The sequence below is a fragment of the Streptomyces sp. NPDC006450 genome (assembly GCF_040612195.1).
In the GTDB taxonomy this organism is placed as follows: domain Bacteria; phylum Actinomycetota; class Actinomycetes; order Streptomycetales; family Streptomycetaceae; genus Streptomyces.
Genome location: NZ_JBEXPT010000026.1, coordinates 1 through 57671, shown reverse-complemented (window position 1 = coordinate 57671; position 57671 = coordinate 1). Strand labels below are relative to the sequence as shown.

Sequence of the window (57671 nt, the reverse complement as noted above, 5' to 3'; positions counted from 1 at the left end):
AAGGGAATCGGGAATCGGGAAACGGGACCTGGGAAGGGGGACCCGGGACTCGGAAACCGGGAACCGGCACCCGGGAACAGCGCGAGGGTCGGTCAGGGGTGGGGCCCGGTGGGCTCGCGACCCTCGGCGCGAGCCCACCGGAGTGCGGTCCGGGCCGCCGCCCGGGAGGGGCGGCCCGGAGGTTGAGGGGGATCCGGCCCGGCGGTATCAGCGCACGCTGCGGATGGGGAGGATCGCCAGTGCGCCGATCAGCGAGAGGGCTCCGCCGACCAGGAAGAGCGGGGTGTAGCCGCCCAGGGTGGTGACCACGGCGGAGGCGACGAAGGGGGCGATGATCTGGGGCCCGGCGTTCGCGATGTTCAGGACGCCCATGTCGCGGGCGGCGTCCTCGGCCCGGGGCAGCACCAGGGTGACGAGCGCGGTGTCGACGGCCATGAAGCATCCGAAGGCCAGGCCGTTGAGCGCGCTGAACACGAGCATGCCCGTCCACGTGGGGCTGACGACGGGGACCACCATGACCAGCCCGGCGAGGGCGGCCGAGACGCCGACGAACACCTTCCGGCGGTTCCAGCGGTCGGACAGCAACCCGCCGACCACCGTGGAGACGGCCATCGCGACCATCGACACGGGCGTGAGCACCGCCATCGCGGCGGGCGGGGTCAGCCCGCCGGGAAGCTCGATGTGGTCGCCCAGGATGTAGAGCTGGTAGCCGACCACCGAGAAGTACCCGAGGACCATCAGGGCGCGCCCGATGAAGGCCCACCGGAAGTCGTGGTGGGCGAGCGCCGACAGGAAGGCCTTGATCTGGGCCCCCTTGGGGGCGGCGGGCGCGTCCGGGGCGGGCTCGGTGCGCGGGACGTCCCGGCAGAAGGTGGTGAGCAGCAGCGCGGCTCCGGCGATGACCCCGCCGAAGACGAGGTAGCCGGTGCGCAGGTGTTCCGAGGTCTGGGAGGCGATCAGGACGCCGACCGTGCCGCCGATGGGCAGGCCCAGCCCGACCAGCGCGGACGCAGTACCGCGCCGGGCGGCGGGCACCCGGTCGGGCACGATCGCGGTGACGGCGGCCTGGTAGATGTTCATGGTCGCCTGGACCAGGCACCAGCCGATCCCGACGAGCAGCGCGGTGGCGACGCTGCCGAGGACGGCGAGGCCCACGAGCGAGCCGAGCGCGCCGCCCAGGACCCAGGGGTTGCGACGGCCGCTGCGGTCGGAGAGGGCGCCGGCGATCGGGTTGAACGCGGTCGCGAAGATCGCGCTGATGCCGCCGATCAGGCCGAGCACCGCCACCTTGTCGTCGCCGGCGATCGCGGCGATCTGGGTGGGCAGGAGGACGGAGCCGACGCCCATGTAGACGGCCATCATCGCGGAGTTCGCGACCAGGAGGAGGAGCAGGAGCCCGCGGCCGCGGGAGGGTTCGGGATCCGCCTGGGCGGGCGGGTCGATGATCTCGTTGGTAGCCATGACGACTCCTCGGGGGACGGAGCGGGGAGGTGGCGTGGGGGAACCGCCGGTGCGGTGCGCGGGGAGGACGGAGACGCCGAAGGTGCGGTTGCGCACGAGGGCGTCGCCGGGAAGTGCCGCGCCGAGCGCGAGGCGGCTGACGCGGTGCGGTTGCTCGGCGCGGTGCGTGCGGTGCCTGCGGTGCGGTGCGGTGGGGCTGTGCTGCGGGTTCTGCGGTGCGGTGCTTTGTAGTGCTGTGCAGTGCAGTGCGGCTGACACGCCAACCTTGTTACACGTGTCACTCCAGGTGCTTGGACACTGTGTAGCACTCACTCACCGGTCTAGCCAAGGGTTGGCGCAGACCTCCGTACAGATCGTGACCCGTGGACGAAGTCCAGGTCGATCACGTGTAACCAGCCGGACGCGGCCTCATCGCAAGTCAGACCCGACCGAGAACCCTCTTGCACTTGTGGCGACGGTCACGCGTCCGCAATACTCCGTGCCGCACCGCGCCGACCCCACTCCCACCCCTGAGCGGAGCCCACCCACCCCTGCGGCTCGCCCACGCGTCGGCACGCCTTCGGCTGCCGCGCCAGGGGCCGAAGCGCCCGCCGTCGGTGCACCTCGGCCCGCTCAGCCAACTCGGGCCGAGTCGGCCGATCCGGCTGACCGGGCCGGTCAACCCGCCCTGCCGATCCGACCGACCGCGCAGGTCCTGCTGATCCGGCCACCCCTGCAGATCCAGCTGACCCGCTCCATCCGGCAGGTCCGGCCCACCCGGCCGACCCTCCAGAACCGGCCGGACCCGCTGAGCCGGCCGAACATCCGGATCCGGCTGATCCGACCGAACCTGCCGACCCCGCCGATCCGACCCACCGTGCCGCTCCGGCTGATCCGGGTGACCCGCCCGATCCAGCAGCCCTGCCGATCCGGCTGGCCAGGCCCCGAGGCTGCCGACTCCAGCCCGCCCGACACATCTCCGCTCGCCACCGCGCTTGGGGCCCCGCGCCGACTGGCCGGCGAGAAGCCGGGCGTCCTCTCCCGTGCACATCCGCACGCCGCCTTCGGTACACCCGTCTGGGTCCGTCCGCCTCGGTACGCCCGCACGGGCACATCTGCCTCGGCAGCCCGCTTCGGGCCACGCCCGCTCGAAATCCCCGCTTCCGCTCGTCCCCGCGCTTCGCGCCCGTCCGCCGTCTTCCCACGCGCCCCCATCGCCCGGGAAGGCGGCCGCGAAAGGTTCCGTCATGTCCCAGTTCCCCGGTCACGCCCTGACCCCGCCCCCGATCCCCGCGCGGCCGCCCAGGCGGCCCGTTCCCGCAGCTCCGCCACGCCACGCGCTCGCCTGGGGTCTGGCACTGACCCTGCTGTCCGTGCTGATGGGGGTGCTCCTGCGCGTGGACGAACAGCCCTTCTTCCAGGGGCTCGACGACGCGTGGGCCGCTTCGCTGGAGGGCTCGCCCACGGACACCGCCAGCGGGTTCGCCACCGTTCTCGACCGCCTGGGCGGGCCGCTGGGCACGGTCCTGCCGCTGCTGTTGATGGGCTGCCTGTGCATGTACGGGCGCTGGCGGTCGGCGCTCTTCGTGTTCACCACCGCGATCCTGGCCAACGTGCTCCTGGTGCTGCCGCTCAAGCAGCTGGCCGACCGGCCGCGGCCCCCGCACACCTGGGTCCTGGTCAACGACGGCTCGTACCCCTCCGGCCAGGTCTTCACCGCGGTCGCCCTGGTGATCGCGGCCGCGGTGGTGCTGTTCCCGCCGGGCGGCCGGCGCTGGTGGTGGCTGTTCGGCGCGGGGTACACCGGCGCCATGATGTGGAGCCGCACCTGGCAGCACGCCCAGTGGCTGAGCGACACCTTCGCCGGAGCCCTGGCCGCCGTGGGGGCGTGCCTGCTGGTGTGGCGGGCGTTCGCGCCCCTGCTGGAGACAGAGGCCGAACGCATGGCGGCCGACACCCTCTGGATGTGACGGACCTCCACGACGGTCAGGCCGACCCGGGCCGGACCGCGTACCCACCCCCGGACCTCCAGCAGACAAGGCCCGACGGTCAGGCAGGCCAGGCGCGCCGGGCAGTGCGTGCGGCCCCGTTCGGCACCTGACATCCGGGGGCACGCGCCCCCGGAGCAGGCCCGGCGGCCTGCCCGACCATCCAGGCAGTGCAGCCAGGCCGCTCCAGGGCGCCCCACCATCCGAGCGGTCCAGGGTCCAGGGCCGAGGGGTCGGGGCGTCCGGGAACGTCGGGACATCCGGAACCTGCTCGGCCCGCCCCTCGCGCAGCCCCGCCGACCACCGCACACACACAGCGCGGGGGCCGCCGGCGATCCGGGTATTGCGAAACATTGACGGTCGCAAAATTGACGCCATATTCTCGGCAGGCCGGCGCGCGTCCGGCGCGCGCCCCAGGAAGGATCGACTCATGGCACCCACCCCAGGACCAGGTCACCCCGTGGCGCATCCGCCCGCGGGCCCGCTCCGCGGCTCGGTCGAGGACGGGCTCGCCGTCTTCAGGGCCGTGCCCTACGCCGCGCCCCCGGTCGGCGCGTTGCGCTGGCGGCCCGCGCAACCGCATCCGGGCTGGAGCGGCACCCGGGACGCCACCGCGGACGGGCCCAGCGCCCCGCAGATGTACATGGAGGGCGGCGACCCCGTCCTCGGCGGGCACGGTTCGCCGCCCTTCGACGAGGACTGCCTGACCCTCGACATCTGGACGCCCGCGGTCGACGACGCCCGGCGGCCCGTACTGGTCTGGATCCACGGTGGCGGCTTCGTCTCCGGGTCCGGGTCGCTGCCGAACTACTCCGGCGCGACCTTCTCCCGCGACGGGGACCTGGTCGTCGTCAGCATCAACTACCGGATCGGCCCGCTCGGTTACCTCCTCACCGGCGCCGAGGGCGAGCCGGACGGCTCCGGCGCCAACCACTGGTTGAGCGACCAGCTCGCCGCCCTGCGCTGGGTACGGGAGAACGTCTCCGCCTTCGGCGGCGACCCGGACTCGATCACCGTCGCCGGCCAGTCGGGCGGCGCGGTGTCCACGGCCGCCCTCGCCGGCCTGCCGGAAGCCCAGGACCTGATCCGTCGGGTGATCCTGATGAGCCCGCCCTTCGGCCTGGACCTGCCCGCGCCCGACGCCTACCGGGAGCGCACCGCCGCGTACCTGGAGCTCGCCGGGGTCAAGAATCTGACCGAGCTGCGCGCCGCACCCTGGCCCGAGCTGATCGGCGCCATGGGCGGGCTGTTCGCGCTGACCACGCGCTGGGGGTACTGGCCCACGCCGTTCCTGCCCGTCGTCGACGGGGTCACCCTGCCGCGCCACCCGGCGCGGGCTTTGCTGCACGGCGCCGCCGCGGGCATCGAGGTGATGATCGGCTGGACCCGGGAGGAGGCCAACTTCGGTTTCGCCCTCGACGGGACCTACGCCGCGGCCTCCCGGGAGCAGGTGACCGACCGGATCGCGGAGACCTTCGGCCCCGAAGCCGCCCCCGGGGTCTACTCGGCGTACGAGCACGCCCGCCCGGGTGCCGGTCCGGCCGGCGTCCTGATGGACCTCATCACCGACGAGCTCTTCCGGGTGCCGGCCCTGCGGCTGGCCGAAGCGCGGGCCGCGGCGGGTCACCCGGTATGGGCCTACCAGTTCGACTTCCCCGCGGCCGCCTACGACGGCCGGCTCGGAGCGGCCCACTGCCTCGAGCTGCCCTTCGCCTTCGCCAACTTCGACCAGTGGGCGCACGCGCCCCTGACGGCCGGACTCGACCCCGCCGTCCGGGACGGGCTCGCGCACACCATGCACGGGGCCTGGATCGCCTTCGTCCGCACCGGCGACCCGAACCATCCGGGCATGCCGACCTGGAACCCGTACGAGAAGGACACCCGCACCACGATGCGCTTCGACTCCGTGGTGACCGCGCTCGACGACCTCGCCGGGGACTCCCTGCGCCTGCACGAGGGGGCCCTCGGCCGACCCGAGTGACCCTCCCCCTCCCGGGCCCGCCCATCCGGGCGGGCCCGCGCTCCCTTGATCTAACTCGTGTAACCTTCGAAGGGAAGGCATCGAGCCGATCAAAAGGAGCGTCGATCGACGTCATGACCAAAGACACTCCTGTTACGGCATCCCCGACCAGCGCCGACGTGGCCCGCCTCGCCGGGGTGTCCCGCGCCACGGTCTCCTTCGTCCTCAACGACACCCAGGGCCACCGCGTCGGTGAAGCCGCCCGCGCGCGCGTCCTCGACGCCGCCCGGCAGCTCGGCTACGTACCGCACGCCGCGGCCCGGTCCCTGCGCGCCGGCCGCAGCAATCTCGTCCTGATGCCCGCGTCGATCTCCGCGGTCGGCCGCCTCGTCAGCGACTGGGTCGACGACCTGCACAGCGAGCTGGACCGGCACGGCTACACGGCGGTCCTGCACGCGGGGCGCTTCACCGATCCCCTCGACGCCGCTCGCGCCTGGGCCGAACTGCGTCCGGCGGCCGTGATCGCCCTCGACGGCGACAGCCTCACCGCGCAGGCCACCGAGCTGCTGCGGCGCGCCGGAGTGCGGGGGCTGATCGCCTTCGCCGCCCGTCCCGTCCCGGGCGCGCACACCATCGGCTTCGACCACGCCGCCATCGGCGCCACTGCCGCCGAGCACCTGATCGCCCGCGGCCGGACCCGTATCGGCGTGGTCATGCCCCAGGAACGCGGCCTCGCAACGCTCGCCCGGCCGCGGCTCGCGGGCGCCGAATCGGTCGCCGCCCGGCACATGGCCACGGTGACGCCGGTGGAGCTCTCGTACACCCCGGAGTCCGCGACCGCGCTGGCGCGGCGCTGGCGGAGCCTCGGCCTGGACTCCGTGTTCGCCTACAACGACGAGTACGCCGCCCTGCTCCTCCACGCGCTGCGGGCCGAGGGGCTCTCCGTACCGAAGGACGTGGCGGTCGTGGGCTCCGACGACCTGGTCCTCGCCGGGCTCCAGGAACCCCCGCTGACCTCGATCCGCCTGGACCTCGTCTCGCCCGCTCTGGTCGCCGACGCCGTGCACGAGCTGATCGAGACGGGCACGACCGCTCCCATCCCCGCGGTAGAGGCGATCCTGGTCCAGCGCGAGACCTCGTAGGCGGGGGTTTCGGCCCGGCGGGTGGGGCGCCGGGTCACGGTTCCGCTCAGAGGGCTACGGCGTCCGGGTAGTGGCGCCGAAGTTCGCCGAGCACGCCGTCGTCGGCAGCCCCGACGTCCCAGGGATCTCGTCGAGCTCCACGCTCCACGTCAGACCCAGGCCGAAGCCGCCGAGCCGGACCAACAGCTCAGCGAGCGTCACGGAGTGACGCCCCTGCCAGGCGGGGAAAGTGATCCCTTCGTCCCTGCTTCGGCATCAGCCGTGTACCGCGACAAGCGATCCCCCTCGTTCGACCCCGAACACGAGGACACGTCCCGTCGGCAGGCCCTCGGTGGCGGCCGGAGGCGGAGTGGAGCCCGCGGTGTACCTACACCCCACCACGCCGCACCGCACCGCAGATCCGGAAGCGACCCGGGGCCGTGCCGGGCGCCCCGGGACGGGGCGTCCGGTCGGGCCGGGCCGCTGGTTTCGGTGGTGGCTGTGCTCAGGCGGTCAAGTGGCGGGCGAGGAAGGCGACGCTGTCGATGACTATGCGATCGATGTCGGGAGAGCCCAGGAAGATGTGGTCGGCGCCTTCCACGGGGGTCAGGACGACCTCTCCCCCGGCCTTCGCGAGAGCCGCCGCGAGCTCCTCGCTCTGGCTGTACGGGACGAGCCCGTCCCGGGTTCCGTGGATCAGCAGGAACGGCGGCGGGTCGGAGCCCTCGACGGCGTACGTGACGGGGCTCGCGGCCCGCGCCAGCTCCGGGCGTTCGGCGACGGACGCGCCGAGGAGGGCTTCGTACGGGTCGGGGAACTCGGCTCCGCCGGGCATCGGCGGGAACCCCGGCATGGGGTGTTCGGCGAGGGTGAGCAGGTCGGAGACCCCGTACCAGTCGACGACGGCCCGTACGGCGGTGTCGCCGGCGCCCACTCCGTGCGCGCCCTCCAGCGCCTCGGCGTCCGGGGTGTCCGCGCCGACGACCCCGGCGAGGGCCGCGAGGTGGCCACCGGCGGACTCCCCCCAGACCCCGATCCGGTCAGGGTCGATGCCCAGCGCGGAGGCGAACTGCCGGACGTAGCGGATCGCGGCCTTCACGTCGTGCAGCTGGGCCGGGAACGGGGCCTCCAGGCTGTGCCGGTAGTCGATCGAGACGAGGGCCAGCCCCGCCCCCAGCACCGAGCCGTGCAGCAGCTCGACGGGCACGGTCGGCGGCGGGTAGCGCCGGTCGCCGTCCAGCCAGCCGCCGCCGTGGATCCACACCACCGCCGGGAAGGGACCCTCGCCCGCGGGTACGTGGACGTCGAGCAGTCGGGGACGGTATCCCGGCGAGGTCGCGTAGGTGACCCCCTCGAAGCGGCGGACCCCGTCCGCGTCGACGACCGCGGACACGGGTGTCCGGAACGGCGGGGGCGGCCAGGTCATGTCCGCCGGGTCGATCGCGGCAGGGAGCGATTGCGTCATTGCGGCCCTTCCAGTCTGCTCGGCCCCGAGGGGGCCGATGGCTCCAGGTGCGCGTCCGGCCACGGCCGCGCCGGCAGTAGGGACAAGGCTTCGTAACGTATGTCCGAAATGCTTGCGCGGGCCGGGGAGGAGGCTTAGCGTGTTACACGTGTAATCACAACTCTAGCGACGCGTTTCCGCAGACCACAAGAGCACGGGCACTACCAGTTCCCCGGCAGTTACACGAGCCACCGCGCGAATGTCGTCGCCTTCCCCCTCCGGGAGCACGCCATGCTCACCTCCACACCCCCCTCCGGCCGGCCCGTCGCCCCCGCGGCCGACCCGGCCGGCACGGCCTCCGCGATCGCCTCCCGGGCCCGCGGATTCGACCACTGGGCCGCGGAGCCCACCGCGGCGACCGTCCCCCTGATCCGCTCCCGCGTGCGCTCGGTGCTCGACGGCTGGGAAGTCTCCGCCGAGATCGCGGCCGTGCTCCTGCTGGCCGTGAGCGAGCTGGTCGGGAACGTCGTCCTGCACGCCGCCGACGCGGGCCGCCTGCGCGTCGGGATCTCCCTGCGAGGGGGATGGCTCCAGCTGGAGGTCACCGACGGAGCCTGCGCACTGCCGCGGCTGCCGCACCCGCGGGGCGAGGTGGACCCGGACGCCGAGAACGGGCGCGGCCTGCTGCTCGTGCACCTGATGGCCACCGAGGCCGGCGGTCAACTGAGCGTGCAAGCTGACGAGTTCGGCAAAGCCGTACGAGTGCGCGTGCCGACCGCCTGAGATGCAGGGCGCCGCGGATCGGCGCACATCGAGGGCGTAACGGAGGGCGAGCGAGGCCGGCCGGGGAGCCGCCGGGGAGCCGCCCGAAAGCCACCGCGAGGCCTTCGAAGAGTCTCCGGCGAGCCCACCCGGAGGCGACGATCACCTCACAGAGATATGGCGAGGAATTGACGGCCGCCAATTTATCGAGATACTTGCCCCATCTCCCCCGCTGCTCCCTGAACGAGGTGCCGCCCCATGGAGCTCTCCCCTTCGGCGCACGCCGATACCTTTTGCCGCGACCGGCTCCCGCCGTTCGACCTCTGGCCCGAACTCCACTTCGACCTGCCGGAGTTGGACTACCCGGACCGGCTCAACTGCGCCCACAGCCTCCTCGACGACGCCGTCGAGCGCTGGGGACCCGACCGCCCCTGCCTGCTGACCACCGACGAGCGCTGGACCTACGGCGATCTGCTGCAGCGCGCCAACCAGGTCGCCCAGGTGCTCACCGAGGACCTGGGCCTGCTCCCCGGGAACCGCGTGCTGCTGCGCGGCCCGAACAACCCCTGGCTCGTCGCCGCATGGTTCGGCGTCCTCAAGGCGGGCGGGGTGGCCGTCACCACGGTGCCGCTGCTGCGCGCCGCCGAGATCGCCGCACTGTGCGAGATCAGCCGCCCCACCGTCGCCCTGTGCGACCACCGCTACCTCGAGGAACTCGAAGCCGCGGCCCACGTCGCCACCGATGCAGATACCGATACCGATACCCCTGCCGGTACGCCTACCGATACCTCTGCCGAACCCCGCTCCCCCCGGGCCGTCGCCCAGCGCGTCGTCGCGTACGGCGGCCCCGGCGGGGACGATCTCACCGTCCGCTGCTCGGCCAAGGCCGGTGTCTTCACCTCCGTGGACACCGCCGCCGACGACGTGGCCCTGATCGCCTTCACCTCCGGCACCACCGGGCGTCCGAAGGCCACCCTGCACTTCCACCGGGACGTGCTCGCCAATGCCGACACCTTCTCCCGGCACGTCCTGAGGCCGCAGCACGACGACGTGTTCACCGGCACGCCGCCGCTCGCGTTCACGTTCGGGCTCGGCGGGCTGGTCGTCTTCCCGCTGCGCGTCGGGGCCGCCACGCTGCTCGTCGAGACCGCGACGCCGGGGCAGTTGGCCGACCTCGTGGCCGCGCACGGGGTGACCGTCCTGTTCACGGCGCCCACCGCCTACCGCGCGATCCTGGCCGCGGGTGCGGCCGGCCGGCTGGCCGGGCTGCGGCGCTGCGTGTCGGCGGGCGAACCCCTGCCCGCCACCGTGTGGGAGGAGTTCCACGCCGCCACCGGGCTGCGCATCATCGACGGCATCGGCGCCACCGAAATGCTGCACGTGTTCATCTCCGCGGCCGACGAGGACATCCGCCCCGGCTCCACGGGCCGGCCCGTCCCGGGCTACCGGGCCGCCGTGGTGGACGCGAACGGGTTGCCCGTCCCCGACGGGCAGCCCGGCCTGCTCGCCGTCACCGGGCCCACCGGCTGCCGCTACCTGGACGACCCGCGCCAGACCACGTACGTCCGGGGCGGCTGGAACATCACGGGCGACACCTACATCCGCGACGCCGAGGGCTACTTCTGGTACGTGGCCCGCAGCGACGACATGATCGTCTCCTCCGGCTACAACATCGCGGGGCCCGAGGTCGAGAAGGCGCTGGCCGACCACCCGTACGTGGTGGACTGCGGCGTCGTCGGGGTCCCCGACGAACGGCGCGGAATGCTCGTCAAGGCCTACGTGGTGCTGCGCGCAGGCGTCCCGGCGGGCCCGGAGACCGTCCGCGCGCTCCAGGAGCACGTCAAGGCGGCCATCGCCCCCTTCAAGTATCCGCGCGCCGTGGAGTTCGTCGCCGAGCTCCCCCGCACGGAGACCGGCAAGCTCCGACGCGGCGAACTCCGTACCCGGGGAGGGGAACCGGCCGGGGCCGCCCCCGCTCCCGCTCCCGCCACCGCCACCGCCACCGCGGCACCGGACGACGGCGGTTGCGCCGCCGGGTGTCCCGAGGCGCAGGTGCCCCACCTGCCCAGCGTCGTCGTCGAGCGCCGGGTCGAGTGGACCGACACCGACGCGGCGGGCCACTACCACCACTCCACCGTGGTGCGCTGGGTCGAGGCGGCCGAGGCCGTGCTGCTGCGCCGCCTGGGCCTGTCGCACCTCTTCGGCAGCACGCCCCGGGTCCACTACGAGGCGGACTACCGGGCCCGGCTCTGGTTCGGCGAGGCCGTGCGGACCGAGCTGCGGGTCACCAAGGTCGGCACGGCCTCCCTCCACTACGCCTTCACCGTCCGCGGCGAGGAGGGGGCGGAGGCCGCCACCGGCCGCATGGTGATCGCCCACTCCGCCGCCCGCGCGACGGGAACCACCCCCTGGCCCGCCGAGGTCCGCGAGGTCCTGACGAAGGCCGGCCGGCAGGCCCCCGAACTGATCGAGAACAACCGAGGAGGCGCCCTGTGCGCATAGCAGTCATCGGAGGCGGGCCGGGCGGCCTGTACTTCGCCGCCCTGGCCAAGCAGATCTCCCCGCACTGGGAGGTGACCGTCTGGGAGCGCAACGCTCCCGACGACACCTTCGGCTTCGGGGTGGTCTTCTCCGACGAGACCCTCGACGGCATCGCGCAGGCCGATCCCTTCGTACACGCCGCGATGTCGGCGGAGTTCGCCCGCTGGAGCGACATCGACGTGCGCCACCGCGGCCGGACCCTCACCTCCGGCGGGCACGGTTTCGCCGCGCTGGGCCGACGTCGGCTGCTGCAGATCCTCCAAGAGCGCTGCGCCGCCCTGGAGGTGGACGTCCGCTACCGCACGCAGTCCCCGCCGCCGGAGCAACTGGCCGCGGAATACGATCTGGTGGTCGCCTGCGACGGCGTGCGCTCGGCCACCCGGGCCGCCTACGCCGACACCTTCGGCACCGATCTCGACGAGCGCGCGGGCCGCTACATGTGGCTCGGCACGGACAAGGTCTTCGAGGCCTTCACCTTCATCGTCGAGGAACGGGACTTCGGCACGCTCCAGGTGCACGCGTATCCGTACGACCACACCCGCTCCACCTTCATCGTCGAGATGGACGAGGACACCTGGCGGCGCGGCGGCTTCGCCGGATCCGCGGGCCCGGACCTCGCGCCCGGCGCCAGTGACGAGGAGGGGATCCGCCGCTGCGAGGAGATCCTCGCCGGGCACCTGGACGGCCACCGCCTCATCCCCAACAACTCGAAGTGGCTCCGCTTCACCACCGTGCGCAACCGGACCTGGCGGCACGGCAACACCGTGCTGCTCGGGGACGCCGCGCACACGGCCCACTTCTCCATCGGCTCCGGCACCAAGCTCGCCATGGAGGACTCCCTGGCTTTGGCCGCCTGCCTGCACGAGCACCCGGACGTTCAGAGCGCGCTGGCCGCCTACGAGGAGGAGCGCAGGCCGGTCGTGGAGTCCACGCAGCGGGCGGCGCAGGCGAGCCTTGAGTGGTTCGAGAACATCGACCGGTACACCGGCCAGGAGCCGCACCAGTTCGCCTTCAACCTGCTGACCCGCAGTCGCCGCGTCACCTACGACAACCTGCGGGTGCGCGACGAGGAGTTCACGACCGCCGTCAACGCCTCGGCGCCGGTACCGCCCATGTTCCGGCCCTTCCGGATCGGCGGCCTGCGCCTGCGCAACCGGATCGTCGTCCCTCCCATGGCCCTGTCGACGGCCGTCGACGGAGTCCCGGGCGACTTCGACCTCGTCCACCTGGGCACCCAGTCCCTGGGCGGCGCGGCCCTGGTCATCGCCGGGATGACGGCGGTCAGCGCCGACGGCCGCACCGACGCGGGCTGTCCCGGCCTGTGGACCGACGAGCAGGAGGCCGCGTGGCGCCGGATCACCGCCTTCGTGCACGGCCAGTCGGACACCTGTCTCGGCATCCAGGTCACCCACGCCGGCCGGCGGGCCGCCGGGGGGCCTCCGGCGGCCGCATCCCCGCTGCTGGCCGCGTCCGCTCTGCCCTGGGAGGAGGGCGGGCAGGTGCCCCGCGAGGCGAGCCGCGCCGATATGGACCTGGTCGTACGGGACTTCGTGCGCGCGGCCGAGCGCGCCGACCGGGCCGGCTTCGACGTCCTGGAACTCCAGTACGGGCACGGTCATCTGATGTCGGGGTTCCTCTCCCCGCTGACCAACCTGCGCACGGACGAGTACGGCGGGGCGGTGGCGAACCGGCTGCGCTTCCCGCTCGAAGTGCTGGGCGCGGTACGGGCGGTGTGGCCGGCCGGGAAAGCACTGCTGGTGCGCGTCTCGGCCGCCGACTGGGCCGAGGGCGGCCTGGACGCGGCGGACGCCGTGCACATCGCCCGCGCCCTGGCCGCGGCGGGCGCCGATGCGATCGACGTCTCGACCGGTGAGGTCGTCTCCCACGAGCGGCCCCCCTTCGGACGCAGCTACCAGACCCCGTACGCCGACCTGATCCGCAACACCACCGGGATGGCGACCATCGCCGTCGGCGCGATCTCCACCTACGACGACGTGAACTCGGTGATCCTGGCGGGCCGCGCCGACCTGTGCGCGGTGGGCCGCGCCCAGCTCCACGACCCGCTGTGGACGCTGCACGCGGCCGTGGCCCAGGGGTACCGCGGGCCGGCCGCCCCGTGGGCCCGGTCCTGGCGGGCGGGCAGCGCCCGGCCGCCGGCGGCGCGCACCGACCGGGTGCCGCCCCGCCTCGAACTGCTGCGGCGGCCCGCCGCACCGGTGCACCAGCGATGGCTGCCGCGCGTCGCCGCGCCGGCCCTCTGAACGAAACGGCCGAGATCCCATGGAGACCCGTCCCCCGAACGACCTGCCCCGCTTCACGGCGGCCGCCGTCCAGGCCGCTCCCGTCTACCTCGACCCCGCCGCCACCGTCGACAAGGCCGTGGCCCTGATCGCGGAGGCCGCCGGGAAGGGCGCCGAACTCATCGTCTTCCCCGAGGCGTTCGTCCCCGGATACCCGTACTGGAACTGGACGATGAATCCGGTCCAGGGCTCGCCCTGGTTCGAGCGCCTGCAGCGTGCGTCCATCGACATCCCGGGCCCGCACGTCGACACCCTGCGCGCGGCCGCCCGCCAGTACGGGGTCGTGCTGGTCATCGGCGTGAACGAACGCGCCCCGCACAGCCTGGGCGTGCTGTACAACACGCTGCTGACCATCGGCCCCGACGGCGAACTGCTCGGTGTGCACCGCAAGCTGGTGCCCACCTGGGCGGAGAAGCTCACCTGGACCGGTGGCGACGGCAGTTCCCTGCGCGTCCACCAGACCCCCGTCGGCCCGGTCGGCGCCCTGGCGTGCGGGGAGAACACCAACACCCTGGCCCGTTTCACGCTCCTGGCCCAGGGCGAACTGGTCCACGCGGCCTGTTACATCGCCCTGCCCGTGGCCCCCACCGACTACGACATGGCCGAGGCCATCGCCGTCCGGACCGCGGCCCACAGCTTCGAGGGCAAGGTCTTCTCGGTGGTCGCCTGCTCCACCGTCTCCCCCGAGATCGTCGACGCGGTCGCCGGTGAGGACGAGGCGGTCCGGGCCCTGTTCGCCCGGCCGCGCAGCGCCCTGTCGGGCATCTTCGGGCCCGACGGCCGCCCGGTCACCGAGCCGCTCGTCGACGCCGAGGGCATCGTCTACGCCGAGATCGACCTGAACCGGTGCATCCAGCCCAAGCAGATGCACGACATCACCGGGCACTACAACCGCTTCGACGTCTTCCGCCTCGAAGTGGACAACCGGCCCCGCACGCCGGTCACCTTCACCGTCCCGCAGCCCGTCCCGCACACCGCACCGACCACCGCCGCCCCCGAGGAGGACGCATGACCACCGACCAGGACGACACCGCACTCGGCCGCGCCCGGGTGTCCGACACCCCTGAGCTCACCGCCTACTACGGCGAGCTCGAAGCCCTGGAGGCCGGTGCGCTGTGGACGGTGGCGAACGACATCGAGCCCTGGTACCCGCAGCCCAAGTCCGTTCCCGTGCTGTGGCGTTACGAGGAGCTGCGGCCCCTCGTCCACAAGGCCCTCGGCCTGGTCCGGGCCGACGACGCGGGCCGACGCGTCGTGATGCTGGTCAATCCCGGCCGCAGGGACGTCAGTGCCGCCGCCGGACTCCTCTACACCGGGCTGCAGATCATGGGTCCGGGCGAGGCGATGACCGCCCACCGCCACCAGGCCGCGGCGCTGCGCTTCGTGCACGAGGGCACCGGGGCGTGGACGATCGTGGACGGCCAGAAGCTGAAGGTCGGACCGCGCGACTTCGCGATCACCCCGAACGGAACCTGGCACGAGCACGGCAACGACGCCTCCGACGGGCCGGTGATCTGGCAGGACGGCCTCGACATCCCGCTGGTCAACGCCTTGGACGCCGGGTTCTACGAGGTCCACCCCGAGCTGTACCAGCAGCCCGGGAAGGTGGTGAACTCCTCCGTCCTGACCTACGCCGCGAACCTGCTCCCGTACGGCTCCGAGAAGTGGACCCGCCCCTACTCCCCGCTGCTGGCCTACCCCTGGGAGCAGACCTACGAGGCCCTGCGCGGCCTGGCCTCGGCCACCGCCGGCTCCCCGTACGACGGGGTCATCGCGGAGTACACCAACCCGGTGACCGGCGGTTCGGTGATGCCCACCATGAGCGCCCACATGCAGCTGCTGCGCCCGGGCCAGGCCACCTTGGCCCACCGCCACACCGGGTCGGTCATCTACACGGCGGCCAAGGGGCACGGCGTCTCGGTGATCGCCGGGCAGCGCTTCGAGTGGAAGCAGGGCGACATCTTCTGCGTCCCCTCCTGGGCCTGGCACGAGCACCACAACCTCGACCGGTCCGAGGACGCCTGCCTGTTCTCCTTCAACGATTTCCCCGTGATGCGCTCCCTCGGCTTCCACCGCGAAGAGGCGTACCCGGACAACGGCGGGCACCAGCCCGCCTCCTGAGCCGCGTCGCCGCACCGGACCGCCGGCCCTGACACCGGTCCCGGTGCGGCGGCGCACCCCGCCGGGCCCGCGCCCGCACCCGCTGCCTTCTCCCCCTCCCCTCACTCCCCCTAGGAGCCACCGATGCGACTGGTGACCTACACGACCGCGCCCATGACCGGCACCGCCGACCGCCTGGGCGCCCAGGTCGACGGCCTGGTGTACGACCTCGCGGCCCTCGCCCGCCACGCGGGCGCCGAGCTGCCCGCCGACCTGCTCTCCTTCGTCCGGGCCGGCGCCCCCGCCCGGGAGACGGCCGCCCGTCTCCTGGCCGGCGACTGCGCGGACCGGCCCGCCGGGGCCGTGCACCGCCTGGAGGAGGTCACGCTGCGCGCCCCGCTGCGCCCCGGCAAGATCATCGGGGTGGGGCTGAACTACGTGGAGCACGTGGAGGAGTCCAGCCGGAGCCTGGACACCGACAAGGACCTGCCCCCGCGTCCGGTGCTGTTCAGCAAGCCCGCCACCGCCGTCACGGGCCCCGGGGCGCCGATCCTGCACAACGCCGACCTCACGACGCAGCTCGACTGGGAGTGCGAACTCGCCGTGGTCATCGGCCGGGCCGCTTTCCGGGTGACCGAGGAGGAGGCGTACGGGCACATCTTCGGCTACAGCATCGTCAACGACATCAGCGCCCGCGACCAGCGCCGCTCGGGCCAGTGGTTCTTCTCCAAGGGCCAGGATTCCTACGCCCCCTTCGGCCCTGCCGTGGTCACCGCCGACGAGGTGCCGGACCCGATGGACCTCGACCTCGAACTGCGGGTGAACGGCGTCACCAAGCAGAAGTCCAACACCCGCCACATGCTGTTCCCCATCGCCCGGCTCATCGCCGACATCAGCTCGGGAGTGACCCTGGAGCCCGGCGACGTCATCGCGACCGGCTCCCCGTCCGGTGTCGGCGCCGGCATGGTCCCGCCCGAGTTCCTCGTGCCGGGCGACACCGTCGAGGCCACGGTCGAGATCATCGGCACACTCGCCAACCCCGTCGTCGACGCCCGCTGACCCTGCCGGACCGACCCCCGGCGCCCCCACCCGACCATCGAGGAGCACCCGTGCAGCCCCGTACCCACCGCATCGGCCAGATCGTCCCCAGCTCCAACGTCACCATGGAAACCGAGGTGCCCGCGATCCTGCGCGCCCGCATGGAGATCGCGCCCGACGACCGCTTCACCTTCCACTCCAGCCGGATGCGCATGACCCATGTGACGCCGGAGCAGCTCAAGGCCATGGACGCCGATTCCGACCGCTGTGCCGTGGAGCTCTCGGACGCGCGGGTCGACGTACTCGGCTACGCTTGTCTGGTCGCCATCATGAGCATGGGCCTCGGCTACCACCGCACCTCCGAGGAGCGCCTGCACACGCGCACCGTGGAGAACGGGGCCCCCGCCCCGGTGGTCACCAGCGCCGGCGCCCTCGTGCACGGGCTGCACACCATGGGCGCCCGGAAGGTGGCCCTGCTGGCCCCGTACATGCGCCCGCTCACGCGGACCGTCGTCGACTACCTCACCCACGAGGGCATCGAGGTCCTCGACTACCAGGCCCTGGAGATCCCGAACAACCTCGACGTGGCCGCCCACGATCCGGCCCGGCTCCCCGGGCTGGCCCGCGCCCTGGACTACGCGGACGCGGACGCGGTCGTGCTGTCGGCCTGCGTGCAGATGCCCTCGCTCGGCGCCATCGAGGAGGCCGAGCAGCTCCTCGGCAAGCCGGTCGTCTCCGCTGCCGTCTGCACCGCCCACCAGATGCTGCGCGCCCTCGACCTGCCGGCCGTCGCCCCCGGCGCCGGCCATCTCCTCTCCGGCGCGTACGCGCAGGCGCCCCTGAACCCGGAGAGGGGGCCCGGGACGCCGGCCGAGGGGTGACCGGAGGCGGCCCGGCCGCGGCCCCTCGATAGGATCACCACCCCACACCACGGGAAGGTGATCATGTCGGACAGCCCCCTCAGGCCCAGCTCGTTGATCAGTACGGTCTACGGGGCCTTCGTGCGCGGGAGCGGCGGCTGGATCTCCGTCGCCGACCTGATCACGCTCATGTCGGAACTCGGCGTGGAGAGCCAGGCCGTGCGCTCGGCCATCTCCCGACTCAAGAAGAAGGGCGTTCTCGAACCGGAGCGCCGCGGGGCCACCGGGTACCGGCTCAGTCCGGCCGTCCACCCCGTCTTCGACGCCGGTGACCGGCGCATCTTCGCCAGCCTCGAACCGGCGGACCTCGACGACGGCTGGGCCATGGCGGTCTTCTCCGTACCGGAGTCCGAGCGCTCCCACCGCTACCAGCTGCGCACCAGGCTGACCTGGCTCGGCTTCGGCAACATCGCCCCCGGCGTGTGGCTGGCGCCGGGCCGGCTCCTGGAGGACGCGCGCGACATGCTCGTCCGGCTCGGCCTGAGCGAGTACGTCCATCTGTTCGCGGCCGCCGACTACGCCGCCTTCAGCGACCTGCCGGAGGCGGTCAGCTCCTGGTGGGACTTCCCGGCGATCCAGGCCCAGTACGCCACCTTCACCGGCGCGTACGCGCCGGTCGCCGCGAAGCTCGCGCTGCAGGACGACATCGACGCGGCCGAGGCCTTCCGCCACTACGTGCCGATGCTCACCGAGTGGCGGCGGCTGCCCTACCTCGACCCGGGCCTCCCCGCGGAGCTGCTCCCCGCGGACTGGAACGCCGTGGGCGCCCGGCAGGTGTTCCAGCAGCTGCACGAGGTCCTGGCGGGGCCGGGGCTGCGGCACGTACGGGACGTGACGGGCCCGGCCGGGGCGCGCACGTCCTGAGGGAGCGCTCCCTCAGGACGACTCGCGGACCACGAGGTCGTTCGGCATGACCACCCGGTCCCTGGGGCCGCCCTCGATCAGGCCGAGGAGCAGCCGCACCGTGGCCGTGGCCTGGTCGGCCATGGGGCTGCGCACGGAGGTGAGGGCCGGGACGGTGTAGGCGGCGGCCTCGATGTCGTCGAAGCCGACGACGGCGACGTCCTCGGGGACCCGGCGGCCCGCTTGCCGCAGGGTGCGCAGGGCGCCGATCGCCATCAGGTCGTTGGCCGCGAACACCGCGTCCAGCGCCGGGTCGTCCTCCAGGAGCTGCCGCATGGCCTCGGCGCCGGAGGCCCGGGTGAAGTCGCCCAGCGCCACGATGGACCGGCGGCCGGTGTCGCGCAGGGCGGCGCGGTAGCCGTCGAGGCGCTCGCGGGACTCGAAGAGGTCCAGCGGTCCGGTGATGGTCGCGATCCTGCGCCGGCCGCGTTCCAGGAGGTGGCGCACGGCGAGCGCGGCGCCCGCCGCGTTGTCCAGTTCCACGTACGGCACGTCCTGGGCGCCGGTGCGGTTGAACGAGGCGACCGGCAGGCCCGTCCTGGCCAGGGCGGCGGGCAGGGGGTCCGTGCCGTGGAGGGCGACGAGCATGACGCCGTCCACGTGTCCGCCGGCCACGTACTCCTCGACCCGGGCCCGGCTCCGGTCGGATTCGGCGAGCATGAGCACGACCTGTTTTCCGGCGGCCTCCAGTTCCCTGCTGACGGCGCGGACCACGGTGGAGAACAGGGGGTCGTCGGAGACCACGCCCTGGGGAGGGTCGGAGACGACGACCGCGATCGCGTGGGTCCGGCGGGTGACCAGGTTCCGGGCGGCGGCGTTGGGCACGTAGCCCAGTTCGCGCACGGCCCGCAGGACGACCTCGCGGATCTCGGGCGCCACCGTGGTCTCCCCGTTGACGACACGGGAGACGCTCGATCGGGACACGCCCGCGCGGGCGGCGACCACTTCCAGGGTGGGTCTTCTCATACCGGCCCGTTCCGTTCGGCGGCGGCGCCGCCGGGTCGGACGGACGGTCCGCGGGGGAGCGTTCTCCCGCGATGGTGACCCGGAGCCTGATCGACTGTCAACAGTCGCCGTTGCGCAGGGTGTTGCCCTGGAGTGAGGACCGGGCGGGGGCCCGGGCGGTATTCCTCCTGGTCAGCCCCGTTCACCGTGGGGTGTGCGGGCACCGAGAGAACGCTCCATCAGGGGACGAACCGAGGTCGCCCCTATGTCCGCCCGATGACGGGACACCTTGACAGCCCCGGGGGGCCGCCCCATCCTCACCCCTCAGGGAGCGCTCCCCAGCCCCCTCTCCGCCTCCCCCGGTTCTCACCTTCCCCCCTCGTTTCCCCCCTCGTTCCAGGAGCCGCCGTGCCTCCGTCGCTGCGCCGCCTCGGCTTACTCTTCGCCGTCGCCTTGACCCTCCTCACCTTCAGCACCCTCCCCGCCTCCCCCGCCCGGGCCGCCGAAACCCTGCTGTCGCAGGGCAGATCCGTCACCGTCTCCGGCAGCGAGCCCGGCTACAGCCCCGCGAGCGCCGTCGACGGCAACCTCGGCACCCGCTGGTCCAGCGCCTTCGCGGACCCGCAGTGGATCCAGGTGGACCTGGGGTCCGCCGCCACGATCAGCAGGGTCTCCCTCACCTGGGAGGCCGCGTACGCCAAGGCCTTCCAGATCCAGGTCTCGAACGACGCCGCGACCTGGACCACGGTCTACGGGACGACCGCCGGCGCCGGCGGCACCCAGAACCTGACCGTCTCCGGAGCCGGCCGCTACGTGCGGATGTACGGGACCCAGCGCGCCACCGGATACGGCTACTCCCTCTGGGAGTTCCAGGTCTACGGGACCCCGGGCACCGGTGACGGCGGCGACGCGCTCCTCTCGTACGGCAGGACGGGCGCGGCCTCCTCCTCGCAGGCCGACGGGAACTGCTGGGAGTGCACCCCGGCCAGGGCCTTCGACCGCGATCCCGCCTCCCGTTGGGCGACCAGCCCCGTCACCGGCTGGACCGATCCCGGCTGGATCTCCGTGGACCTCGGCGCGCCCGCGCAGATCCACAAGGTCGTCCTCCAGTGGGACCCGGCCTACGCGAAGTCCTTCCAGATCCAGGTCTCCCCGGACGGGAACACCTGGACCCCGGTCTACTCCACGACGGCGGGCACGGGCTTCAAGCAGACGCTGACCGTCTCGGGCTCCGGGCGGTACGTGCGGATGTACGGCACCGAGCGCGCGACCCCGTACGGATACTCCCTGTGGGAGTTCCAGGTGTACGGCACCGGCGGCGCCCCGGTGACGCCCCCGCCGCTCCCGCCGGACCCCGCGAACCCGCCGAGGCTGGTGTGGAGCGACGAGTTCGACGGCCCCGCGGCCGGCAAGCCCGACCCGGCCAAGTGGCGTGCGGACCCGGGAACCGGGCAGAACGGCGAGCTGGAGTACTACACCGACCACCAGAACGCCGCGACGGACGGCGCGGGCCATCTCGTCATGGAGGCCCGCAAGGAGGCCACGCCCGGCAAGGGCTGCCCGCCCGACCCGCTGACCGGCAGCACCACCTGCCAGTACACCTCGGCGCGGATGAACACGGGGGCCACCTTCCAGTTCACGTACGGGCGCGTCGAAGCCCGGATCAAGGTTCCCAAGGGGAACGGTCTGTGGCCGGCGTTCTGGATGATGGGCGGCGACTTCCTGACCGGGCGCCCGTGGCCGTACAACGGCGAGATCGACATCATGGAGGTCCTCGGCAAGGACGTGAAGACCTCGTACTCCACCGTCCACGCGCCCGCCTACAACGGCGGCGGCGGCATCGGCGGCCCGTACAAGCTGCCGCAGGACGCGGACTTCTCCGACGACTACCACGTCTGGGCCGCCGACTGGAACAGCAAGGGCATCGTCTACAGCCTGGACGGGCGGACCGTCTTCACGCTCGACAAGGAGCAGGTGGAGCGCACCCGCGGGCCGTGGGTCTTCGACCACCCCTCGTACATGATCCTCAACCTCGCGGTGGGCGGTGACTGGCCCGGTCCGACCGATCCCGGCACGCCGTTCCCCGCCCGGATGCTCGTCGATTACGTGCGCGTCTACCAGTGATCCGCCGGGGCTGCCCGGCCTCCGCCGGGCAGCCCCTTTCCTCCCTTTCCCCCCTCCACCGGCAGGCAAGGAATCGCCATGCGAAAACCCCGGTTCACGCTCCACGCCCTCCTCGCGGGGGCCCTGGCCACCGTGCTGGCCGCGAGCCTCTCGGCCACGGTGACCAGCGCGCCCGCGCGGGCCGCCGACACCGTGCTCGTCCAGGCCGAGTCGTACGCGGCGCAGTCCGGCGTGCAGCTCGAAGCGACCGGCGACACGGGCGGGGGGCAGAACGCCGCGTACCTCGCGGGCGGCGATTGGATGCGCTTCGACCACGTCGACCTGGGCGCCTCCGGCCCCCTGACCGTCTCGGCCCGGGTGGCCTCCGCGGTCGGCGGCGGCGCCGTCGAACTGCGCACCGGGTCCGTGACGGGCCCGCTGCTCGCGCAATTCGACATCACCTCCACCGGCGGCTGGCAGAGCTGGGCGACGCGGACCGCTGACGTGGCCGGTCATCCCGCCGGCCCGCAGACGGTGTTCGCGGTCCTGCGCGGCAGCGGGGCCGGGGACTTCGTGAACATCAACTGGTTCTCCTTCGGCGCCGGTTCCTCGCAGGGCTGGGTGAAGGTCGACCAGGCGAAGTGGGACGCGCAACTGGCCGGGTTCCGGGCGATGACCCCCGCGCCGGTGCCCGCGAACGCCGTCCGGGTCCCGGAGTTCAACGCCACCTGCGTCTATAGCCATTCCAAGCCCGACGACCCGATCGTGGCCCCGGGCCTGCCGGGTGCGTCGCACATGCACAGCTTCTTCGGCAACCGCAGCACGGACGCCTTCAGCACGGCGGAGTCCCTGGCCTCGCACACCGCGACGAGCTGCACCCCCGCCGAGGACCTCTCCAGTTACTGGATCCCGACCCTCTACGAGCACGGCGCGGCCGTCGAACCCGAGGGCATGATCGTCTACTACGGGTCCCGGCTGGCCGACCCCACGGCCACGGTGCCGTTCCCGCGGGGCTTCCGGATGATCGCGGGCAACGCCAAGTCGCAGGTGCCCACTCCGGCCGGCTCGGTGAACCAGTTCTGGTGCGCGGGCGAGGGCGGCGAGATCGGCCGCAGCTCCGACGGCAACTGGCCGGTGTGCGCGCCGAACGCCAAGCTCGTGTACCAGCTCGTCTTCCCCGACTGCTGGGACGGCAAGCACCTCGACAGCCCGGACCACAAGTCGCACGTGTCCTTCACCACGGTCAACGGCAGGTGCGGGGGCGCCTATCCGGTGGCCATCCCCTCCGTCTCCTTCGTGATCGGCTACCCGACCGGCGGGAGCCCGGACGGCCTCTCCCTGTCCTCGGGCATGGCCTCCTCCATCCACGGCGACTTCTTCAACGCCTGGGAGGACGCGGCCCTGGGTCACCGCGTGAAGGACTGCGTCGTACAGAGCGCCAAGTGCAACTCCGCCGGTACGTTCTGACCCGGCGGCCCGTACGGGTGCTGCTGCTCGCGGCGCTCCTGCTCACCGGCTGCACCGCGCAGCCGGTGGGCGGGGCGCCGCGGGCCGCGGCCTTCAACGCCACCGACATCGCCTGGATCCAGCTGATGATCCCCATGGACGAGCGGGCCCGGCTGCTGACGGAGCTGGCGCCGGCGCGGGCAGGGGACCCGGCGCTGGCCCGGCTCGCGCAGCGGGCGGCGGACCGGCAGGAGGCCGAACTGGCGCTGCTGCGCGGGCTGCTGGTCCGGTCCGCGGCGCCCGACAACCGCCCGCACGAGGGGCACGACATGCCGGGCATGGTCAGCTCCGACACCGTACGGAGGGCCGGAGCGCTGTCGGGGGAGGAGTTCGACCGGGTCTTCGCCGCCGCCCTGCGTGCCCACCTCACGCAGGCGCTGCTGCTCTGCGCGGGCGAACGCGCCTCGGGCGGGGCCGAGGAGGCACGGGAGCTCGCCGGGGAGCTGGAGAAGGCCGGCTCGGAGCAGCTCGCCCTGCTCGACGCGGCGCGCACCGGGAAAAGTTGAGAATTGTTCACTTTCCATTGACAGGGCGGGTCCGGGGACCCGAAAGTGCCGTGAACAGCGCGCCCGACGGCGCGCGTCCCCGTACCCGTGCGTGCCGGGGATCGCGTGCGTCCCCGACCGAAGCGAGTCCGCATGACAGCGTCCGTACCGCCCGTGCCGCCCGCCCCGCCCGTGCCCCGTTTCCCCGCCGGTTTCCGCTGGGGGGTCTCCGCCTCCGCCTTCCAGATCGAGGGCTCGCCCGCCGCCGACGGCCGGGGGCCCTCCTCCTGGGACGCCTTCACCCGGGAGGAGGGGCGCGTCAAGGACGGCTCGCACGCGGAGGTGGCCACCGACCACTACCGCCGCTACCGCGAGGACGTGGCCCTGATGGGCGGACTGGGCGTGGACGCCTACCGGTTCTCCGTCTCCTGGTCCCGGGTCCTGCCCGACGGGCACGGGGCCGTCAACCGGGCGGGGCTGGACTTCTACGACCGGCTCGTCGACGAGCTGTGCGCCGCGGGGATCGATCCGGCGCCCACCCTCTTCCACTGGGACACCCCCCTCGCCCTGGAGGAGCGGGGCGGCTGGCTGGAGCGCGACACCGCGGAGCGGTTCGCGGCGTACGCCTCGGTGGTCGCGGAGCGGCTCGCCGACCGGGTACCGATGTGGATCACCATCAACGAGCCCGCCGAGGTCACCCTCCTCGGCTACGGCCTCGGCGAACACGCCCCGGGCAAGCAGCTCGTCTTCGACGCCCTGCCCGCCGCCCACCACCAGCTCCTGGCCCACGGGCTGGGCGTGCAGGCGCTGCGCGCGGCGGGCGCCCGCCACATCGGCATAGCCGCCTCGCACAGCCCCGTGTGGGCCGCCGGCGAGAGCGAGGAGGACCGGGCCGCCGCCGCGTTGTACGACACCCTCACCAACCGCCTGTTCGCCGACCCGATCCTGACCGGCGCCTACCCGGACGGCCTGGAATCCCTGCTGCCCGGCCCGGTGGCCGAGGACCTCAAGGCGATCTCGGCCCCACTGGACTGGTACGGGGTCAATTACTACAACCCGATGCTCGTCGGCGCCCCCACCCCGGCCGGCGGCTCCGCCTTCGGCGGGATCGAGATCCCCTCCGGCCTCCCCTTCGGCCTCCGGCAGATCGAGGGGTACGAGCGCACCGACTTCGACTGGCCGGTGGTCCCGGACGGGCTGCGCGAACTGCTCGCCACCCTGCGCGAACGCTACGGGGACCGGCTGCCGCCGCTGTACATCACCGAGAACGGCTGCTCGTACGGGGACGGCCCGGATCCGGGCACGGGCCGGATCGAGGACGCGCGCCGGATCGCCTACCACGAGGGCCACGTGCGCGCCCTGCACGAGGCGATGGCCGAGGGGGCCGACGTCCGCGGCTACTTCATCTGGTCCATCCTCGACAACTTCGAGTGGGCGGAGGGCTACCGGCAGCGGTTCGGCCTGGTCCACGTCGACTACGAGACCCTCGCCCGGACCCCCAAGGAGTCGTACGCCTGGTACCGCGACCTGATCAAGAGCGGCAGGTGACCGCCGGGCCGAAGGCCGCGGCCGCCAGGCCGCCCGGCGGCCGGTGGGTGAGCGCGCTGTCCCTGGCCAACCTCGGCGTGTGGGTCGGCTGGTTCGGTCCGCTCCAGTTGCTGCTGGCCCGCCAGGCCGAGCTCCTCACCCCGGACCACAAGGCGTCCACCCTGGCTCTGGTGACGGGACTGGGGGCGGCCGTCTCGATGGTCGCCAATCCCGTCTTCGGAGCGCTGTCCGACCGTACGACGGCGCGCGCGGGCCGCCGTATCCCCTGGGTGGTCGCCGGGGTGACGGGCGGAGCCGCGGGCCTGGTGGTCCTGGGGCTCGCGCAGAGCCTCGCGGTGGTGATCGTCGGCTGGTGCCTGGTGCAGCTCGCCCTCAACGCCGCCTTCGCCGCGCTCACCGCGGCCGTCCCCGACCAGGTCCCCGTCCGGCAGCGCGGGCTGGTCGGCGGCTGGCTCGGCGTCTCCCAGGTCGTCGGGATCCTGGTCGGCACGGCGCTGGCCACCGTCGCGGGAGGGATCACCGCCGGCTATCTGGCCTGCGCGGCCTTCTCGGTCCTCGCGGCCGTGCCGTACGTGCTGATGCGGCGGGACTCGGTGCTCGCCCCCGCCGCCCGGCCGGCCTTCCGGTGGCGCGGCTTCCTGGCCGGCTTCTGGATCGACCCGCGCCGCCATCCCGACTTCGGCTGGGCCTGGCTGACCCGGTTCCTGATGAACCTCTCGTACTCCATCAGCACGATGTACCTGCTCTACTACCTCACCGACGCCGTGCGCTACCGGGGCGACGCGGACACCGGCGTCCTGATCCTGACGGCGCTGAACGCCCTCACCCTGCTCTCCACGGTGGTGATCAGCGGCATCCGGTCGGACCGCACCGGCCGCCGCAAGTCCTACGTCATCCGGTCGGGGCTGGTCATCGCGGCGGCCACGCTGCTGCTGGCCGTCTGGCAGACCTGGACCGGCGCGATCGTGGCCTCGCTCATCCTGGGCCTCGGCTTCGGCGTGTACACGGCGGTGGACTTCGCCCTGCTCACGGACGTGCTGCCGACCGCCGAGGACCGGGGCAAGGACCTGGGCGTCATCAACATCGCCAACGCGCTTCCGCAGGTGCTGGCCCCGGTGATCGCCGCCCCGGTCGTCACCCACCTCGGCGGGTACACGGCCCTGTACGCACTGGCGGGCGCCCTCGCCCTGGCGGGATCGCTGCTGGTCAGGAGGATCCGCTCGGTTCCGTAGCAGCCAGTATCGTGAGACCCGGCACATTTCTCACCCTTTTGGTCCGTTTTGGACCAAGCTTGTGTGGTTTGGATTCCGAAGCGACAGGGAGAGACATGCGACGCGCCCACGGCCGTACGGCCACCACGCGGATCGCCCTGATATCGGCCGGGACGGCCGCCGTGCTCGGCCTCGGCGGCTTCTCCGCCGGTTCCGCGGCCGCCGCGGGCACGCCCGCCCCGGACCGGCCCGCCGAGCCCGCGGCCACCGCCCCGGCAGCCGTCGGGCAGCAGGTCCTGTCCACCTTCACCGTCGCCTATCCCGCGGCGCCCTACCGGACCCACAACATCGCGCGCGCCGTGGAACTGATCAACGGGGCCGTCGTCCAGCCGGGCGACGTCTGGAGCTTCAACCGGGCGGTGGGCGAGCGGACCGAGGAGAACGGCTTCGTCGACGGCATCATGATCAACGACGGCCGGTACGTGAAGTCCCCCGGCGGCGGGGTCTCCGCGGTCGCGACGACCATGTACAACGCCATGTTCTTCGCGGGCCTGAAGCCGCTGGAGCACGGGGCCCACTCCTTCTACATCGAGCGGTACCCCGAAGGCCGCGAGGCCACCGTCGCCTGGGGCACCCTCGACCTGCGCTGGCAGAACGACTCGGGCCACCCCGTCACCGTCCTGGCCTCCTCCACCTCCACCTCGGTGACCGTCACCCTGCTCGGAACGAAGCAGTACGACGAGATACGCGCCACCAAGGGCCCGCGCACCCACGTCGCCCCGCCGGTGAAGCGCACCGTCACCGGCCCGACCTGCGAGCCGCAGACCCCGCTGGAAGGGTTCGACGTCTCCGTCGACCGGGTCTTCGTCCGGGGCGGCCACGAGGTCGGCCGGGAGACGTTCCGTACGCACTACACCCCGCGCGACGAGATCGTCTGCGCCCCGGAGTCCCCCACGGCCACGCCCGGCGCGACCCCGTCGGGCTCCCCGGCCCCGTCGGGCTCCCCCGCGGCCCCGTCGGGCACGCCCGGGACCCCGGCCGCGGCGGCCGCGCCCGGGGCCTCCCCCGCCCCCACCGCGCCCCCCGTGCCCACCGCGCCCCCCGCTCCGAGCACCTCCGCCTCGCCCGCCGCGGCCGGCACCGGCACGCACACGGCGCCCGCGCCTTAGGGCGTGATCAGCATCTTTCCGCGCGCCTCGCCCCGGTGGAGCCGATCGATGGCGTCCGGGGCGTCGGCGAGCCGGCAGGTGAGGTGGACGGCCGGGGCCAGGGTGCCGTCCTCGACGTGCCGCCCCAGGACCTCCAGGTCGGCCTGACGCTCGGCGGAGATGAACCCCTTGAGGCCGTGGCGCACGAAGGGGTTCAGCAGCGCGGCCCACAGGACCCGGCCCATGCCGCCCAGCCAGGGGCCGCCGCCCTCGCCGCCGACGATCACGAGCGTCCCGCGCGGGGTCAGGGCGCGCCGGAGGTACGACAGGGGCCGGTTGCCCGCGGTGTCCAGGATGAGGTCGTAGCGGCGGACGCCGTCCGCGAACTCCTCGCGGGTGTAGTCGATGACCTCGTCCGCGCCGAGCCCGCGCACCAGCTCCGTCTTCGTGGTGCTGCACACTCCGGTGACGTGCGCCCCGTACGCCTTGGCCAGCTGCACGGCGAAGGTGCCGACCCCGCCCGCGGCGCCGATGACCAGGACCCGCTGCCCGGCCCGTACGCGCCCCGCGTCGCGCAGTGCCTGGAGGGCGGTGAGCCCCGAGATCGGCAGGGCTGCCGCCTCCGCCAGGGGCATGCCGGCGGGCTTGAGCGCCAGCTTGTCCTGCCGGGCGGTCGCGTATTGCGCGAAGGAGCCCTCGCAGATGCCGAACACCTCGTCCCCCACCCGGAAGGTGCTCACCCCCTCGCCGACCGCCTCGATCCGGCCGGAGACCTCCCGGCCGCGTACGGGCACGCTGGGTGCGCGCAGCCCGTAGCCGAGGAGCCGCACCAGGTAGGGCTTGCCGCTCATGAGGTGCCAGACCCCCGCGTCCAGCCCGGCGGCACGGACGGCTATGAGCACCTCTCCCGCGCCCGGCCTCGGCGTTTCGATGTCCCTGAGCTCCAACACTTCGCTGGAGCCGTACGTGTCCTGCACGATCGCCTTCACGGCGCCGCCCCTTCCTCGTGTGCGTCGGCTGTGCTGTCCGTGCTGTCCGTGTCGCCCGCGTACTGGAATACCTGTTCGAGCGGCACCGCGAAGACGCGGGCGATCCTGAAGGCCGTCTCCAACGAGGGCGAGTACCGGCCCTTCTCGATGGCGATGACGGTCTGGCGGGTCACGCCGATGCGCCCCGCCAGCTCCGCCTGGGTCATCTCCGCGCGCTCGAAGCGCAGGATCCTGATCCGGTTCGTGATGCCGGTCGGCTTCACCACGACTGGAACCCCCTGCGGTAGGCGGCGAGCTTGACGGCCGAACCGAGCACCGCCGAGAGGACGAACCCCAGGTAGAGGGCATTCGATATCCAGAAGCGGTCCGCGCCGGCCATCGAGAGGATCAGCGCGGTCACGGCGCCGATGGCGAGGAAGGACTGCCCGGCGTGCTCGCCGAAGCGTCCGATCTCCTTGTCCCGCTGATCCTTGACTTCGGCCTCGCCGCGCTCGGCAACCGCCACGGCGATGTTGCAGAGGACGGCGGCGACGATGGCGCCCCCGACCGTCCAGAGCAGCGGCATGACGTACGGGACCTCCGCGAGGGGGACGCCGTCGCCCGCCCGGCCCAGCACGACGACCAGGTAGACCGCGTATCCGACGATCGCGACCACCCCCATGATCCATGCGCGCTTCTCTTCGAAGGCCACGACCGCACCCCCTCCCATGTAAAAGAACTTTGACATCACGAATGTAAAAGGATCCGTACCCCATGTCAATGATTTCTTACACTCGTCGCACGGGGGCGGGACCCCGGCCCCGTGTCACCCGGGCGCGCGGCCCCACTGGCACCGCGGCCGGACCCCGGGCTTGCTGGACGCATGAGACGAGTAGCACCGGGGACGACCCCGGGACAGAGCCTGGGCACCCCCAGGGCGGCCGGGCTGGCGGGGATCCTCTTCGCCGCCCTCATGGCGGCGGCGATCGTGCTGGCCCGCATCGCCCTGCCGGAGGGAGGCGGAGCGGCCGAGCTCGAGGTCAGCTCGGGGCAGCGGGACGCGGTGACCACGGCCCTGGAGCTCGTGCCGTTCGCGGGCATCGCCTTCCTGTGGTTCATGGGCGCGCTGCGGGAGCACTCCGGCGAGGCCGAGGACCGGTTCGTCGCCACCGTCTTCCTGGGCAGCGGACTGATCTTCGTCGCGAGCCTCTTCGGCGCCGCCGCGGCCGCCGGGACGGTGCTGGACTCCGATCAGCCCCAGCAGTTCGGCCGCCACTTCGCCTACACGCTGCTGACCACCTACGGGATGCGGATGGCCGCCGTCTTCGTGTTCGCCACCTCCACGATCGGCCGCCGGCTCGGGGTCTTCCCGCGCCCGCTGGCCCTGGCCGGATACCTCGCCGGTCTGGTGCTGCTGGTGGCGGGCTCCTCCGTGCCCTGGTCCGAGCTGGTCTTCCCGGCCTGGGCCCTGGTGGTGAGCCTGTACATCCTGCGGTCCGGCCGGGGCCGCCCCCACACGGCCACCGCCCCGGCCACCGGGCCGGCCTCCTGATGGGCGCCAGGACCTCACTCCGATGGCCGCTGCGGACGGGCCCTGCGGCACGAGCGCGCGCACGCTGGTCCGGGAAGCCCAGGGGGGCACTGAAAGGACCACACCTTGCTGAGGCTCGTCGTCGATCTCAACCGGTGTCAGGGATACGCACAGTGCGCCTTCCTCGCCCCCGACGTCTTCGCGATGCACGGGGACGAAGGGCTGCTCTACGATCCGCAGGCCGAGGAGGCCCAGCGCGAGCGCGTGGCCCAGGCCGCGGCCGCCTGCCCCGTGCAGGCCATCCTCGTGGACGATCTGGACCGCCCGGGCGGCGCCTCCGCGCGCACGCCGGCAGCCGCGACCGCCGGCGCCGGAGGGGAGGCGTCCGATGGCTGACACCACCCTGGACCAGCTCAAGCGCTCCGGCCGGATCGTGGTCGTCGGCGCCTCGCTGGCCGGACTGCGCGCCGCCGAGGTGATGCGGGAGAAGGGCTTCACCGGCTCGCTGACCCTGATCGGCGACGAGCGCCACGAGCCCTACGACCGCCCTCCGCTGTCCAAGCAGGTGCTGCTGGGCAAGGCCGACGCCGACCGCACCCTGCTCCCCCGACGGCTCGACATCGACGCCGAATGGCGGCTGGGCGTCGCGGCCACCGGGCTCGACATGGCGGCCCGTACGGTCAAGCTCGCCGACGGCGAGGAGGTCCCGTACGACCGTCTCCTGATCGCCACCGGGGTCCGGGCCCGGCCCTGGCCGAACGAGTCCGAGGGCGAGCTCGGCGGGGTCTTCACCCTGCGCACCCGCGAGGACGGGGCGGGCCTGGCCCGCGCCCTGGCGGCCGGACCGCGCCGGGTGCTGGTCATCGGCGCCGGGTTCACCGGCTCCGAGATCGCCTCGGCGTGCAGGGAGCGCGGGCTGGAGGTGACCGTCGCCGAACGCGGCGACGGCCCCCTGGTCGGCGCCCTGGGCGGAGTGATCGGGGCGGTCGCCGCCGAACTCCACCGGGAGAACGGCGTCGACCTGCGGACCGGGATCATGGTGACCGGGCTGGAGGGCGACTCCACCGGCCGCGTCAGGGCCGCGCACCTCTCCGACGGCGCCACGCTGGAATGCGACGTGGTGGTCGTCTCGCTCGGCGCCCAGCGCAACACGGAGTGGCTGACCGGCTCCGGACTCGGCGCGGGTCCACGCGGCATCGCCTGCGACGCGGGCTGCCGGGCCTTCGACCTCCGCGGGATCGTCACCGACGACATCTACGTGGCGGGCGACGTGGCCCGCTCCCCGCACGCGCTGTTCGGATACCAGTTCCTCTCCTTGGAGCACTGGGGCAACGCCGTGGCGCAGGCCGAGACCGCCGCCCACAACATGCTGAGCGAGAGCACCGACCGCCGGCCGCACCTGTGGGTGCCGGCGTTCTGGTCCTCGCAGTTCGGGGTGAACATCAAGTCCGTGGGCGTGCCCTCCATGGGCAGCGAGATCATGATCACTCAGGGGTCGCGGTCCGAGCGCCGGTTCACCGCGGTCTACGGCTACCAGGGCCGGGTGATCGGCGCGGTCACCTTCGACAACGGGCGCTGGCTGCAGTTCTACGAGAAGCAGATCGAGGCCAGCGCGCCCTTCCCGCCCCCGTTCACCACGGTGGACCGCCGCTCCGACGGGCAACGGCCGCTCCCGGCCGACTTCCCCGACCCCTCCGTGCCCACGCACGGCCCGACCATCACCCTCACCGGGTACTCGCCGGCGGACCGCCGGATCGCCACCTTCACCCCCGCCAGGCACTGACCGGCACGTTCCCGGAGGACCCCCATGGCCCACGGCATCCTGAGCCAGATCCTGGACTATTCCAGCCGCGCGAACCCGTACCCGCTGTACGAGGAGCTGCGCAAGACCCCCGTCTTCCACGACGGGACCGGACCGTACGTCATCAGCACCTACTACGACATCCAGAGCCTGCTGCACGATCCGCGGCTCAGCTCCGACGCCCGCAACCTGGCCGCGACGGCCGGGGACCCGCTGGCCGAGGGCGAGAGCGAGGAGGCGACGGCGCTGCCGCCGAGCTTCCTGAAGCTGGACCCGCCGGAGCACGACCGGCTGCGGCGGATGACCAACCGGCCCTTCGGACCGCCGCACTCCCCGCGCCGCGTCGAGGGGATGCGCGGCGGGCTGAAGGACATCGTCACCGGTCTCATCGACAACCTCGGGGACACCGGGAACATCGACCTGGTCGACCAGTTCGCGTACCCGTTCCCGGTGACGATGATCTGCCAGCTGCTCGGCGTGCCGCGCGAGGACGAGCCCAAGTTCCACGTCTGGGCCGACACCCTCGCCGCGAGCCTGGACCCCGATCCGGACTCCGATCCGGCGGAGCGGCAGCGCAAGACCCACGACTCCCGCATGGAGCTGGGCATGTATCTGGCCGGGCTGATCGAACAGCGCCGCAAGGATCCCGGCGAGGACATGCTCTCCCAACTGGCCGTGGGGCACGGCCCGGACGAGTCCATGTCCACGATGGAGCTGCTCAGCACCTCGGCCCTGCTGCTGATCGCCGGCCACGAGACCACGGTCAACCTGATCACCAACGGAATGCTGACCCTGCTGCGCAACCCGGACGTGCTGGAGGAGTTGCGGCAGGAACCCGCCCTGGCCGTGCCGCTGGTGGAGGAACTGCTGCGGTTCGAGCCGCCGGTGCAGCTGCTGCCGCAGCGCACCCCGCTCGTGGACATCGAGGTCGGCGGGGTCACCATTCCCAAGGGCTCCTCGATGTGGCTGATCCTGGCCTCCGGCAACCGGGACCCGAACCGCTTCGAGAACCCGGACCGCTTCGACCCGCACCGCAAGGACATCCAGCACCTGGGCCTGGGCAGCGGCATCCACAGCTGCTTCGGCGCACCGCTGGCACGGCTGGAGGCCCAGCTCGCGCTGACCGAGCTGGCCCGGCGGCTGGAGAACCCGCGGCTGCTGGAGGATCCCCCGCCCTACCGGCAGAACGCGGTGCTGCGCGGGCCCCGGCACCTGCGGATCGCCTGCGACGGGATCCGCGACTGAGCCGGCACCGATCCGGGGCCCGCTCCCGGCTACCAGCCGAAGCGGCGGTCGACCTCGCGCTCGAACTCCTCGAAGGTCAGTACGTCGTCGCCGTCCGCGTTCGCCCGGTCGAAGAGGGCCGAGGAGGCGTCCACGTCGCCCACGGCCCACAGGGGCAGAACTCCCTGGGCGGCGAGGGTCGGGCCCTTGCTCCGCAGGGCCGTTATCACCTCGACCCGGGTCAGGACCCCGTCGCTGTTCAGGTCGAGCGCGTCGAACAGCTTGCGGGCCTTCTCACTCATGACGTGGGCCTTTCGGTGGGCGGAGTCCGGGAACCACCGGGCGCGGGCCGCCCGGGTCGCCAGCTTATGGCCCGCCGCCCGGCCGCCCGCCTCCGGTGTCCCCCCGGGTCCCGGAGGCGGGGGGGCCGTTACCGCCCGCCGTCCACCAGGGCCGCGGGCGGCGCCTCGCGCTGGTGCGGGAGCGGCGGGGCCGCGGCGGACGGTGCGGCTCGGAGGTCCTCCTGATGGAGCGCGACCGTCCGTGTGGGGGCGGGGATCGAGATGCCCTCCGCCCGGAACCGGCTGTGCAGCCGCTTGATGAACTCGTGCTTGATCCGGTACTGGTCGCTGAACTCGCCGACGCCGAGGATCACCGTGAAGTTGATCCGGGAGTCCGCGAAGGTGTGGAACCGCACGGCCCCTTCGTGGTCGGGGACCGCGCCGTTGATGTCGGCCATCACCCCGTCGACCACCTCGAGGGTCACCCGCTCGACGTGCTCCAGGTCGCTCTCGTAGCCCACTCCCACCTGGACCATGATCGACAACTGCTGTTCGGGCTGGGTGAAGTTGGTCATGTTCGTGCGCGCGAGCCGGCCGTTGGGGATGATCACCAGGTTGTTCGACAGGTTGCGGACCACGGTGTTGCGCCAGTTGATGTCGACGACGTACCCCTCCTCACCGCTCGTCAGCCGGATGTAGTCACCGGGCTGCACCGTCTTCGAGGCGAGGATGTGCACGCCCGCGAAGAGGTTGGCGAGGGTGTCCTGCAGCGCCAGGGCGACCGCCAGACCACCCACGCCGAGAGCCGTGAGCAGGGGTGCGATGGACACGCCCACGCTTTCGAGGGCCACGAGCAGGCCCATCGCGAGCACCAGGACCCGGGTGATGTTGACGAATATGGTGGCCGATCCGGCCACTCCCGTCCGCGCCTGTGCCACGGACTGGACGAGGCCGGCGACGACGCGGGCCGCGCCGATCGTGGCCACGAGGATCAGCAGCGCGGTCAGCGAGTTGCTCACCCACCCGGAGACGTGCGGGCCGAGGGGCAGCGTCGAGGCGGCCACGGCGGCGCCCGCGATGACGGCCGCCGCCGGTGCGAGGGTGCGCAGCGCGTCGACGATGATGTCGTCGCCGCTCCACCGGGTCCTGAGGGCGTGCTTGGCCAGCCACCGTACGAGGGCGCGCAGGAGCAGACCGGCGAGTCCGCCCGCGGCCAGCGCGATGCCTGCGACCAGCCAGTCGTGCAGGACGAGGTCCCGGGTCAACGGACGTCCTCCGCCCGTCGCCGGGCCGGGGATGCGGAGGCCGGCCCTTCGGGCCGCCGGATGAGGGGTGTGGTCACCTTGTCACCTGTCAGTTCGTCGTGCGTGGGGCCGCGTTCGCGCATGCGTGCGCATCCGAACGGGGTGCCATCCTGCCTCATGATCAACGCGGCGGCGCAGGTGGGCCCGGGCGGGCGCACGACCCGCTCGGGGGCACGACGCGCTCAGGGTCTCGACGTGCTCAGCGCCTCGACGCGCTCAGGCTTCCCCGCCCTGGCCCGGTTCCCCGCCCGGGGGCCCGGGCGGCTCGGCCGCCGCAGGGTCCAGGATCCGGTTGAGGAAGCTCCTGGTCCGCTCCTGCCGGGGGTCCCCGACCACCTGGGCCGCCGGGCCCTGCTCGACGACGACTCCGCCGTCCATGAACACGACCCGGTCCGCGACCTCGCGGGCGAAGCTCATCTCGTGGGTGACGACCATCATCGTCATGCCCTCGCCCGCGAGGACCCGCATCACCGCCAGGACCTCGCCCACGAGTTCGGGGTCGAGCGCCGAGGTCGGCTCGTCGAAGAGCATCACTTCCGGGCCCATCGACAGGGCCCTGGCGATCGCCACCCGCTGCTGCTGGCCGCCGGACAACTGGGCGGGGTACGCCTCGGACTTGTCGGAGAGGCCGACGCGGGCGAGGTTCTTGCGGGCCACGGCCTCGGCCTCGGCCCTGCCCCTGCCCAGGACGCGGCGCTGGGGCAGGGTGAGGTTCTCGCGCACGCTGATGTGCGGGAAGAGGTTGAACTGCTGGAAGACCATCCCGATGCGGCGGCGTACGGCGTCGATGTCGACGTCCAGGTCGGTGACCTCCGTGCCGCCGACGAAGACCTGGCCCGCGCTGGGCTCTTCGAGCAGGTTCACACAGCGCAGCAGCGTCGATTTGCCCGAGCCCGAGGGCCCGATGACGCACACCACCTCGCCGCGGGCGATGTCGAGGTCGATGCCGCGCAGGACGTGGTTGGTGCCGAAGGACTTGTGCAGTCCCCGGATCTCGATCTCCGGGCCGTCCGTGGCCGTGGTGTCCACCGCTGGGGCCTCCTGTGGCATGTCTTCCTCACACGGCCTTGTCGGCGCGGGCCTCCAGGCGGCGCACCACGAAGCTCAGCGGCACGGTCACCAGGAGGTAGCACAGGCCCGCGACCAGGATCGGGGTGGAGTTGGCGGTCTGGCTGGCGAGGTCCCGTCCGAACTTCGTCAGTTCGCGCTCCGACAGCGTCACACCGAGGAACAGTACGAGCGAGGAGTCCTTGAACAGCAGGACGAGTTCGTTGGTGAGGGGCGGGATGACGATGCGGAAGGCCTGCGGGATGACGATCGAGACCATGGCGCGGGCGTGCGAGAAACCGAGCGAGCGGGCGGCTTCCATCTGCCCCTTGGGTACGGCCTGGATGCCGGCCCGAATCGTTTCCGCCATGTAGGCGGCGGCCACCAGTCCCAGGCCGATCGCGACCTTGCCGTACGTGCCGCCGGGGATCTCCGTGCCGGGGAACGCCAGGGGCACCGCCACGCCGACGAAGATGAAGATCAGCAGGGCCGGGAGCCCCCGGAACAGCTCGATGTAGACGCTCGCGACCCACCGGTACGGGGCCACGGAGGACAGCCGCATCATGGCGATGACCAGGCCGAGGACCAGACCGAGGAGGAACCCCGACGTCGTGTAGACCACCGTGTTGCGCAGGGCCGTGGTGATGATCTCGGGGAAGAGCTGCGCCGCCAGGTCCTTCTGCGCGAACTGGTTCTGCAGCCTGTCCCAGTCCGCGGAGACGAAGATCAGCACCAGTACCGCGACGAAGAGCGCGTACTGCAGCCCCTGCGAGACCCGGCGGCGCTGGCGCCGGGTCAGCCGGGAGGTCACGGGGTGGTCTGGGGCAGCGGGCCGATCCACTGCTCGTAGAGCTTCTTGTAGGTGCCGTCGGCCTTGGCGTCGGTGATCGCCTTGTCGATCGCGGCCACGAGGGCGGTGTTGCCCTTCTTCACCGAGAAGCCGTACTGCTCGCCGGTCTCGATGTTCTGTCCGAGGGTGAACTCGGCGGCGTTCTCGGGGTCCTTGAGCCAGCCCTGGACCACGGGGTAGTCGATGACGACCGCGTCCACCTGGCCGGTGCGCAGTCCGTTGAGGACCGCGTCCGAGCTCTCGAAGGCCACGGGGTCGAAGCCCTGGGCCTTGGCGTAGCTCTCGCCGGTGGTCCCGGCCTGCGCGCCCAGCTTCTTCGACTTCGCCTTGAGGTCGGCGAGCGAGGTGACGCCGCTCTGCTTGGTGGCGAGAAGCGCCTGCGTGGCGTCGAAGTACGGGACGGAGAAGTCCACGTTCTTCTTGCGCTCGTCGGTGATCGTCATCCCGGCCGCCGCGAGGTCGCACTCGCCGGAGTTCAGGAAGGCGCCGGTCTTGAAGTTCTCGAAGGGCGTGTCGAGGATCTTCTGCTCGACCCCCAACCGGCTCGCCACCAGGTCGACCAGGGCCACGTCGAAACCGACGACCTCGCCGTCCTTCTCGAACTGGAACGGCGGATAGGGCAGGTGGGTACAGGTCGTCAGCTTGCCCTTCTCCACGACGGGCACTCCGCCGGCCGCCTCGCCCGGGCCGTCGCCGCTCGAGGAGCATCCCGCGACGAGGAACGCCCCCGCCGCGGCGGCCGCGGCACCGACGCGGATTCGGAGGCTGCTGCGGCGCGTGCGGTTTCCTCTGGCCGTCCGGAACACGGTTGACCTCCACGAGTGCGGGTCGAGCGGCGATCACGGGCGGGACCGTCCGCGGCGATCGTAAGGCACGGGCGGCGCCCGCTGAGGGATCTTCCGCCATGCGTTCCGGAGGCGCCAGGGCGGATCCCGGCCATGATCACCCGGCTGCCGGCTGCCCGCAGGTGCCGGTCCGTCAGCCTCCCGGCCGGGGCGGGCTCGTACGGACCCGCCCCGGCGTCACGCCCCCGCCGTCACGCCCCCGCCACGGGCGCTGCCTCCGGCGCCGTCAGCGCCGTCAGGGCGCGAGCTCGCGGCGGCGCCGGCTGATCGAGTCGGGGTCCCAGCCCGGACGGGGTACGGAGGCCAGCAGCAGCCGCGTGTAGGGGTGCTCGGGGTCGGTGAGGAGCTCGCCCACCGGGCGGTGTTCCATCGTGCGGCCGCGGTACATGACGAGCGCCTCGTCGCAGACGTAGCGGACGACGGCCAGGTCGTGGCTGACGAAGACCAGGCCGATCCCGGTGTCGCGCCGGACGTCGGCGAGCAGGTTGAGCACCTGCGCCTGTACGGAGACGTCCAGGGCGGACACCGCTTCGTCGAGCACCAGGACGGCGGGTTCGACGGCCAGCGCCCTGGCGATCGCGGCGCGTTGGCGCTGCCCGCCGGAGAGCCGGCGGGGCAGGGCTGCGGCCTCGCGGTCGCCGAGGCCGACCTGGGCCAGCAGTTCCCGTACCCGTGCGGCCCGGGCCGTCCGGTCGGACATTCCGTGCAGTCGGAGCACGCCGTCGACGGTCGCGCCGATGCTGATCCGCGCGTCCAGGGAGAGGTAGGGGTCCTGAAAGACGATCTGGACCGCCTTGGCTCGGGCCAGCCGGGCCGGCCTCCCCCGTACGGAGGCCGCCAGCGGCCGGCCCTGGACCAGGATCTCGCCCGCGTCGGGGCGTTCCAGGCCGATCAGCATCCGGGCGGTGGTGGTCTTGCCCGACCCGGATTCCCCCACGATGCCGAGCGCCCCGCCGGCCCGTACGGAGAACGACAGGTCGTCGACGGCGACGACCTCCGTCCCGCCGGTCCGGTAGGTCTTGCGCAGTCCGCTCACGCGGAGGAGCTCCGGAGGAAGTTTCGGGGCGGTGTCGTTCCCCGGAAGGTTGCTCGAACGGTTGCTCGGACGCTTGCTCAACGGTCCTCCTTCGGGCCGATTTCCGCGGCGCGGTGGCAGGCGACCTCGGCCGGGCCGTGCCGCAGGAGTGCGGGCGGGGACTGGTCGCAGCGGCCCGGTTCGGCGAACCGGCAGCGGGGTGCGAAGGCGCAGCCGGGGGCCGACTCCAGCAGGCCCATCGGGGCGCCGGGGATGGGGGTCAGGCGGGCCTGGGGGCCCGCGAGGGGCGGGGAGGATCCGAGCAGGCCCGCGGTGTAGGGGTGCCGGGGCGAGGCGAAGAGTTCCGCGACGGGCGCCGTTTCGACGATCCGGCCCGCGTACATGACGTAGATCCGGTCGCTGACGGAGGCGGCGAGTTCGATGTCGTGGGTGATGAGGAGGAGTCCGAGGCCCCGTTCGCGCTGGAGCCGGCCCAGGACGGCCAGGATCTCGGCCTGGGTGCTGACGTCGAGCGCGGTGGTCGGCTCGTCGCAGAGCAGGAGCCGGGGTTCGGCCGTGAGGGCGGCGGCGATCACGACGCGCTGGAGCATGCCGCCGGAGAGCTCGTGCGGGAACTGGTTCAGGTGGCGGACGGGGTCGGGCAGGCCGACCGCGTCGAGCAGTTCGGCGGCCCTGACGTTCGCCCGGGCCTTGGACCAGCCGTGCACCAGGCGGAGCGGTTCGGTGAGGAAGTCCCCGACCCGGCGTACCGGGTTGATGGCGGCCCGGGGGTCCTGGTAGATCATGGCCGCCTTGTTCGTGCGGACCTCGCGCAGGCTCGCGGGGGTGGCGCCGACCAGGTCGGTGCCGTCCACGCGGACCCGGCCGCCGATCCCGGCGCCCTGCGGGAAGAGTCCGAGGGCGGCGCGGGCGGTGACGGACTTGCCGGAGCCGGATTCGCCGACCAGGGCGACGACCTCGCCGGCCGCGACGGTGAGGCTGACGCCGTCGAGGAGGGGGCGGGCCATCGCGGGGAGGGTGACGTGCAGGGCTTCGTAGTCGAGCAGTGTCATCGGGAGTCCCTCCCCGCGAGCCGGTCGCCGAGGTCTTCCCCGACGACGTTGAAGGCGACCACGACCAGGACGACCGCCACGGCCGGCGCGATCGCGGAGAGCGGCTGGCCCTGCAGGACGGCCGCCTGCCCCTGGTTGATCATGGCGCCCCAGTCGGGGGTGGGCGGCTGCACGCCGAGTCCGAGGAAGGAGAGGGCGGCGAGGTCGAGCAGCGCGTAGCCGAAGTTCACCGTCGACTGGGCGAGCAGCGTCGGGGCGATGTTGGGCAGCAGCCTGCGGACGGTGACGTACAGGGGCGAGTGGCCCTGCACCTGGTAGGCGGCGATGTAGGGCCGGGACTTCTCCCGGACGGCCAGGCCCCTGACGAGGCGTGCGGTGTACGGCATGTAGGCGAGGGCCATGGCGATCACCGGAGCCGTCATCCCCTTGCCGAACAGGGCCACCGCGAGGATGGCGAGGAGCAGGGCGGGGAAGGCGAACAGGACGTCGAGGACCCGGCCGACGGCGGTGTCGATCCAGCCCCCGCGCCAGGCGGTGAACAGGCCGACGGCGACGCCGAGGAGCGTGGAGAACAGGACGACCGCGAGTGGGCCGGCCAGGCTGGTCCGGGTGCCGACGACGAGCGCCGAGAGGGTGTCGTGGCCGCCCTGGTCGGTGCCCAGCCAGTGCTGGGCGCTCGGCCCCAGGAGGGTGTCGCCGAGCTGTCCGAAGGTGGGGTCGTACGGGGCGATCCAGGGACCCAGGATCGCGACGAGCACGAACAGGACGAGGAGCGCCAGGCAGGTCCGCTGGAGCCGGCTGCCGCCGAGCCGGCGCAGCCGGGCGAGCGGGTCGCGCCGGGCGCGGGGGGAATCGGGGGTACGGGGGGTACGGGTCGTGACGCCCGTTTCGGGAAGGGTGCTCATCGGGCGCTCCCCGCCGCGGCCGTGCGCGGATCGATCAGTGGGTGGACCAGGTCCACGAGGGCGTTGACGACGACGAAGGCGGCCACGACCAGCAGCACGATGGCCTGGACGACCTGGAAGTCGAGCTGGTCGACGGACTGCACCAGGAGGGAGCCGACGCCGGACATGCCGAAGGCGGTCTCGACGATCGCGGTGCTGACCAGCATGCCGGAGACCAGGAGCGCGGAGACGGTGACGATCGGTCCGAGCGCGTTGCGCAGGACGTGCCGCCGGATGACGGTGCGCCGTGGCGCTCCGCGGCTCAGCGCGACCTCCACGTGGTCGCGGCCGAGCTCGTCGAGCATGGCCGAGCGGGTCACGCGGGTCACCAGGGCCGTGAAGGTGACGGACAGGGCCGCCGCCGGGAGGATCACGTGGTGCAGCCGGTCCATGAGGCCTTCGCCGTTGCCGATGGTGGGGAACCAGCCCAGTTGCACCCCGAACACCGACCTGAGCAGCAGGGCGGCGACGAAGGCGGGTGCGGCCGCGCCCACGGTGACGAGCAGCATCAGGGAGCGGTCGGTGCGCGAACCCCGGCGCAGCGCGCCGATGATGCCGGAGCCGATGCCGAACACGGCGATCATCAGGCCGGATACGGCGATCAGCAGCAGGGAGGAGGGCAGCCGCGACCAGATGACCGCGGACACGTCCTGGTGGAAGAGGTAGGAGCGGCCGAAGTCGCCGTGCAGCACGCCTTCGAGCCAGTTCCAGTACCGGACCAGGAAGGGTTCGTCGAAGCCGTACTGGCTGCGCAGCGCGGCGAGGTCCTCCGGGCTGGGGCTGCGTCCCTTGACGAGGAAGCTGGCCGGGTCCCCGGGGGCCAGGAACAGGGAGGAGAAGACGAGGAAGGAGGTGACGAGCAGGGTCGCCGCCATGCCGGCCAGGCGGCGCAGCACCCGTGCGGCGCGGGCTGTCGCGGCCGTCGCCGCGGCCCTCATCCCTTGGCTCCGATCTCGGCCGCCCACGGGTAGTAGAGGTAGGCGATGGAGGGCTGGACGCCGGTGATCTTCTTGCCCATGAAGACGCTGACGGGGAGGGTGTAGAGGGGCAGCCAGGGCAGTTCGCGCGAGGCGATCTTCTGTGCCTCGGCGTTGGCGGCCGCGTGTTCTGCCGGGTCGTAGGCTGCGACGGCCTTCTGGACGGCGGCGTCGAAGGCCGGGTCGGACCAGTTGCCGTAGTTGCTGAAGGCTCCGGTCTCCAGCGAGGCGAACATGTCCAGCGGGTCGGTGATGGACGTGTACCAGAAGGTGAGGAAGAGGTCGATGCCCTCGCGGGCCGCGGGGTCGGTGAAGAGGGTCGTGTACTTCTCCGCGGAGAGGGAGTCGATCCGCGGCTTCAGCCCGATCGCGGTGGCGGCCTGGGCGACGGCCTGGGTGATGATCGTGGTCTGCGAGTCCAGGGGGCTGGTCGCGATCACGATCTCCTGGCCGTTCACTCCGGCCTCGGCGGCGAGCGCCTTGGCCTTGGCCGGGTCGTACGGGTACTTCGGCAGCTCCTTCATGAGGGCTTCGCGGGTCGCGGGGGGCGCGTCGGCCCACAGGTTGTCGGTGACGAGCGAGTCGGAGACCTCGCCGACCCCGCCTGCGCCGGCCTTGACGATGCCCTTGCGGTCGATGGCCATGAGGAGGGCCTGGCGGACCTTGGGGTTGCCGAGGGGGCCCTTGAGGTTGGCGACCACCTCGTCAGCGACGGTGGTGTTGCGGCCGAAGTAGAGCTTTCCGGCCTCGGTGGTGCCCAGTTGGGCGTAGGCGTTCGGCGGGACCATCCAGCCGCCGTCGACCTCGCCGCTCTGGAAGGCGTTGACGCGGGTGGTGGCGTCGGCGAGGAAGACGAACTTCACCTCGCCGGACTTCGCCTTCAGCTCCTGGTTCCAGTACCCGTCGAAGCGCTTGAGGGTGAGGGACTGGCCGGAGGTCCAGGAGGCGAAGGAGAAGGGGCCGGTGCAGTTCACGCCGGTCTGCGGATTGCCGTAGTCCTTGCCGGACTTGGCCAGGGTGGCGGCGGACTCCACGGTGCCGGGGCTGGCGGCCATGTACGTGTTGAAGGTGGAGTCCGGCTTGGTCAGGGTGACGGTGACTTCCATCGGGCCGGTCTTGTCGATGGCCTTGACGTTCTTGTACTGGTTCGCCCAGACGCTGCCGGTCCCGGGGTCGAGGTTGCGGCTCAGGGAGGCGACGACGTCGTCGGCGGTGAGCGCCGTCCCGTCGTGGAAGCTCACGCCGGGACGGATCCGGTAGACCCAGGTGGTGGGCGTGGGGTTGGTGTACGAGGCCGCGAGACCCGGGGAGGTCGTCAGGTCGGGGTTCCAGCGCAGCAGGCTCTCGCAGACGTTGGCGAGGATCTGGTTGGGCGGGAAGTCGAAGGAGTACGCGTAGTCGATGGTGGTCGGCTCCGCGTAGACGGACCAGGTGAAGGAGTCCACGTTTCCGGCGGCGGCGGGCGTCCTGTCCGTGATCTTGTACGCGGCGGCCCGGCCCGTGTCCTTGTCGGGCGCGGTGGCGCTGCAGGCGCTCGTGACGAGCACGGCGGCCGCGGCGAGGGCGGCCGCGGCGCTGGTGCGGAGGCGGCGGATGCGGCGGCCGCGGCGCAGCGGGGATCCCGATCGGGTTGATGGCATCGTCTGGCTCCCTGAGGGATGAGCTCGGTGGGGTGGGTGACGCTCGGCCGGTGGCGGGGCCGGCCGGTGGAGGTGCGTGCGATGGCTGCGCGCGCCGTGGCTGCGCGCGCCGCGACCGCTCAGTCGGTGGCGGCGAAGACCAGTTCGCCGTCGATGTACGTGCGCAGCACGCGGGTGTCGGCGATCTCCCCCGGGGGGTGCGCGAAGGGGTCCCGGTCCAGGACGACCAGGTCCGCGTACTTGCCCTCCTCGACGGTGCCGGTGACCTCGTCGAGATGGTTCACCCACGCGCTGCCGGCGGTGTAGGCGGTGAGCGCCTCGGAGAGGGTGAGGGCCTGCTCCGGGAAGAAGGGCGGCGCCGGTTCGAAGGTCCCGGCCGCGTTGGGTGCCTCGTCGGGTACGGAGCGGTTGACCGCGACGTGGATCCCCCACAGCGGGTTGGGGCTGCTGACCGACCAGTCGCTGCCGGCGACGAGGCGGGCTCCGGCGCGCCGGAGGTCGCCGAACGGGTACTGGAGGCGGGCCCGTTCCGCTCCCAGGAAGGGGATCGTGAGCTCGTCCATCTGCGGTTCGTGGGCGGCCCACAGGGCCTGGATGTTGGCCGCCGCGTCCAGGCTCGCGAAGCGCTCGATGTCCTCTGGGTGGACGAGCTGGAGGTGCGCGAGGTGGTGGCGGTTGTCGTTGGCGCCGTTGGCCTCGCGGGCTGCGGCGAGGGCGTCGAGCACCTCGCGCACGGCCCGGTCGCCCAGGGCGTGGAAGTGGATCTGGAAGCCGGAGCGGTCGAGGCGGCCCACGGCCTCGGTGAGCACCTTTGGGTCGATGAAGCTGAGCCCGGAGTTGTCGGTGGCGCAGCCGCAGCCGTCGAGGTAGGGCTCCAGCATCCCGGCGGTGAAGTTCTCGGCGATGCCGTCCTGCATCATCTTCACGCTGGTGGCGTTGAAACGGCCGACCTGTCCCCCGGCGCGGCGCTCCTCCAGGTCGGGTATCTGCTCCAGGCCGCGCTCGCGGTCCCACCACAGGGCGCCGATGACGCGGGCGCGCAGGGAGCCCTCGCGGGCGGCGCGCAGGTAGACACCGTAGTTGTCGGGGTTGCCGGGGAAGGCGCCGATCATGGCGTCCTGCCAGCTGGTCACGCCGAGGGAGAACAGGTACTCCTGGGCGGCGAGCAGGCCGGCATGCGCCTCGTCCGGGCTCGCGATGGGCACGTGGTCGGCCACCAGTTCCACCGCGCCCTCCTGGAGGGTGCCGGCCGGGGTTCCGTCCTCCTCCCGCTCGATCCGGCCGTCGGCCGGGTCGGGGGTGGTGCGGTCGACGCCGGCGATCTCGAGGGCCCGGGTGTTGACCCAGGCGCCGTGGCCGTCCCGGTTGGTGAGCAGGACCGGCCGGTCCGGTACCACCGCGTCGAGCATGGCGCGGGTCGGCGTGCCCCCGGGGAAGACGTCCATCGACCAGCCGCCGCCGCGGATCCAGGCCGCATCGGGGTGGGCTTCGGCGAATGCCGCGACCACCGCGAGGTAGCCGTCGATGGTGCGCTCCTCGCTCAGGTCGCAGCCGAGCATCTGGACGCCGGCCACCACGGGGTGCACGTGGGCGTCCTGGAATCCGGGGACGAGCAGTCCTCCCGCGAGGTCGACCACCTCGGTGCCGGCGTCCGCGAGGGATCGCACGGTGGCCGCGTCGGCGACGGCGAGGATCCGGCCGCCTCCGACGGCGACGGCGGCGTCGATCGGGGTCGGTGAGGTCCCGGTGAAGACCCGGCCCCCTACGAAGACGATGTCGGCACGCTGCCTGGTCTTGCCCATCGACGCATCCTTCGGCTCGGCGGGTGAGCCCCGCTCGGCTGGTTCGTTGAGGAGGAGTGAACGGGAGCGCAACAATGTTGTCAACGGTGTTGCGCTCGCTCTGTTCCACATCGTTACACTGGCCCCACCATGCCGAAGCCATCCGACACACCAGCCCGGTCCAAGCGCGCGGGCAGCCAGCTCACACCCGACGCGATCATCGAAGCGAGCCTGCGCATCGCGGCCCGCGGCAGCGAGGACGCCTTCACCGTCCGGCGTCTCGGTGAGGAGCTCGGCGCCGACCCGACCGCGATCTACCGGCACTTCCGCGACAAGGACGATCTCCTGCTGTCCGTCGCCGACCGCACGCTCGGCGAGGTGCTCGACAGGATCCCCGCGGGACTCGACTGGAAGGACCGGCTGCGGGCCCTCGCCGACGGCTCCCTCGAAGTCGCCCTCAGGTACCCGGTGGTCGGCTCGACCATGGCCAGCCGCACCACCCGCAGGCCCAACGAGTTCCGCGTCGTGGAGCTGATCCTCGGCGCGGTGACCGAGGCCGGCCTCCACGGGGCCGAGGCGGCCGTCCACTACCGGATGGTCGGCGACTCCCTCCTCGCCTACGTCGGCCAGCGCGCCGCCTACCTGCTCTTCGCCCCGGAGATCCGGGCGGCCGACGAGTCCTCGTGGAACCGCGAGTACCGGCTGGTCGACCCCGAGGGCTTCCCCCACATCACCCGACTGAGCGGCGAACTGGCCGAGGTGACGGACGAGCAGATCTTCCAGGCCCGGGTCGAGGCGCTGATCACCGCGATCGAGAACCGGGTCCGGGCGCTGAGCGGAGCCCGGTCCGGCTCGCTGACCCGCCACCGTCACACCGAAACAGAGTCGACACATCCCGCGCGCTCTGGGGAACCTGGCTCTTGAGCAGCGCGTGTACCTGTGGGAGCAGCGCCGGTACACGTTGCGGTCTGCGGAGCAGTGCAAGCAACTGACCGCAGCCCGCGCGGACCTCGACTGGATCGGTGACCTGCCCGCGCAGGCCGGACAGCAGATCGTGCGCGCCCTGGACCGGGCGTACGACAACGTCTGGAACCTGGCCATCCGGCCCGGTTCCCCACGCGGAAGAAGCGTGGCCACCGTCTGTCGGTCGCCTTCCCCGGGCAGGCCGAACTCCACGCTGAACGCGGCAGTCGTCTCCGGCGAACGCGTCGCGGCCGAGATCAGCTGCCAGATCTGATCCCGGACCGCGCGCTCGCGCAGGACCGGTCACCGCGCAGGACCGGTCACCGCGGAGAAACGGTCACCTCGGAAGAACCGTCACCTCGGCGGGGTCAGCCGCTCCCACAGGAAGGTGTGGACCAGCGCCTCGTTGAAGGCGGTCTGCCCGTGGTCGGTGGCGCCCGCGTGGCCTCCGCCGAGGTGCTCGTGGAAGAGGACGGGGTGCCCCGACTCCCGCAGCCGTGCGGCCATCTTTCGGGCGTGCCCGGGGTGGACGCGGTCGTCGCGGGTCGAGGTCAGCAGGAGCAGCGGCGGATACGGGGGCCCCTCCGTCCGGACCTGGTGGTACGGGGAGATCCGTTCCAGGTGGGGCCGGTCGGCCGGGCTGTCGGGGTCCCCGTACTCGGCGATCCAGCTCGCCCCGGCGAGCAGCTTGTGGAAGCGGAGCATGTCCAGCAGCGGCACGTGGGCGACGACCGCGCCGAACAGTTCGGGGTCGCGGGTGAGCATCGCGCCCATGAGCAGCCCGCCGTTGCTGCCGCCTTCGATGCCGAGCTGGGCGGGGGTGGTGACGTCCCGGGCGATGAGGTCCCGGGCCACGGCGGCGAAGTCCTCGTAGGCCCGGACCCGGTTCGCCCCGAGCGCGGCCTTGTGCCATGAGGGCCCGTACTCGTGCCCGCCCCGGATGCCCGCCACCACGTAGGTGCCGCCGCGCGCGAGCCAGGCGCGGCCGGTGACGGCGCTGTAGCCCGGGACCATGGTGACCTCGAAGCCGCCGTAGCCGTAGAGCAGGGTGGGCCCGGGGCCGGTGCGGTCCTCGGGTCCGACGACGAAGTACGGGACCCGCGTGCCGTCCGCGGAGCGCGCGAAGTACTGGCGGACCGCGAGGCCGGCGGTGTCGAAGAGGGACGGGCCCTGCTTGACGGTCTCGTCGGCCCCGGCCGGGGCCGTACCCCGGTAGAGGGTGGACGGCTGGAGGTGGCCCGAGACGTCGAGGAAGAACTCGTCGCTCACGTCCGGGTCGGTGCCGACCACCGAGGCCGTGGACAGCGGCGGTACGCCCGCCAGCGGGGTGCGGCTCCAGCCGTCGGGGCCCGGACCGGGGGTCAGGATCTCCAGTCGGGAGGAGACGTCGGCGCTGGTCGTGAGGATCAGGTGGTGGCGGGTCCAGCTCCAGCCCGCGAGGGCGGTGTGCTCGTCGGGGGTGAAGAGCACCGCCGCCTCCCGCTCGCCCGCCCGGAAGGCCTCGAAGTCGAAGGCGAGCAGGCTGCCCGCGACGTGGCCGAGCCACGGGGACTTCGGCGCGACGATCAGCCACTCCCGGTGGACGGAGGCACCGGCGTCGTCCGGGACATCGATCTTCTCGGGCTCGGCCGGAACCGGGGCACCGGCGGCCTCCCCGTTCCCGGGGAGGAGGAGCAGCTCCCCCTGCCAGAAGTCGATCTGACGGTGGACGAAGTCCCGTTCGAAACCGGGTGTGTCATCGTGCCAGCCGGACGCGGACAGGTCGGTCGGCCGTCCCTCGTAGACCAACTCGGCCTCCGCGAGGGGGGTGCCGCGCCGCCACCGGCGGACCTGGAGGGGGTAGCCGGACCCGGACATCGAACCGGGGCCGAAGTCCGTGCCGATCCAGACCAGGTCCCGGTCGATCCAGCCGATCCGGGTCTTGGCCTCGGCGACCTCGAAGCCTCCCGTGACGAACGTGCGCTCCACGAGGTCGAACTCGCGCACCACACAGGCGTCCGCCCCGTCACGCGACAGCATGACCAGGGCGTGGCGGTGATCGGGGGCCAGGACGGCGCTGCCCGCCCAGGCCCACTTCTCCCCCTCGGCCTCGGCGAGCGCGTCCAGGTCCAGGACCGGCTCCCAGTCCGGCCGGTCCTTGCGGTACTCCTCCAGGGTGGTGCGCCGCCACAGGCCGCGTACGTGGTCGGCGTCCTGCCGGAAGTTGTAGAGGTGGCGTCCCCGCCGGCGTGCGTACGGGATCCTGCCGTCGTCGTCGAGGACCTCGCGGATCTCCGACTCCAGCACCTTGAACCCTGGGTCCGTGGCCAGCGCGGACACCGTTTCTTCGTTGCGTTCGCGCACCCAGGAGAGGGCGGCCTCGCCGGTGACGTCTTCCAGCCAGAGGTAGGGGTCTTCATCGCTCATCCGCCGATTGTGCAGGATCGGAGGGCGGCCGCGAATCGCGGAAATTCGGTTGCCCGGGGACGGGCGGGCGCCGACCATGGCCCGTCGTGAGCAGATCCCGTTTCGCCTCCGTACTCCCCGACCTGAGCCCGCTCCGGTCCAGCCCCGATTTCCGGCTGCTGTTCTACCAGGGCACGGTCACCTTCTTCGGCTCGTTCATGGCGATGATCGCGCTGCCGCTCCAGATCAAGCACCTGACGGACTCGCCCCTGGCGGTCGGTGCGATGGGCGCGGTGGAACTGCTCCCGCTGGTGGTCTTCGGTCTCTACGGGGGCGCCCTCGCCGACGCCGTGGACCGGCGGCGGATGATCCTGCTGACCGAGGCCGGGCTCGGTGTGCTCGCCCTGGTCCTCGTGGTGAACGCGGCCCTGCCGAGCCCCATGCTGTGGCCGCTGTACGTGGTCGCGGCGTGCGTATCGGCGCTGACCGGCCTGCAGCGGCCTGCCATGGACTCGCTGATGGCGCGGATCGTGCCGCACGACCAGCTCACCGCCGCCGCCGCGCTGAACGGGCTGCGCTACCAGTTCGGCGCCATCGCGGGTCCCGCGGTGGCCGGTCTGGTCGTCGCCTACGCCGGGTACGTCCCCGCGTACACGGTCACCGTCGCGGGATTCTTCGTATCGGTGCTGCTGTGCCTGCGCCTGCGTCCGGCTCCGCCCGCGCGGGACGCCGAGCGGCCCTCGCTGCGGGGGATCGCCGAGGGGGCGCGGTACGCGTGGAGCCGGCCCGTGCTGCTCGGCACGTACGCCGTGGACATGGCGGCGATGCTCTTCGCCTTCCCGAACGCCATCTTCCCCTTCCTCGCCGATGAGCTCGACGCCGTGTGGGCGCTCGGTCTGATGTACGCGGCGGGCGCCGTGGGCTCGCTGGCCCTGGGACTGACCAGCGGCTGGGCCTCGCGGGTACGCCGGCACGGGCTGCTGGTGGTGTGCGGGGCCGGCGTGTGGGGGCTGGCCATCGCCGCCGCGGGGTGGTCCGGGAACATCTGGCTCGTGCTGCTGTGCCTCGCGGTGGCCGGCGCGGGCGACATGCTCAGCGGGCTGGGGCGCGCCACCATCTGGAACCAGACGATCCCCGAGGAGCTGCGCGGCCGGCTCGCGGGCATCGAGGTGCTCTCGTACACCGTCGGCCCGCAGCTCGGCCAGGTCCGTGCGGGCACGATGGCCGGCTGGACCGGCACCCGCCCGGCCTTCTGGAGCGGCGGACTGGCCTGCGTGGCCTCGGTGGCGTTGCTGGCCGCCCTGCTGCCGAAGCTGATCTCCTACGACGCGGACACCGACGAGGACTCGCTGCGCCGGCGGGCCGCGAAGGAGCCGCAGCCGAGCGGAGCGCCGGCCTGACGTGAGGGGAGGAGGCGGGGCCGCCGGTCGGCCCCGCCCTCACCGCTCGGGGGATTCCTCCCCGTCGGCGGGACCGCGGTCCGTGAAGGCGGACGTGGCGGCGGCCGTGGCGGTCAGCGCCAGCAGCAGTCCGCCGGCCGCCGCGGCCAGCGCCGGGCCCGGTCCCCACAGGGTCCAGGCGGCTCCGAAGAGCAGGGAGCCCGCGAAGCGGGCCAGGGCCTGCGCCGTCTGGAGCACCGCCAGCCCGGTGGTGCGCAGCCCGGGGGGCAGCAGCGGCCCGGCGGCGGCCATCAGTACCCCGTCGGTGGCCGCGTAGAACAGGCCGAGCAGGGCGAGGACCCCGACCGCGAGCACGGGCCCGGGCGGTACCGGCGCCAGGAGCAGCAGGCAGGCGCCGAGCAGCAGCAGGTGGCCGCCGAGGAAGACCCGGTGGCGGCCCAGCCGGTCGGCGAGCCGGCCCACGGGGACCGCGGCCAGCAGGAACACGGCCGCGGTGCCGACCGCCAGCAGCGGGAACCAGGTGGCCGGCAGGTCCAGGCGCCGCTGGAGCAGCAGGTAGAGGAAGGCGTCCCCGACGGTGAACAGGCCAAGTGCGGCAGCCGTCAGACAGAGCCGCCGCAGGCCCGGGATCCGCAGGAGGGTGCGGGCCGAAGGCGTCCCGGCCGCCGGTGCGGGCGCGGGGCTCTCCCGTACGAACAGGGCCAGCACCAGGACGCCCAGGACCGCGAGGCAGCAGCTCACGGTGAAGACGGCCTCGTATCCGTCCACCGCCACCCAGAGCACGCCGAACGCGGCCAGCGGTCCCAGCAGGGCCCCGGCCGTGTCCAGCGCGCGGTGCACGCCGAAGGCGCGGCCCTGCTCCCCCGGCGGGCAGGACAGTGAGATCAGCGCATCGCGCGGGGCGGTGCGCAGCCCCTTGCCGGTCCGGTCGGCGGCGAGCACCGCCGCCACCGACCAGGGGGTGGTGACCGCGAGCAGGGCCGCCTTGCAGGCGGCGGAGATCGCGTAGCCGGTGCCGGCGACGAGCTTGCGGCGCTGCGTGCGGTCCGAGACCCGTCCGCCCACGAGGCGCAGCAGCGCGGTGGCGCCCTGGTTGAGCCCGTCCAGGGCGCCGAAGGCGAGCGGGGACATGCCGAGTCCTGCCACCAGGTACAGCGGCAGGACGGCGGTGACCATCTCCGCGGAGACATCCGTGACCAGGCTGACCATGCCGAGCGCGAGCACCGTGCCGGGGACGGCCCGCAGGGGGCCCTTCGGAGCCGGAGGGTCTGCGGCGATGTCCGCCGCACGGCTGGTCGACAGGTACACGGGTGCCTCCTTCAGAACCAGGTGAGGGTGAGGGGGAAGGTGGTGGTGGCGGTGGCTCCGGTGGTGTCGGTGGCGGTGGCGGTGATCTGGATGGTGGCGACGGCCCAGGGCTTTCCGGTGATGCGGCCCGTGGCGGCGTCCAGGGTCAGGCCCCAGGGGAGTCCGGTGGCGGCGTAGCGGACGGGTGGCTTGCCGCCCGTGGCGGTGAGCTGGATGGTGCAGTTCTGGTTGAACTTGCAGCTCTGGGGGCCGGGGTTGGCCAGCTTCAGCTCGGCCGAGGTCGGCGTCGGGGTGGGTGTCGAAGTCGGCGTGGGAGTCGGAGTCGGAGTCTGGGTGGACGTCGGGGTCGGCGTCGGGGTCGGTGTCGTGGAGCTGAACACCTCGCTGATCGGCTGGACGTTGGCGGCGTTCCCGGCGTGCGTGGCCGTGCCGAAGAGGTCCTCGAAGGTGCGCAGCAGGTTGTAGTGGTTGAAGGCCGTGGAGTACGTGCCCGTCTTGACGTTCGCCCCGTAGAAGACGGTGGCGATCTGATTGGAGCCGAGGAAGTTGTCCTCGTCCCAGGTCAGTACCAGCAGGCTGTTGTTGGCCTTCGCCCACTGCGCGTAGGCGTCGATGTTGTTCTTCGTCCAGGTGTCGCCCGTGCCGACCGAGCAGGAGTGCATGTCGTTGCACTGGTTGGGGACGATGAACGAAAGGTTCGGCAGCGCCGCGAAGTTGTTCTGCGGGAACTGCGCCCAGGTCTTGCCGGTGTTCAACGGCACGTTCTTGAAGGCGAACCACGGGTTGTGCTTCTGGGCGTACTGGCCGTTGGTGCAGGCCGTGGAACCCTCGCTCGGCAGGTCCTCGTTGTACGTGGCGAAGGTCTTGCCGGCCGCGATCAGTTCCTGGCCGAGGTTGGGCGCGGTCATCGACTGCGGGGTGTAGCAGCCGTCCCCGGTGATGCCCTGGGTGGCGCCGGAGAAGAGGTTGAAGTAGTTCGGCTGGCTGGGGTGGGTCAGCGCCTTCATGCCGGTCAGGCTCGCGCCGCCGCTCGCGAGCTGGTTGATGTAGGGGGCGTTCGCGCTGCCCATGATCTCGCCGTACTGCTTGTTCTCGTACACGACGACGACCACGTGGTCGTACGCGGGCAGTGCGGCCGCGGCCGACGGGGACGCTGAACCGCGCTCGGCCGCCTGGGAGTTGGCGATGGTGAAGGCGCCCAGCAGGCCGAGTGCGCCGAGTGCGCCGATGCCGGCGGTCAGGGCGGACCGGTGGGCCCGGTGTCTCGCGCGGGCGGTCGCGCCCGGTGTGGTCGGGGAACGGAGGGGCATGGGTGGTTCCTCCTCGTGAAGAGTGGTGGGGTGCTCGGGGTCGGAGGCAGGGGCCGAGGTCGGCCCGGGGTCGGGGGCCGGGGTCACGCCTCGCGGCGGGCCGCTCCGGCGACGGTGATGTTCAGGAAGCGGGGCACGGGCAGCCCCCGGTCGCGGAAGTCCTCCGCGACCGCCGCCCGCACCGCCGCCAGCCGGGCTTCGGGCAGCAGGACCAGTACGCTCCGCCCCGGCTTCTGCCCGGGCTGCCAGGCGCTCAGGGCCCCGGCCCGGCGCGCGCACCCGACGGCCCGGGCCACGTCGGCCGTACGGTCCTGCGTGCCGTCGGGCGCCGGACGCAGGGCCAGCAGCACCAGACGTGCCCCCGACCCGGCCGGGTCGAAGACCACGTACCGCTGGCGTTGCCGGCGGGGCTCCGGCGGGGGCGGGCCCTGGCCGAGCAGGAGGGCCCTGCCCGGCCGGGCGAAGAGGGCGCCCCGGCGCAGGGCGTCGTCGCCGTCCGGCAGCACCTCCGCCATCAGCCGGGCCAGCCGCACCCGGTCCGGTCCCTCGCCCGCCGGGGTGTGCACGTCGGCCACCGCGAGCGCCACCGCGCAGTCGGCGGCCTCCTCGGTGGCCAGCCCGGCGGCCGCGGTGAGGGAGCCCTGCACGTGCAGGTCGGTCCCGGCGCGGCCGTACCCGGCCCGGGCCAGCACGCGCAGCAGTGCGTACGGGCGGGCGGCCCAGGCCGGGGTGGCGGGCGGCGGTCCGGACAGGGTCAGCGGGAGGTCGCAGCTGTCCGCCGGGTGGGCCAGGGAGCTGAGCCGCACCAGGCCGTCGGTGCGCGGGGCCGCCGCGGCCGCCACCGGCCAGCCGGCTGCCGCGACGAGGCCCGGGGAGCCCAGGTGGAAGGCGTACGGGGCACTCCAGACGGCGGTCGGGGGGCGGCCGTGCGCGGTCTCCAGGGCGTAGGCGACCAGGCGGAAGAGCGGGTCGGCGGTGGCCCGGCGGGCGAGGTCTCCCCCGGTGGGGGCCACGGTGGCGGCATCGACGGGAACCGGGGTGGTGCCGGGGACGGCAGCGGCGGGGACGGCAGCGGCGGGGACGGGGCCGGCCTGCGCGCCGGGGCCCGTCACCGCGTGTCCTTGCGGGCCAGCATCCGGTAGGCGTTGCCGCCGTCCGTGCGCCGGGCCGCGGCGGTGCGCAGCCCGTCGAGCACCGCCGCGGCGGCGAAGCAGGGCAGCGAGGCCAGCCGTACGGCCCCGGTCAGCACGCGTCGGCCGGTGGTGGCCCGGGGCCCCCACGGGCGGTCCGGGTCGGGGGCCAGCCGGGTCGCGGTCAGGGCCACCGCGCCGAAGAAGTCGTTGCCCTGGTGGGCCGGCCCGTGTTCCTCGGCCAGGACGGTGAATCCCCGGTCGGCCAGCGCCTCGCGCAGGTTCGAGGAGGGGATCAGGTGCTGGTGCTGCGGCTGGAACCAGGGCAGCCAGGCCGGACCGAGCAGCCGGGCCATCCGGGACTCGGGGTCGGGGAGTTCGATCGTGAGGTAGCCGCCGGGGGCCAGGACGGCGGCCGCCGTGTCCAGTTCCGCGAGCGGGTCCCGGGTGTGCTCCAGGTAGTGGTACATGCTGACGACCTCGTACTGTCCCGCGAGTTTCACCGCGAACTCCGGGAACTGGCCCTGGTATCCCGTCTCCACCCAGCCGCGCAGCTCGGCCTCGCGGACGCCGTCGCCCATGTCCAGCCCGTCGAAGCGGGTGTCCGGCCAGACGTCGCGGGCGGCGTTGCAGAAGTGGCCGTGTCCGGTGCCGACATCGAGCCAGGACAGGGGATCGGTGTGCGGGCGGAGCATTTCGGCCCGGCCCCGGTAGGCGTCCCCGAGCCGGCCGAAGACGGTGGCCGCGCCCTCGCCGCCGTGGCCGTCGTAGAAGTCGCGGTAGTAGAACTCCAGCCCCTCGGGGGAGAGTCGGGGGTTCTGGAAGACGTGCCCGCAGTCTCCGCACTGTTCCAGGGTGAACCGGCCGGGCTTGCCCTGGAGCAGGTCGGGCACCCGGATCCGGACGGAGAGCTGTTCGGAGCCGCACCAGGGGCAGTCGGGCCGGCGCGGTTCGAGGAACCGGTCGGTTCCGGCGGCCAGGTCGGCCCGGTACGCGCGGACGGCCTCCGCCCGCACGATCTCCGGCCGGACGGCCTCCGGTCGGGCCGGCTCCGCTCGGACTGCCCCGGGTCGGACCGGCTCGGCCCGCACTGCCTCCACGTCGACGGCGTCCCGCTCCGGGTCCCGCGCGGCGGCCCGGCCGTTCGGCGTCACGGCGGCCTCGGGGCGGGGCGTGCGGGTCGTCGCTGCGGCCGTGCGCAGGGCCGCGCCGAGGGAGCGTACGGGCCGGACGGCCGTGGCCCGGGCCAGGTCTCCGGGGCGCAGGGGTGCTCCGGGCCGGCCGAGTGCCAGGTAGGGCTGGATCCAGTACAGCCCCGCCGCGGCGGCCCCCCACCGGCCCTGGCGTACGGCGACGCCGGCCAGCAGGGCCAGTCCGGCGAGCTGCGCGGCGGCGAGCGCCCCGGGCGGCAGTCCCTGGGCCCGCAGTTCGGCCGCCCGGGCCGCTCCGCCGGCGTCGGCCCGCGGTCCGCAGCTCAGGGCGGGTGCGATGGCCAGTCCCGTGGCGTCGGCGGCGTACTCCTTCACGCGCCGGGTCACCGCCATGAGTTCCGCCGGAGTGGCGTCCGGGCCGGCCGGTTCCACCCCGGCGCGGACGAGCACCTCCTCGGCGACGAGCACGGCGAACCCGGCCCCGCGTCCCTCGCCGAGCCGGTCCTGCCGGTAGCCGGCCGGATCGATCAGGCGCAGCAGGCTGAGCACGCGCTCGGCGGGCAGGTCGCCGGGCAGCAGGTCCAGGACCCTCAGCCCCTCCCGGTCGGCGTGCGCGCAGGCGGCGAGGAAGGTGGCCGCGTCGGACTCGACCCCTCCGGCGGTGAGCAGCCTCCACCCGGCGGCGCGCGGTACCCCTGCGTCCGCGTACGCGGCCATGGGCAGCACGGGGACGGCCCGCAGCCGGCGGGCCGCGCGCACGGTGCCCGCGCCGAGGGCGGCGAGCAGGACGGCGGAGGTCCATCGGACACCGGGCAGGAGCAGGGGCACGGACAGGGGGATCCGGGCGGGGAAAGGGAGCGGGGAGCGCGTCATACGAGTTCCTCCAACCGGTCGGCCGCGGCGCCGGCCCCGCCGGCCGCGGCGAATGAGGCCTGGATCCGACGGGCGCCCCAGCGGTGGCCGGGTTCGTCCAGTACGGCCGTCAGCGCGTCACGCAGTTCCTCGGCCCCGGTCCTGCCGAAGCGCACCCGCACACCGGCTCCGGCCTCCACGACCTGCCGGGCGACGATCGGCTGGTCGTCGCGGATCGGGGCGACCACCAGCGGAAGCCCGTGTGCGAGGGTCTCGCAGACGGTGTTGTGACCGCCGTGGCAGACGACCGCGTCCAGATGGCGGAGCAGCTCCAGCTGCGGGACGCTGTCGCACCGCAGTACGTTCCCGGGGACCGCCCCGACCAGCGGGGCGGGGGCCACCAGGACCAACTGGACCTCCTTCTCGAGCCGTTCGGCGGCGCCGAGCACCGCACCGTAGAACCGGCCCCCGGCCTCCTGGTTGAGCGTTCCCAGGGAGACGAGCACCCGGCGCCGCTCCGGATCCAGTCGCTCCCAGGGAAATCCGGAAACGGACGGCCGGGCCCCGAAGGCCGGACCGACGAAGGCGTAGTGCGGCGGGAACTTCACGTCTCCTCCCACCAGTTCGCGACTGGAGAACACCAGGACCAGCCGCTCCGAGAACCGCGGGTCCCACGGCGCTCCGGCCGGGTCGGGATCGGCCCCGCACTCCGCCAGCAGACCGGCGATCTGCGCGGCCACCCACTCCCCGACCTTCGGGAAGTCGGCGAAGGGAGAGGTGAGTTCGGCCGAGGTGCTGGCGGAGGTCACCCAAGGCACCCCGAGCCGCCGCGCAGCCACGGGGCCGGCCAGGGCCTGCTGATCGGCGACCAGCACGTCCGGCTGGAAGGCGCCGACCGCCCGGACCACACCGGGGAGCATCGCCCTGGCCAGCGGGACCAGCGCCTCCTCCCAGAGGAACCGGAGCGCCCCGACCCCGCGCAGATCGCGCCAGCGTGCGTGCAGCATCGCGTAGTCGCCGCCCGCTTCGGCGCCTGCGGAGAGGATCCTGGCGTGTTCGGGCAGCAGCCGGGCCAGCGCCCCGGGAGGACCGCTCCAGGCGACCTCGTGGCCGCGGGCGGCCAGTTCGGCGCCGACCGCCACGGTCGGGTTGACATGCCCCGCGAGCGGCGGCACCGTGAAGAGCACCCTCATCGGACCAGCGCTCCTGCCCTCGGCCGCACCGTCGCCGTCGATGCGGTGGTCGGCGCCGGTGTCGCCGTGCGTGCGACCGCCGTGGCCGTCGCGTCGAGGTGTGCGAGCACGGCCGCCCGGAGCGCTCCGCTGGTCTCCTTCAGCACGTCGTGCCCCAGGCCCGGCAGGATCTCGACGGCGGTGACGTGCGGGGCGTGGCGGGCCAGTTCCATGGCACCCGGGACCAGTTCGGAGTGCTCGCCGCAGACGATCAGGACGGGGCAGCGCAGTCCGGCGTAGTCGCCCGGGGTGAAGGTCCGGCTCGCGGCGATGTCGTCGATGAGGGTGGTGCGGTTGAGCAGGTCGTCGGCGATGGCCGTGAGGTTGGCCGCCTTGCGCAGCCGCAGGGTGAGCAGCTCGGCGGGTACCGCGCTGTCCTCCAGGCTGAGGGCGGCCGCCGACAGGGTGTCCACCATGTTGTCCACCCAGGCCCCGCTGAGCGGGGGTTCGAGCAGGGTGAGGCCGGCGACGAGGTCGGGCCGGGCGAGGGCCGCGTGCAGCGCCAGGGTGCCGCCGTAGCTGTTGCCCACGAGGTGCACCGGGCGGTGCCCGAGGCCGAGCGCGCCGAGCAGGGCGACGAGGTCCCGTACGGCGGTGCGGCTGTCGTAGCCGGTGGCCGGGCGCTCGGTACGGCCGTGGCCGCGCAGATCGTAGAGGACCACCTCGTGCCCGGCCCGGGCCACCGGGACGGCCAGGGGGCAGTAGAAGGAGGAGAGGTTGTCGACGACCAGCCCGTGCACGAACACCACGACGGGGCGGTCGGCGGCGTCGGTGCCGGCCGGGTGCGCGGTGGCCGGGAGCTGTTGGACGTGGAAGCGGACACTGCCCGCGGGGACGAAGGCCATGGCGGGATCAGCCGTCCGATCCGGTCGCGGCGGCGGCGCGGGCGCCGGCCGGAGAGGTACGGGTGTGGCTGCCGTGTCCCCCGGATGCGCGGCCCGCGGACCCGTGGCCCACGGATGCGTGGGTGAGGGAGGCATGGGTGAGTGAGGCGTGGGTGATCCGGCCGATGTGCGTGACGAGTTCGCCCACGGACATGGCGAGGATGCCGTCCATGTCCTTCTCGGACAGGAAGCCCATCAGGTCGACTTCGGCGCCGTAGGCGCTGCTCCTGGCCGACGAGCCGACCGGCGCCCTCGACAGCCGTTCCGGCGAGCAGGTGATGGACCTCCTCATCGATCTCAACCAGATCGGTC

The 57671-nt window shown here is 72.9% G+C and carries 48 protein-coding genes and 3 pseudogenes; 26 read left to right on the top strand and 25 right to left on the bottom strand.

The annotated features are described in order from the left end of the window. Positions 1-207: 207 nt before the first annotated feature. Positions 208-1461, bottom strand: a complete 1254-nt coding sequence (locus ABZY57_RS11840; protein ID WP_356510733.1) for an MFS transporter — start codon at positions 1459-1461, stop codon at positions 208-210. A gap of 1226 nt (positions 1462-2687) precedes the next feature. Here ABZY57_RS11840 and ABZY57_RS11835 point away from each other — a divergent pair. The 3 genes from ABZY57_RS11835 (at position 2688) to ABZY57_RS11825 (ending at position 6530) form a co-directional block, all read left to right on the top strand. Beyond that, positions 2688-3410, top strand: a complete 723-nt coding sequence (locus ABZY57_RS11835; protein ID WP_356510731.1) for a phosphatase PAP2 family protein — start codon at positions 2688-2690, stop codon at positions 3408-3410. A 448-nt stretch (positions 3411-3858) separates the two neighbouring features. Next, a complete protein-coding gene (locus ABZY57_RS11830) occupies positions 3859-5409 on the top strand; it encodes a carboxylesterase family protein (protein ID WP_356510729.1) in 1551 nt (516 codons plus the stop codon). Between the two features lie 113 nt (positions 5410-5522). Beyond that, entirely contained in the window at positions 5523-6530 is a 1008-nt protein-coding gene (locus ABZY57_RS11825) for a LacI family DNA-binding transcriptional regulator (protein ID WP_356510727.1), read from the top strand. 54 nt (positions 6531-6584) lie between these two features. Here the strand turns inward: ABZY57_RS11825 and ABZY57_RS11820 are convergent, their stop codons facing one another. Then, positions 6585-6731: a hypothetical protein gene (locus tag ABZY57_RS11820; RefSeq protein WP_356510725.1), complete on the bottom strand. Its 147-nt coding sequence runs from the start codon at positions 6729-6731 to the stop codon at positions 6585-6587. Positions 6732-7014: 283 nt separating this feature from the next. After that, entirely contained in the window at positions 7015-7974 is a 960-nt protein-coding gene (locus tag ABZY57_RS11815; protein WP_356510723.1) for an alpha/beta hydrolase, read from the bottom strand. A gap of 270 nt (positions 7975-8244) precedes the next feature. Between ABZY57_RS11815 and ABZY57_RS11810 the strand changes: the two genes are divergently transcribed. From ABZY57_RS11810 to ABZY57_RS11770, 9 genes and pseudogenes are all read left to right on the top strand, one after another. Next, positions 8245-8736 (top strand): ATP-binding protein, encoded by a 492-nt coding sequence (locus tag ABZY57_RS11810; RefSeq protein WP_356510722.1) that lies wholly within the window; start codon positions 8245-8247, stop codon positions 8734-8736. 237 nt (positions 8737-8973) lie between these two features. Then, a pseudogene (locus ABZY57_RS11805) lies at positions 8974-10656 on the top strand (AMP-binding protein); the annotation flags it as partial. Between the two features lie 111 nt (positions 10657-10767). After that, positions 10768-11217, top strand: a complete 450-nt coding sequence (locus ABZY57_RS11800) for an acyl-CoA thioesterase (RefSeq protein ID WP_356510748.1) — start codon at positions 10768-10770, stop codon at positions 11215-11217. Then, on the top strand, positions 11208-13517 hold the full coding sequence (locus ABZY57_RS11795) for an FAD-dependent monooxygenase (protein WP_356510720.1): 2310 nt from the start codon (positions 11208-11210) through the stop codon (positions 13515-13517). The genes ABZY57_RS11800 and ABZY57_RS11795 overlap by 10 nt, the downstream gene beginning before the upstream one ends. Before the next feature lie 19 nt (positions 13518-13536). After that, entirely contained in the window at positions 13537-14568 is a 1032-nt protein-coding gene (locus tag ABZY57_RS11790; protein ID WP_356510718.1) for a carbon-nitrogen hydrolase family protein, read from the top strand. Then, positions 14565-15677, top strand: a complete 1113-nt coding sequence (locus ABZY57_RS11785; protein WP_356510716.1) for a cupin domain-containing protein — start codon at positions 14565-14567, stop codon at positions 15675-15677. Before ABZY57_RS11790 ends, ABZY57_RS11785 begins: the two co-directional genes overlap by 4 nt. 123 nt (positions 15678-15800) lie before the next feature. Then, positions 15801-16715: a fumarylacetoacetate hydrolase family protein gene (locus tag ABZY57_RS11780; RefSeq protein WP_356510714.1), complete on the top strand. Its 915-nt coding sequence runs from the start codon at positions 15801-15803 to the stop codon at positions 16713-16715. Positions 16716-16765: 50 nt separating this feature from the next. Next, positions 16766-17575 (top strand): Asp/Glu racemase, encoded by an 810-nt coding sequence (locus ABZY57_RS11775; protein WP_356510712.1) that lies wholly within the window; start codon positions 16766-16768, stop codon positions 17573-17575. Positions 17576-17638: 63 nt separating this feature from the next. Continuing rightward, entirely contained in the window at positions 17639-18478 is an 840-nt protein-coding gene (locus ABZY57_RS11770) for a PaaX family transcriptional regulator C-terminal domain-containing protein (RefSeq protein ID WP_356510710.1), read from the top strand. A 12-nt stretch (positions 18479-18490) separates the two neighbouring features. Here ABZY57_RS11770 and ABZY57_RS11765 read toward each other — a convergent pair whose 3' ends face one another. Continuing rightward, positions 18491-19483: a LacI family DNA-binding transcriptional regulator gene (locus ABZY57_RS11765; protein WP_356510708.1), complete on the bottom strand. Its 993-nt coding sequence runs from the start codon at positions 19481-19483 to the stop codon at positions 18491-18493. Positions 19484-19915: 432 nt separating this feature from the next. Between ABZY57_RS11765 and ABZY57_RS11760 the strand changes: the two genes are divergently transcribed. The 6 genes and pseudogenes from ABZY57_RS11760 to ABZY57_RS11735 all read left to right on the top strand — a co-directional run. Continuing rightward, positions 19916-21586: a discoidin domain-containing protein gene (locus tag ABZY57_RS11760; RefSeq protein WP_356510746.1), complete on the top strand. Its 1671-nt coding sequence runs from the start codon at positions 19916-19918 to the stop codon at positions 21584-21586. A gap of 78 nt (positions 21587-21664) precedes the next feature. Further along, positions 21665-23032, top strand: coding sequence for a DUF1996 domain-containing protein (locus ABZY57_RS11755; RefSeq protein ID WP_356510706.1), 1368 nt, complete (start codon positions 21665-21667; stop codon positions 23030-23032). Beyond that, positions 23008-23577: a DUF305 domain-containing protein gene (locus tag ABZY57_RS11750; protein ID WP_356510704.1), complete on the top strand. Its 570-nt coding sequence runs from the start codon at positions 23008-23010 to the stop codon at positions 23575-23577. Before ABZY57_RS11755 ends, ABZY57_RS11750 begins: the two co-directional genes overlap by 25 nt. Before the next feature lie 132 nt (positions 23578-23709). Next, positions 23710-25104 carry a GH1 family beta-glucosidase gene (locus ABZY57_RS11745; RefSeq protein ID WP_356510702.1) on the top strand — a complete coding sequence of 465 codons (1395 nt, stop codon included), beginning with the start codon at positions 23710-23712 and terminating at the stop codon, positions 25102-25104. Beyond that, positions 25101-26336, top strand: coding sequence for an MFS transporter (locus tag ABZY57_RS11740; RefSeq protein WP_356510700.1), 1236 nt, complete (start codon positions 25101-25103; stop codon positions 26334-26336). Before ABZY57_RS11745 ends, ABZY57_RS11740 begins: the two co-directional genes overlap by 4 nt. Before the next feature lie 257 nt (positions 26337-26593). After that, positions 26594-27253 (top strand): annotated as a pseudogene (locus tag ABZY57_RS11735) (VanW family protein); the annotation flags it as partial. Positions 27254-27480: 227 nt separating this feature from the next. On the opposite strand, the gene ABZY57_RS11730 reads toward ABZY57_RS11735, so the two are convergent. Genes ABZY57_RS11730 through ABZY57_RS11720 form a run of 3 tightly spaced genes read right to left on the bottom strand, consistent with a single transcriptional unit; the run spans position 27481 to position 29179 of the window. Further along, entirely contained in the window at positions 27481-28452 is a 972-nt protein-coding gene (locus ABZY57_RS11730; protein WP_356510698.1) for an NAD(P)-dependent alcohol dehydrogenase, read from the bottom strand. Further along, positions 28449-28718, bottom strand: coding sequence for a helix-turn-helix transcriptional regulator (locus tag ABZY57_RS11725; RefSeq protein WP_356510696.1), 270 nt, complete (start codon positions 28716-28718; stop codon positions 28449-28451). The genes ABZY57_RS11730 and ABZY57_RS11725 overlap by 4 nt, the downstream gene beginning before the upstream one ends. Continuing rightward, entirely contained in the window at positions 28712-29179 is a 468-nt protein-coding gene (locus ABZY57_RS11720) for a hypothetical protein (protein WP_356510694.1), read from the bottom strand. Before ABZY57_RS11720 ends, ABZY57_RS11725 begins: the two co-directional genes overlap by 7 nt. A gap of 135 nt (positions 29180-29314) precedes the next feature. Between ABZY57_RS11720 and ABZY57_RS11715 the strand changes: the two genes are divergently transcribed. The 4 genes from ABZY57_RS11715 (at position 29315) to ABZY57_RS11700 (ending at position 33008) form a co-directional block, all read left to right on the top strand. Further along, the gene (locus tag ABZY57_RS11715) at positions 29315-29983 is read left to right on the top strand and encodes a hypothetical protein (RefSeq protein WP_356510692.1); all 669 of its coding nucleotides are present in this window, start codon (positions 29315-29317) and stop codon (positions 29981-29983) included. Positions 29984-30091: 108 nt separating this feature from the next. After that, a complete protein-coding gene (locus ABZY57_RS11710) occupies positions 30092-30358 on the top strand; it encodes a ferredoxin (protein ID WP_356510744.1) in 267 nt (88 codons plus the stop codon). Further along, positions 30351-31745, top strand: coding sequence for an FAD-dependent oxidoreductase (locus ABZY57_RS11705; RefSeq protein ID WP_356510690.1), 1395 nt, complete (start codon positions 30351-30353; stop codon positions 31743-31745). The genes ABZY57_RS11710 and ABZY57_RS11705 overlap by 8 nt, the downstream gene beginning before the upstream one ends. A 24-nt stretch (positions 31746-31769) precedes the next feature. Further along, positions 31770-33008, top strand: coding sequence for a cytochrome P450 (locus tag ABZY57_RS11700; protein ID WP_356510688.1), 1239 nt, complete (start codon positions 31770-31772; stop codon positions 33006-33008). A gap of 29 nt (positions 33009-33037) precedes the next feature. On the opposite strand, the gene ABZY57_RS11695 is transcribed toward ABZY57_RS11700, so the two are convergent. The 11 genes from ABZY57_RS11695 to ABZY57_RS11645 form a co-directional block, all read right to left on the bottom strand. Further along, complete coding sequence (locus tag ABZY57_RS11695) at positions 33038-33289, bottom strand: EF-hand domain-containing protein (protein ID WP_356510686.1); 252 nt, start codon at positions 33287-33289, stop codon at positions 33038-33040. Between the two features lie 128 nt (positions 33290-33417). Further along, positions 33418-34533, bottom strand: coding sequence for a mechanosensitive ion channel family protein (locus tag ABZY57_RS11690; RefSeq protein WP_356510684.1), 1116 nt, complete (start codon positions 34531-34533; stop codon positions 33418-33420). Positions 34534-34788: 255 nt separating this feature from the next. Continuing rightward, positions 34789-35601: an amino acid ABC transporter ATP-binding protein gene (locus ABZY57_RS11685; RefSeq protein ID WP_356510682.1), complete on the bottom strand. Its 813-nt coding sequence runs from the start codon at positions 35599-35601 to the stop codon at positions 34789-34791. A 28-nt stretch (positions 35602-35629) separates the two neighbouring features. Beyond that, positions 35630-36430, bottom strand: coding sequence for an amino acid ABC transporter permease (locus ABZY57_RS11680; RefSeq protein WP_356510680.1), 801 nt, complete (start codon positions 36428-36430; stop codon positions 35630-35632). Continuing rightward, the gene (locus tag ABZY57_RS11675; protein WP_356510742.1) at positions 36427-37227 is read right to left on the bottom strand and encodes an ABC transporter substrate-binding protein; all 801 of its coding nucleotides are present in this window, start codon (positions 37225-37227) and stop codon (positions 36427-36429) included. Before ABZY57_RS11675 ends, ABZY57_RS11680 begins: the two co-directional genes overlap by 4 nt. A gap of 322 nt (positions 37228-37549) precedes the next feature. Then, a complete protein-coding gene (locus ABZY57_RS11670) occupies positions 37550-38350 on the bottom strand; it encodes an ATP-binding cassette domain-containing protein (RefSeq protein WP_356510740.1) in 801 nt (266 codons plus the stop codon). Positions 38351-38427: 77 nt separating this feature from the next. After that, positions 38428-39402: an ABC transporter ATP-binding protein gene (locus ABZY57_RS11665; protein ID WP_356510678.1), complete on the bottom strand. Its 975-nt coding sequence runs from the start codon at positions 39400-39402 to the stop codon at positions 38428-38430. Continuing rightward, on the bottom strand, positions 39399-40307 hold the full coding sequence (locus ABZY57_RS11660) for an ABC transporter permease (protein ID WP_356510676.1): 909 nt from the start codon (positions 40305-40307) through the stop codon (positions 39399-39401). The genes ABZY57_RS11665 and ABZY57_RS11660 overlap by 4 nt, the downstream gene beginning before the upstream one ends. Beyond that, a complete protein-coding gene (locus ABZY57_RS11655; protein ID WP_356510674.1) occupies positions 40304-41284 on the bottom strand; it encodes an ABC transporter permease in 981 nt (326 codons plus the stop codon). The genes ABZY57_RS11660 and ABZY57_RS11655 overlap by 4 nt, the downstream gene beginning before the upstream one ends. Next, the gene (locus tag ABZY57_RS11650) at positions 41281-42963 is read right to left on the bottom strand and encodes an ABC transporter substrate-binding protein (protein ID WP_356510672.1); all 1683 of its coding nucleotides are present in this window, start codon (positions 42961-42963) and stop codon (positions 41281-41283) included. The genes ABZY57_RS11655 and ABZY57_RS11650 overlap by 4 nt, the downstream gene beginning before the upstream one ends. A 119-nt stretch (positions 42964-43082) precedes the next feature. After that, complete coding sequence (locus ABZY57_RS11645; protein ID WP_356510670.1) at positions 43083-44765, bottom strand: amidohydrolase; 1683 nt, start codon at positions 44763-44765, stop codon at positions 43083-43085. A 129-nt stretch (positions 44766-44894) separates the two neighbouring features. Between ABZY57_RS11645 and ABZY57_RS11640 the strand changes: the two genes are divergently transcribed. Both ABZY57_RS11640 and ABZY57_RS11635 read left to right on the top strand, forming a co-directional pair. After that, positions 44895-45668, top strand: a complete 774-nt coding sequence (locus ABZY57_RS11640; protein WP_356510668.1) for a TetR/AcrR family transcriptional regulator — start codon at positions 44895-44897, stop codon at positions 45666-45668. Between the two features lie 7 nt (positions 45669-45675). Continuing rightward, positions 45676-45981, top strand: a complete 306-nt coding sequence (locus ABZY57_RS11635; RefSeq protein ID WP_356510666.1) for a hypothetical protein — start codon at positions 45676-45678, stop codon at positions 45979-45981. A gap of 80 nt (positions 45982-46061) precedes the next feature. Here ABZY57_RS11635 and ABZY57_RS11630 read toward each other — a convergent pair whose 3' ends face one another. Then, a complete protein-coding gene (locus ABZY57_RS11630; protein ID WP_356510664.1) occupies positions 46062-48113 on the bottom strand; it encodes a prolyl oligopeptidase family serine peptidase in 2052 nt (683 codons plus the stop codon). Between the two features lie 86 nt (positions 48114-48199). On the opposite strand from ABZY57_RS11630, the gene ABZY57_RS11625 reads away from it, so the two are divergent. Continuing rightward, positions 48200-49492 carry an MFS transporter gene (locus ABZY57_RS11625; protein WP_356510662.1) on the top strand — a complete coding sequence of 431 codons (1293 nt, stop codon included), beginning with the start codon at positions 48200-48202 and terminating at the stop codon, positions 49490-49492. A 39-nt stretch (positions 49493-49531) separates the two neighbouring features. Here ABZY57_RS11625 and ABZY57_RS11620 read toward each other — a convergent pair whose 3' ends face one another. The 6 genes from ABZY57_RS11620 to ABZY57_RS11595 form a co-directional block, all read right to left on the bottom strand. Further along, a complete protein-coding gene (locus ABZY57_RS11620; protein WP_356510660.1) occupies positions 49532-50800 on the bottom strand; it encodes an MFS transporter in 1269 nt (422 codons plus the stop codon). A gap of 11 nt (positions 50801-50811) precedes the next feature. Continuing rightward, positions 50812-52110 carry an alkaline phosphatase family protein gene (locus ABZY57_RS11615; protein ID WP_356510658.1) on the bottom strand — a complete coding sequence of 433 codons (1299 nt, stop codon included), beginning with the start codon at positions 52108-52110 and terminating at the stop codon, positions 50812-50814. Positions 52111-52193: 83 nt separating this feature from the next. Continuing rightward, entirely contained in the window at positions 52194-53222 is a 1029-nt protein-coding gene (locus tag ABZY57_RS11610; RefSeq protein WP_356510656.1) for a galactokinase, read from the bottom strand. Further along, positions 53219-55264, bottom strand: a complete 2046-nt coding sequence (locus ABZY57_RS11605) for a class I SAM-dependent methyltransferase (protein ID WP_356510654.1) — start codon at positions 55262-55264, stop codon at positions 53219-53221. The genes ABZY57_RS11610 and ABZY57_RS11605 overlap by 4 nt, the downstream gene beginning before the upstream one ends. Then, the gene (locus ABZY57_RS11600) at positions 55261-56436 is read right to left on the bottom strand and encodes a glycosyltransferase (RefSeq protein ID WP_356510652.1); all 1176 of its coding nucleotides are present in this window, start codon (positions 56434-56436) and stop codon (positions 55261-55263) included. Before ABZY57_RS11600 ends, ABZY57_RS11605 begins: the two co-directional genes overlap by 4 nt. Continuing rightward, the gene (locus tag ABZY57_RS11595; RefSeq protein ID WP_356510650.1) at positions 56433-57320 is read right to left on the bottom strand and encodes an alpha/beta fold hydrolase; all 888 of its coding nucleotides are present in this window, start codon (positions 57318-57320) and stop codon (positions 56433-56435) included. Before ABZY57_RS11595 ends, ABZY57_RS11600 begins: the two co-directional genes overlap by 4 nt. 257 nt (positions 57321-57577) lie before the next feature. On the opposite strand from ABZY57_RS11595, the pseudogene ABZY57_RS11590 reads away from it, so the two are divergent. After that, positions 57578-57671 (top strand): annotated as a pseudogene (locus tag ABZY57_RS11590) (ABC transporter ATP-binding protein); the annotation flags it as partial.

Coding starts and splice junctions, on each gene's coding strand:
- ABZY57_RS11840 (WP_356510733.1), bottom strand. CDS start 1,461: ATGGCTACCAACGAGATCATCGACCCGCCCGCCCAGGCGGATCCCGAA.
- ABZY57_RS11835 (WP_356510731.1), top strand. CDS start 2,688: ATGTCCCAGTTCCCCGGTCACGCCCTGACCCCGCCCCCGATCCCCGCG.
- ABZY57_RS11830 (WP_356510729.1), top strand. CDS start 3,859: ATGGCACCCACCCCAGGACCAGGTCACCCCGTGGCGCATCCGCCCGCG.
- ABZY57_RS11825 (WP_356510727.1), top strand. CDS start 5,523: ATGACCAAAGACACTCCTGTTACGGCATCCCCGACCAGCGCCGACGTG.
- ABZY57_RS11815 (WP_356510723.1), bottom strand. CDS start 7,974: ATGACGCAATCGCTCCCTGCCGCGATCGACCCGGCGGACATGACCTGG.
- ABZY57_RS11810 (WP_356510722.1), top strand. CDS start 8,245: ATGCTCACCTCCACACCCCCCTCCGGCCGGCCCGTCGCCCCCGCGGCC.
- ABZY57_RS11790 (WP_356510718.1), top strand. CDS start 13,537: ATGGAGACCCGTCCCCCGAACGACCTGCCCCGCTTCACGGCGGCCGCC.
- ABZY57_RS11785 (WP_356510716.1), top strand. CDS start 14,565: ATGACCACCGACCAGGACGACACCGCACTCGGCCGCGCCCGGGTGTCC.
- ABZY57_RS11780 (WP_356510714.1), top strand. CDS start 15,801: ATGCGACTGGTGACCTACACGACCGCGCCCATGACCGGCACCGCCGAC.
- ABZY57_RS11770 (WP_356510710.1), top strand. CDS start 17,639: ATGTCGGACAGCCCCCTCAGGCCCAGCTCGTTGATCAGTACGGTCTAC.
- ABZY57_RS11765 (WP_356510708.1), bottom strand. CDS start 19,483: ATGAGAAGACCCACCCTGGAAGTGGTCGCCGCCCGCGCGGGCGTGTCC.
- ABZY57_RS11755 (WP_356510706.1), top strand. CDS start 21,665: ATGCGAAAACCCCGGTTCACGCTCCACGCCCTCCTCGCGGGGGCCCTG.
- ABZY57_RS11745 (WP_356510702.1), top strand. CDS start 23,710: ATGACAGCGTCCGTACCGCCCGTGCCGCCCGCCCCGCCCGTGCCCCGT.
- ABZY57_RS11720 (WP_356510694.1), bottom strand. CDS start 29,179: ATGTCAAAGTTCTTTTACATGGGAGGGGGTGCGGTCGTGGCCTTCGAA.
- ABZY57_RS11715 (WP_356510692.1), top strand. CDS start 29,315: ATGAGACGAGTAGCACCGGGGACGACCCCGGGACAGAGCCTGGGCACC.
- ABZY57_RS11705 (WP_356510690.1), top strand. CDS start 30,351: ATGGCTGACACCACCCTGGACCAGCTCAAGCGCTCCGGCCGGATCGTG.
- ABZY57_RS11700 (WP_356510688.1), top strand. CDS start 31,770: ATGGCCCACGGCATCCTGAGCCAGATCCTGGACTATTCCAGCCGCGCG.
- ABZY57_RS11695 (WP_356510686.1), bottom strand. CDS start 33,289: ATGAGTGAGAAGGCCCGCAAGCTGTTCGACGCGCTCGACCTGAACAGC.
- ABZY57_RS11665 (WP_356510678.1), bottom strand. CDS start 39,402: ATGACACTGCTCGACTACGAAGCCCTGCACGTCACCCTCCCCGCGATG.
- ABZY57_RS11660 (WP_356510676.1), bottom strand. CDS start 40,307: ATGAGCACCCTTCCCGAAACGGGCGTCACGACCCGTACCCCCCGTACC.
- ABZY57_RS11655 (WP_356510674.1), bottom strand. CDS start 41,284: ATGAGGGCCGCGGCGACGGCCGCGACAGCCCGCGCCGCACGGGTGCTG.
- ABZY57_RS11650 (WP_356510672.1), bottom strand. CDS start 42,963: ATGCCATCAACCCGATCGGGATCCCCGCTGCGCCGCGGCCGCCGCATC.
- ABZY57_RS11645 (WP_356510670.1), bottom strand. CDS start 44,765: ATGGGCAAGACCAGGCAGCGTGCCGACATCGTCTTCGTAGGGGGCCGG.
- ABZY57_RS11640 (WP_356510668.1), top strand. CDS start 44,895: ATGCCGAAGCCATCCGACACACCAGCCCGGTCCAAGCGCGCGGGCAGC.
- ABZY57_RS11630 (WP_356510664.1), bottom strand. CDS start 48,113: ATGAGCGATGAAGACCCCTACCTCTGGCTGGAAGACGTCACCGGCGAG.
- ABZY57_RS11615 (WP_356510658.1), bottom strand. CDS start 52,110: ATGCCCCTCCGTTCCCCGACCACACCGGGCGCGACCGCCCGCGCGAGA.
- ABZY57_RS11605 (WP_356510654.1), bottom strand. CDS start 55,264: ATGACGCGCTCCCCGCTCCCTTTCCCCGCCCGGATCCCCCTGTCCGTG.
- ABZY57_RS11600 (WP_356510652.1), bottom strand. CDS start 56,436: ATGAGGGTGCTCTTCACGGTGCCGCCGCTCGCGGGGCATGTCAACCCG.
- ABZY57_RS11595 (WP_356510650.1), bottom strand. CDS start 57,320: ATGGCCTTCGTCCCCGCGGGCAGTGTCCGCTTCCACGTCCAACAGCTC.